This is a genomic window from Enterobacter cloacae complex sp. I2, assembly GCF_014896205.1.
Lineage (GTDB): Bacteria > Pseudomonadota > Gammaproteobacteria > Enterobacterales > Enterobacteriaceae > Enterobacter > Enterobacter quasihormaechei.
The window spans coordinates 169,140-223,733 of sequence record NZ_JADBRA010000003.1; the positions used below are offsets into that span (position 1 = coordinate 169,140).

At 55.1% G+C, this 54,594-nt stretch carries 62 protein-coding genes (1 of these 62 cut by a window edge); 26 read left to right on the forward strand and 36 right to left on the reverse strand.

Annotation, left to right across the window (positions count from 1 at the left end):
* Positions 1–1,922, reverse strand: partial view of a ferric-rhodotorulic acid/ferric-coprogen receptor FhuE gene (gene fhuE, locus IM300_RS03830; protein ID WP_193035452.1) — the 5' portion only. Its footprint begins 265 nt before the window's first position; 1,922 of the gene's 2,187 nt are visible here — the first part of the coding sequence; the start codon lies at positions 1,920–1,922; its stop codon lies beyond the left edge, outside the window.
* Positions 1,923–2,275: 353 nt separating this feature from the next.
* Here fhuE and hinT point away from each other — a divergent pair, with 353 nt between their 5' ends.
* The 8 genes from hinT to IM300_RS03870 all read left to right on the forward strand — a co-directional run bounded on the left by hinT (position 2,276) and on the right by IM300_RS03870 (position 8,360).
* On the forward strand, positions 2,276–2,635 hold the full coding sequence (gene hinT / locus IM300_RS03835; RefSeq protein WP_006809243.1) for a purine nucleoside phosphoramidase: 360 nt from the start codon (positions 2,276–2,278) through the stop codon (positions 2,633–2,635).
* Between the two features lies 1 nt (position 2,636).
* On the forward strand, positions 2,637–3,011 hold the full coding sequence (locus tag IM300_RS03840) for a YcfL family protein (protein WP_148385660.1): 375 nt from the start codon (positions 2,637–2,639) through the stop codon (positions 3,009–3,011).
* A gap of 13 nt (positions 3,012–3,024) precedes the next feature.
* Entirely contained in the window at positions 3,025–3,669 is a 645-nt protein-coding gene (gene lpoB, locus IM300_RS03845) for a penicillin-binding protein activator LpoB (protein ID WP_102749776.1), read from the forward strand.
* The gene (thiK, locus tag IM300_RS03850) at positions 3,650–4,474 is read left to right on the forward strand and encodes a thiamine kinase (RefSeq protein WP_193035370.1); all 825 of its coding nucleotides are present in this window, start codon (positions 3,650–3,652) and stop codon (positions 4,472–4,474) included. The genes lpoB and thiK overlap by 20 nt, the downstream gene beginning before the upstream one ends.
* Positions 4,475–4,485: 11 nt before the next feature.
* Entirely contained in the window at positions 4,486–5,511 is a 1,026-nt protein-coding gene (gene nagZ, locus IM300_RS03855) for a beta-N-acetylhexosaminidase (protein ID WP_193035372.1), read from the forward strand.
* 31 nt (positions 5,512–5,542) lie between these two features.
* Positions 5,543–6,085 carry an alpha/beta hydrolase YcfP gene (ycfP, locus tag IM300_RS03860; protein ID WP_032624474.1) on the forward strand — a complete coding sequence of 181 codons (543 nt, stop codon included), beginning with the start codon at positions 5,543–5,545 and terminating at the stop codon, positions 6,083–6,085.
* Between the two features lie 236 nt (positions 6,086–6,321).
* A complete protein-coding gene (locus tag IM300_RS03865; protein WP_107535128.1) occupies positions 6,322–7,626 on the forward strand; it encodes an NAD(P)/FAD-dependent oxidoreductase in 1,305 nt (434 codons plus the stop codon).
* Between the two features lie 194 nt (positions 7,627–7,820).
* Positions 7,821–8,360 (forward strand): glycine zipper 2TM domain-containing protein, encoded by a 540-nt coding sequence (locus IM300_RS03870; protein ID WP_074160888.1) that lies wholly within the window; start codon positions 7,821–7,823, stop codon positions 8,358–8,360.
* A gap of 59 nt (positions 8,361–8,419) precedes the next feature.
* Here the strand turns inward: IM300_RS03870 and IM300_RS03875 are convergent, their stop codons facing one another.
* Positions 8,420–9,055 carry a TetR/AcrR family transcriptional regulator gene (locus IM300_RS03875; RefSeq protein WP_063866378.1) on the reverse strand — a complete coding sequence of 212 codons (636 nt, stop codon included), beginning with the start codon at positions 9,053–9,055 and terminating at the stop codon, positions 8,420–8,422.
* 244 nt (positions 9,056–9,299) lie between these two features.
* Between IM300_RS03875 and bhsA the strand changes: the two genes are divergently transcribed.
* Positions 9,300–9,557 (forward strand): multiple stress resistance protein BhsA, encoded by a 258-nt coding sequence (bhsA, locus tag IM300_RS03880; protein WP_006809234.1) that lies wholly within the window; start codon positions 9,300–9,302, stop codon positions 9,555–9,557.
* A 77-nt stretch (positions 9,558–9,634) separates the two neighbouring features.
* On the opposite strand, the gene IM300_RS03885 is transcribed toward bhsA, so the two are convergent.
* The 3 genes from IM300_RS03885 to IM300_RS03895 all read right to left on the reverse strand — a co-directional run bounded on the left by IM300_RS03885 (position 9,635) and on the right by IM300_RS03895 (position 15,411).
* Complete coding sequence (locus IM300_RS03885) at positions 9,635–10,600, reverse strand: L,D-transpeptidase family protein (protein ID WP_193035374.1); 966 nt, start codon at positions 10,598–10,600, stop codon at positions 9,635–9,637.
* Positions 10,601–10,745: 145 nt separating this feature from the next.
* Positions 10,746–14,192, reverse strand: coding sequence for a transcription-repair coupling factor (gene mfd / locus IM300_RS03890; protein ID WP_102749694.1), 3,447 nt, complete (start codon positions 14,190–14,192; stop codon positions 10,746–10,748).
* A gap of 145 nt (positions 14,193–14,337) precedes the next feature.
* Positions 14,338–15,411: an acyltransferase family protein gene (locus IM300_RS03895; RefSeq protein WP_107535130.1), complete on the reverse strand. Its 1,074-nt coding sequence runs from the start codon at positions 15,409–15,411 to the stop codon at positions 14,338–14,340.
* 256 nt (positions 15,412–15,667) lie between these two features.
* On the opposite strand from IM300_RS03895, the gene lolC reads away from it, so the two are divergent.
* The 5 genes from lolC to cobB are packed head-to-tail and all read left to right on the forward strand — an operon-like array spanning position 15,668 to position 20,607.
* Positions 15,668–16,867, forward strand: a complete 1,200-nt coding sequence (lolC, locus tag IM300_RS03900; protein WP_107535131.1) for a lipoprotein-releasing ABC transporter permease subunit LolC — start codon at positions 15,668–15,670, stop codon at positions 16,865–16,867.
* Positions 16,860–17,561 (forward strand): lipoprotein-releasing ABC transporter ATP-binding protein LolD, encoded by a 702-nt coding sequence (lolD, locus tag IM300_RS03905; RefSeq protein ID WP_102749697.1) that lies wholly within the window; start codon positions 16,860–16,862, stop codon positions 17,559–17,561. Before lolC ends, lolD begins: the two co-directional genes overlap by 8 nt.
* Positions 17,561–18,805, forward strand: coding sequence for a lipoprotein-releasing ABC transporter permease subunit LolE (lolE, locus tag IM300_RS03910; protein ID WP_063449045.1), 1,245 nt, complete (start codon positions 17,561–17,563; stop codon positions 18,803–18,805). The genes lolD and lolE overlap by 1 nt, the downstream gene beginning before the upstream one ends.
* A 54-nt stretch (positions 18,806–18,859) precedes the next feature.
* Positions 18,860–19,771 carry an N-acetylglucosamine kinase gene (gene nagK, locus IM300_RS03915; RefSeq protein ID WP_193035376.1) on the forward strand — a complete coding sequence of 304 codons (912 nt, stop codon included), beginning with the start codon at positions 18,860–18,862 and terminating at the stop codon, positions 19,769–19,771.
* Positions 19,772–19,785: 14 nt separating this feature from the next.
* Positions 19,786–20,607: a Sir2 family NAD+-dependent deacetylase gene (gene cobB / locus IM300_RS03920; RefSeq protein WP_107535134.1), complete on the forward strand. Its 822-nt coding sequence runs from the start codon at positions 19,786–19,788 to the stop codon at positions 20,605–20,607.
* A gap of 34 nt (positions 20,608–20,641) precedes the next feature.
* Here cobB and potD read toward each other — a convergent pair whose 3' ends face one another.
* Genes potD through potA form a run of 4 tightly spaced genes read right to left on the reverse strand, consistent with a single transcriptional unit; the run spans position 20,642 to position 24,450 of the window.
* A complete protein-coding gene (gene potD, locus IM300_RS03925) occupies positions 20,642–21,676 on the reverse strand; it encodes a spermidine/putrescine ABC transporter substrate-binding protein PotD (protein ID WP_063449042.1) in 1,035 nt (344 codons plus the stop codon).
* A complete protein-coding gene (potC, locus tag IM300_RS03930) occupies positions 21,673–22,464 on the reverse strand; it encodes a spermidine/putrescine ABC transporter permease PotC (protein ID WP_193035378.1) in 792 nt (263 codons plus the stop codon). Before potC ends, potD begins: the two co-directional genes overlap by 4 nt.
* Positions 22,461–23,318 carry a spermidine/putrescine ABC transporter permease PotB gene (gene potB, locus IM300_RS03935; RefSeq protein ID WP_063449041.1) on the reverse strand — a complete coding sequence of 286 codons (858 nt, stop codon included), beginning with the start codon at positions 23,316–23,318 and terminating at the stop codon, positions 22,461–22,463. Before potB ends, potC begins: the two co-directional genes overlap by 4 nt.
* Positions 23,302–24,450 carry a spermidine/putrescine ABC transporter ATP-binding protein PotA gene (gene potA / locus IM300_RS03940; protein WP_165498414.1) on the reverse strand — a complete coding sequence of 383 codons (1,149 nt, stop codon included), beginning with the start codon at positions 24,448–24,450 and terminating at the stop codon, positions 23,302–23,304. The genes potB and potA overlap by 17 nt, the downstream gene beginning before the upstream one ends.
* Positions 24,451–24,687: 237 nt before the next feature.
* Between potA and pepT the strand changes: the two genes are divergently transcribed.
* The gene (pepT, locus tag IM300_RS03945) at positions 24,688–25,911 is read left to right on the forward strand and encodes a peptidase T (RefSeq protein WP_193035380.1); all 1,224 of its coding nucleotides are present in this window, start codon (positions 24,688–24,690) and stop codon (positions 25,909–25,911) included.
* Positions 25,912–26,013: 102 nt separating this feature from the next.
* On the forward strand, positions 26,014–26,505 hold the full coding sequence (locus IM300_RS03950) for a transposase (protein WP_193035382.1): 492 nt from the start codon (positions 26,014–26,016) through the stop codon (positions 26,503–26,505).
* 93 nt (positions 26,506–26,598) lie between these two features.
* On the opposite strand, the gene IM300_RS03955 is transcribed toward IM300_RS03950, so the two are convergent.
* The 3 genes from IM300_RS03955 to phoP all read right to left on the reverse strand — a co-directional run bounded on the left by IM300_RS03955 (position 26,599) and on the right by phoP (position 29,947).
* Positions 26,599–27,720 (reverse strand): cupin domain-containing protein, encoded by a 1,122-nt coding sequence (locus IM300_RS03955; RefSeq protein WP_107535140.1) that lies wholly within the window; start codon positions 27,718–27,720, stop codon positions 26,599–26,601.
* 91 nt (positions 27,721–27,811) lie between these two features.
* Positions 27,812–29,275, reverse strand: coding sequence for a two-component system sensor histidine kinase PhoQ (gene phoQ / locus IM300_RS03960; RefSeq protein WP_063866389.1), 1,464 nt, complete (start codon positions 29,273–29,275; stop codon positions 27,812–27,814).
* Positions 29,276–29,947, reverse strand: a complete 672-nt coding sequence (phoP, locus tag IM300_RS03965) for a two-component system response regulator PhoP (protein ID WP_026094318.1) — start codon at positions 29,945–29,947, stop codon at positions 29,276–29,278. It abuts the gene before it with no gap.
* Between the two features lie 413 nt (positions 29,948–30,360).
* Between phoP and IM300_RS03970 the strand changes: the two genes are divergently transcribed.
* On the forward strand, positions 30,361–30,753 hold the full coding sequence (locus tag IM300_RS03970) for a hypothetical protein (protein ID WP_173937200.1): 393 nt from the start codon (positions 30,361–30,363) through the stop codon (positions 30,751–30,753).
* Positions 30,754–30,839: 86 nt separating this feature from the next.
* On the opposite strand, the gene purB is transcribed toward IM300_RS03970, so the two are convergent.
* The 5 genes from purB to rluE are packed head-to-tail and all read right to left on the reverse strand — an operon-like array spanning position 30,840 to position 35,175.
* On the reverse strand, positions 30,840–32,210 hold the full coding sequence (gene purB, locus IM300_RS03975; protein ID WP_107535141.1) for an adenylosuccinate lyase: 1,371 nt from the start codon (positions 32,208–32,210) through the stop codon (positions 30,840–30,842).
* A gap of 19 nt (positions 32,211–32,229) precedes the next feature.
* Positions 32,230–32,859: a high frequency lysogenization protein HflD gene (gene hflD / locus IM300_RS03980; protein WP_006809213.1), complete on the reverse strand. Its 630-nt coding sequence runs from the start codon at positions 32,857–32,859 to the stop codon at positions 32,230–32,232.
* Between the two features lie 27 nt (positions 32,860–32,886).
* Positions 32,887–33,999 (reverse strand): tRNA 2-thiouridine(34) synthase MnmA, encoded by a 1,113-nt coding sequence (gene mnmA, locus IM300_RS03985; protein WP_063449034.1) that lies wholly within the window; start codon positions 33,997–33,999, stop codon positions 32,887–32,889.
* A 40-nt stretch (positions 34,000–34,039) separates the two neighbouring features.
* Positions 34,040–34,513 (reverse strand): NUDIX hydrolase, encoded by a 474-nt coding sequence (locus IM300_RS03990; protein ID WP_193035384.1) that lies wholly within the window; start codon positions 34,511–34,513, stop codon positions 34,040–34,042.
* On the reverse strand, positions 34,513–35,175 hold the full coding sequence (gene rluE / locus IM300_RS03995; protein ID WP_193035386.1) for a 23S rRNA pseudouridine(2457) synthase RluE: 663 nt from the start codon (positions 35,173–35,175) through the stop codon (positions 34,513–34,515). The genes IM300_RS03990 and rluE overlap by 1 nt, the downstream gene beginning before the upstream one ends.
* Before the next feature lie 117 nt (positions 35,176–35,292).
* Between rluE and icd the strand changes: the two genes are divergently transcribed.
* Together icd and IM300_RS04005 are read left to right on the forward strand one after the other, a co-directional pair.
* A complete protein-coding gene (gene icd / locus IM300_RS04000) occupies positions 35,293–36,543 on the forward strand; it encodes an NADP-dependent isocitrate dehydrogenase (protein ID WP_045327001.1) in 1,251 nt (416 codons plus the stop codon).
* A 74-nt stretch (positions 36,544–36,617) separates the two neighbouring features.
* A complete protein-coding gene (locus tag IM300_RS04005; RefSeq protein ID WP_063866392.1) occupies positions 36,618–36,863 on the forward strand; it encodes a YmjA family protein in 246 nt (81 codons plus the stop codon).
* Positions 36,864–36,867: 4 nt separating this feature from the next.
* Here the strand turns inward: IM300_RS04005 and IM300_RS04010 are convergent, their stop codons facing one another.
* Entirely contained in the window at positions 36,868–38,367 is a 1,500-nt protein-coding gene (locus IM300_RS04010; protein WP_193035388.1) for an EAL domain-containing protein, read from the reverse strand.
* A gap of 109 nt (positions 38,368–38,476) precedes the next feature.
* Entirely contained in the window at positions 38,477–38,569 is a 93-nt protein-coding gene (gene yncL, locus IM300_RS04015) for a stress response membrane protein YncL (protein ID WP_071524166.1), read from the reverse strand.
* 368 nt (positions 38,570–38,937) lie between these two features.
* On the opposite strand from yncL, the gene IM300_RS04020 reads away from it, so the two are divergent.
* Positions 38,938–39,186, forward strand: coding sequence for a GlsB/YeaQ/YmgE family stress response membrane protein (locus IM300_RS04020; RefSeq protein ID WP_003857896.1), 249 nt, complete (start codon positions 38,938–38,940; stop codon positions 39,184–39,186).
* 126 nt (positions 39,187–39,312) lie between these two features.
* Here IM300_RS04020 and IM300_RS04025 read toward each other — a convergent pair whose 3' ends face one another.
* Together IM300_RS04025 and IM300_RS04030 are read right to left on the reverse strand one after the other, a co-directional pair.
* Entirely contained in the window at positions 39,313–39,411 is a 99-nt protein-coding gene (locus tag IM300_RS04025) for a YoaK family small membrane protein (protein ID WP_015570793.1), read from the reverse strand.
* Positions 39,412–39,456: 45 nt separating this feature from the next.
* Positions 39,457–40,485: a sensor domain-containing diguanylate cyclase gene (locus IM300_RS04030; protein ID WP_063866394.1), complete on the reverse strand. Its 1,029-nt coding sequence runs from the start codon at positions 40,483–40,485 to the stop codon at positions 39,457–39,459.
* A 250-nt stretch (positions 40,486–40,735) separates the two neighbouring features.
* On the opposite strand from IM300_RS04030, the gene IM300_RS22600 reads away from it, so the two are divergent.
* The 3 genes from IM300_RS22600 (at position 40,736) to IM300_RS04040 (ending at position 41,437) form a co-directional block, all read left to right on the forward strand.
* Complete coding sequence (locus IM300_RS22600; RefSeq protein ID WP_226842054.1) at positions 40,736–40,873, forward strand: hypothetical protein; 138 nt, start codon at positions 40,736–40,738, stop codon at positions 40,871–40,873.
* Positions 40,830–41,051, forward strand: coding sequence for a DUF333 domain-containing protein (locus IM300_RS04035; RefSeq protein WP_226842044.1), 222 nt, complete (start codon positions 40,830–40,832; stop codon positions 41,049–41,051). The genes IM300_RS22600 and IM300_RS04035 overlap by 44 nt, the downstream gene beginning before the upstream one ends.
* Positions 41,052–41,131: 80 nt before the next feature.
* A complete protein-coding gene (locus IM300_RS04040) occupies positions 41,132–41,437 on the forward strand; it encodes a hypothetical protein (protein WP_063449028.1) in 306 nt (101 codons plus the stop codon).
* On the opposite strand, the gene IM300_RS04045 is transcribed toward IM300_RS04040, so the two are convergent.
* Positions 41,438–41,782, reverse strand: a complete 345-nt coding sequence (locus tag IM300_RS04045; RefSeq protein WP_063866395.1) for a DUF488 domain-containing protein — start codon at positions 41,780–41,782, stop codon at positions 41,438–41,440.
* A gap of 151 nt (positions 41,783–41,933) precedes the next feature.
* On the opposite strand from IM300_RS04045, the gene IM300_RS04050 reads away from it, so the two are divergent.
* Positions 41,934–42,641, forward strand: a complete 708-nt coding sequence (locus IM300_RS04050) for a CTP synthase (RefSeq protein ID WP_193035390.1) — start codon at positions 41,934–41,936, stop codon at positions 42,639–42,641.
* Between the two features lie 31 nt (positions 42,642–42,672).
* Here the strand turns inward: IM300_RS04050 and IM300_RS04055 are convergent, their stop codons facing one another.
* On the reverse strand, positions 42,673–43,860 hold the full coding sequence (locus IM300_RS04055; protein WP_131638139.1) for a CynX/NimT family MFS transporter: 1,188 nt from the start codon (positions 43,858–43,860) through the stop codon (positions 42,673–42,675).
* Positions 43,861–43,959: 99 nt separating this feature from the next.
* Here IM300_RS04055 and IM300_RS04060 point away from each other — a divergent pair, with 99 nt between their 5' ends.
* Positions 43,960–44,751 carry a helix-turn-helix transcriptional regulator gene (locus IM300_RS04060; RefSeq protein WP_193035392.1) on the forward strand — a complete coding sequence of 264 codons (792 nt, stop codon included), beginning with the start codon at positions 43,960–43,962 and terminating at the stop codon, positions 44,749–44,751.
* Here IM300_RS04060 and IM300_RS04065 read toward each other — a convergent pair.
* From IM300_RS04065 to IM300_RS04075, 3 genes are all read right to left on the reverse strand, one after another.
* On the reverse strand, positions 44,735–45,181 hold the full coding sequence (locus tag IM300_RS04065) for a DUF441 domain-containing protein (protein ID WP_063449023.1): 447 nt from the start codon (positions 45,179–45,181) through the stop codon (positions 44,735–44,737). The two genes, IM300_RS04060 and IM300_RS04065, sit on opposite strands and share 17 nt — an antisense overlap.
* Before the next feature lie 106 nt (positions 45,182–45,287).
* Entirely contained in the window at positions 45,288–47,324 is a 2,037-nt protein-coding gene (locus tag IM300_RS04070) for a glycoside hydrolase family 31 protein (RefSeq protein ID WP_193035394.1), read from the reverse strand.
* Positions 47,325–47,339: 15 nt separating this feature from the next.
* Positions 47,340–48,671 carry a glycoside-pentoside-hexuronide (GPH):cation symporter gene (locus IM300_RS04075; RefSeq protein WP_193035396.1) on the reverse strand — a complete coding sequence of 444 codons (1,332 nt, stop codon included), beginning with the start codon at positions 48,669–48,671 and terminating at the stop codon, positions 47,340–47,342.
* A 287-nt stretch (positions 48,672–48,958) separates the two neighbouring features.
* On the opposite strand from IM300_RS04075, the gene yoaI reads away from it, so the two are divergent.
* A complete protein-coding gene (gene yoaI / locus IM300_RS22605; RefSeq protein WP_226842027.1) occupies positions 48,959–49,060 on the forward strand; it encodes a small membrane protein YoaI in 102 nt (33 codons plus the stop codon).
* Between the two features lie 20 nt (positions 49,061–49,080).
* Here the strand turns inward: yoaI and IM300_RS04080 are convergent, their stop codons facing one another.
* The 10 genes from IM300_RS04080 to IM300_RS04125 form a co-directional block, all read right to left on the reverse strand.
* On the reverse strand, positions 49,081–49,581 hold the full coding sequence (locus tag IM300_RS04080) for a YbaK/prolyl-tRNA synthetase associated domain-containing protein (protein ID WP_063866401.1): 501 nt from the start codon (positions 49,579–49,581) through the stop codon (positions 49,081–49,083).
* A gap of 219 nt (positions 49,582–49,800) precedes the next feature.
* Positions 49,801–50,943 carry a phage integrase Arm DNA-binding domain-containing protein gene (locus tag IM300_RS04085; RefSeq protein ID WP_193035398.1) on the reverse strand — a complete coding sequence of 381 codons (1,143 nt, stop codon included), beginning with the start codon at positions 50,941–50,943 and terminating at the stop codon, positions 49,801–49,803.
* Positions 50,918–51,181 carry an excisionase gene (locus IM300_RS04090; protein WP_022650818.1) on the reverse strand — a complete coding sequence of 88 codons (264 nt, stop codon included), beginning with the start codon at positions 51,179–51,181 and terminating at the stop codon, positions 50,918–50,920. The genes IM300_RS04085 and IM300_RS04090 overlap by 26 nt, the downstream gene beginning before the upstream one ends.
* Before the next feature lie 35 nt (positions 51,182–51,216).
* On the reverse strand, positions 51,217–51,486 hold the full coding sequence (locus IM300_RS04095; protein WP_193035458.1) for a hypothetical protein: 270 nt from the start codon (positions 51,484–51,486) through the stop codon (positions 51,217–51,219).
* A gap of 3 nt (positions 51,487–51,489) precedes the next feature.
* Positions 51,490–51,963, reverse strand: a complete 474-nt coding sequence (locus IM300_RS04100; protein ID WP_193035400.1) for a class I SAM-dependent methyltransferase — start codon at positions 51,961–51,963, stop codon at positions 51,490–51,492.
* Positions 51,964–51,965: 2 nt separating this feature from the next.
* Entirely contained in the window at positions 51,966–52,361 is a 396-nt protein-coding gene (locus tag IM300_RS04105; RefSeq protein ID WP_193035402.1) for an ead/Ea22-like family protein, read from the reverse strand.
* The gene (locus IM300_RS04110) at positions 52,358–52,720 is read right to left on the reverse strand and encodes a DUF5448 family protein (protein ID WP_193035404.1); all 363 of its coding nucleotides are present in this window, start codon (positions 52,718–52,720) and stop codon (positions 52,358–52,360) included. The genes IM300_RS04105 and IM300_RS04110 overlap by 4 nt, the downstream gene beginning before the upstream one ends.
* Positions 52,717–53,184 (reverse strand): hypothetical protein, encoded by a 468-nt coding sequence (locus tag IM300_RS04115; RefSeq protein ID WP_193035406.1) that lies wholly within the window; start codon positions 53,182–53,184, stop codon positions 52,717–52,719. Before IM300_RS04115 ends, IM300_RS04110 begins: the two co-directional genes overlap by 4 nt.
* Positions 53,171–54,205, reverse strand: coding sequence for a chromosome partitioning protein ParB (locus IM300_RS04120; protein WP_193035408.1), 1,035 nt, complete (start codon positions 54,203–54,205; stop codon positions 53,171–53,173). The genes IM300_RS04115 and IM300_RS04120 overlap by 14 nt, the downstream gene beginning before the upstream one ends.
* On the reverse strand, positions 54,205–54,564 hold the full coding sequence (locus IM300_RS04125) for a hypothetical protein (RefSeq protein ID WP_226842029.1): 360 nt from the start codon (positions 54,562–54,564) through the stop codon (positions 54,205–54,207). The genes IM300_RS04120 and IM300_RS04125 overlap by 1 nt, the downstream gene beginning before the upstream one ends.
* Positions 54,565–54,594 lie beyond the last annotated feature (30 nt).

The following is a 54,594-nucleotide window of genomic DNA, read 5'->3' on the forward strand; positions in this document are numbered from 1 at the left end:
AGCATGGGCAGCTGATAACGGGTGAACAGCTTCATGGTCGTGCGCGGCTGATCGGAACTGACGGCGTTGCCATTTTTATCTTCAGCAATGTAACGCGTCGCGCCGAAGGTCAGCTGCCAGTTATCGGTCAGGGCACCGTTGAGCTCGAATTCAACGCCTTTGCTGACCACGCCGTCCAGCGATTCATAAATCGACTCACCGCTCGGCATGTAGGTATAGGTGTTGCTTGCGACGTTATCCTGCTCAATGCGGAAAATCGCCAGCGAGGTGGTGAGGCGGGTATTAAACCAGTCGGCCTTCACGCCCGCTTCATAGCTTTTGCCCGTGGTAGGGTCGAGATAACGTCCGCTGGCGTCGCGCTTATCCTGCGGCTGGAAGATGGAGGTATAGCTGACGTAGGTCGACCAGTCCTCATTAATGTCATACACCAGGCCCGCGTACGGCGTTACGTCATCTTCGGTACTTTCCAGACGGGTGTTCGGGGAACCTGCCGGATTATAGCGAATGTTATAACTGGTGTAGCGCGCGCCCAGAATCAGGTGCAGCGGGTCGGCCAGCGAGAAACGCGCGGAGGAATAGGCTGAAGACTGATGAATATCATCTTTGCTGTAGAGCTTCCACGGGGTCCACTGCGGATCGGCAATGTTCCCGTTCCAGTTCTTAAAGTTGCCGACGTCAACCATGCCGTATACCGCATCCGGCATGGTATTGTCGTAATGGTTGCGCTGACGACTGAAGCTGCCGCCGAACATCATTTCATGCTGACGACCAAAGAGATCGAAGCCGCCGCGCAGGAAGGCGTCGACCGCATCCTGTTTACGTTCCCCGCGGTTCCAGCCGCCGTAACCCACCAGGCCCGCGCCGGTCTCTTTATCCGGATAGCCGGACATATACATCAGCTTAGAGTCAAAGTTGGTTTCAGCATGCATGCCGTTGATGTGCGCTTCCCAGCCATTATCGAAACGCTGGGTCAGGTTAGCGAAGATGCGGGTGCTGTCTTTATCCGAATAGGCCCAGTCAGGTGCGACGGTCTGGCTGCGATTGTAGTTAGTCTTACTTCCGTCGCTGTACCAGGTCGGCAGGCCACCCCAGGTTGGGTCGGCGGTATGGCTTTCCTGATACTCATATCCTACCGAGAGGGTCGTGCTGTCGGTGACATCCGCGTCCATCACGCCGTAGAGGAATTTTTTCCGGTAGTGGTAGTTATCCACGAAGCTGTCGTTGTCCTGATAACCGGTGATAAGACGGCCCCGCACCTTACCTGACTCCACCAGCGGCGCCTGGAGATCCAGCACGTAGCGCTGCTTGTCCCAGCTGCCGTAGCTGGCGGAGACGTTGCCTTTAAATTCCGGGCTGTCCGCATGCTTGCGCACCATATTAACGTACGCCGCCGGGTTGCCCGTCCCGGACATCAGGCCGGTGGCGCCTCGGACCACTTCAATGCGGTCATAAATTGCGGTGTCGGCGGCGGTATCACCAAAGTTCCACACTTCACTGATGGACGTCGGCAGGTCGTCATAGGCGTAGTTGCTGACGAAAAATCCGCGTGAGTAAAACACGGTACGGTCGCTATCCTGCACCTGCGCCGTAATGCCCGTGGTGTTCGTCAGCACCTGGCCGATAGATTGCAGATTCTGGTCAGCCATACGCTGCTGGCTAATGACGCTGACGGACTGCGGGATATCACGAGGGACCAGCAACAGTTTGGTGCCGGTAGTGGTGGTTTTTACGCTGTAATCCTGATCCTGGCTGGCAGACAGGTCCTGTGTGTTGTCAAAACCTCCGTCAACGACGACGGTATCTTCGGTTGAAGCAGCGAAAGCGGCGGTTGGCGTCAATGCCATAGCAATGCAGGCTGCCAGCAACGAAGGTGTTGCGACAGGCTGGCGTTGCCCATCCCTGGTGTGATTAATGAAAGACATCATCAAACCCTTAGTGAATGGTGAAGGTGGTGCGCGACAGCTCCGCTAGCACGGGCTGACGTCGTTTTCTATGTTAAAAATGCGCATGAAAATGCAAATGCGAAATATACGCATTGTGATTAACGCTGTAAACAGATGTTTCGGGATGAACTGAAATCAGGTTTCAGAATAGAAATGTCCTAAAGCGATGCCTCTTCAGCCAGATGGCGGACAATCAGGAAAGAAATCACGGGAGAAGGTTGAAAGGACAGGAGAAAGTCGCTCATACTCTTGTGTTGTGTCATGCAGTAAAACAGACAATGTGTGTTAACAACGGACGCACGACGCCAGATTAAATTTAAAAGGAAAAGGTCATGGCTGAAGAAACGATTTTCAGTAAAATTATCCGCCGCGAAATTCCGTCGGATATTGTCTATCAGGATGAACTGGTCACGGCTTTCCGCGACATTTCTCCCCAGGCGCCGACGCACATCCTTATTATTCCCAATATTCTCATCCCGACCGTCAATGACGTTAAAACCGAGCACGAAGTGGCGCTAGGCCGTATGCTTACGGTGGCCGCGAAAATCGCTGAGCAGGAAGGGATTGCTGAAGACGGATACCGTTTGATCATGAACTGCAATCGCCATGGCGGGCAGGAAGTCTATCATATTCATATGCATCTGCTGGGTGGACGTCCACTGGGACCGATGCTGGCACATAAAGGTCTTTAATATGTTAACTGGGCGTATTGCAGCGCTGATCGTGACGCTGGTAATGGTAGGATGCAGCGCGCGTCCTGCCATCCCGGTCAGTGAAGAACAGACGCTGGTGATGGAGTCTTCAGTGCTTGCTGCGGGCATCACGGCCGAGCAGCCTTCACTGACTATTAGCGAAATCCAGTCTTCTGCCTCCTCTACGCTCTATAACGAAAGGCAAGAGCCAGTGACGGTGCATTATCGCTTCTACTGGTATGACGTGAGAGGTCTTGAGATGCATCCGCTTGAGGCGCCGCGCAGCGTGACCATTCCGGCAAGATCGTCGGTCACGCTCTACGGCAGCGCCAGCTATCTGGGTGCACATAAGGTGAGACTTTATCTTTATTTGTAAGGGGTGAACCTTGATTAAAACGATGAGCCGTTATGCGCTCCTGAGTGCCTTCGCACTCTTTCTGGCAGGCTGTGTGACGCGAACTGAAGAACCTGCACCGGTGGATCAGGCGAAGCCGGGGACGGAACAGCCCACAACGCCGGCGGAACCTGTGCCAACCGTGCCGTCTGTACCGACCATTCCGGCGCAGCCTGGCCCGATCGAACATCAGGACGATACCGCACAGCCTGCGCCGCGCGTGCGCCACTATGACTGGAACGGCGCGATGCAGCCGATGGTGGGCAAAATGTTGCAGGCACAGGGCGTTACGCCCGGCAGCGTGCTGCTGGTGGACAGCGTGAACAACCGTACGAATGGTTCCCTGAATGCGGGCGAAGCAACGGAAACGCTGCGCAATGCGCTGGCGAACAACGGTAAATTTACGCTGGTCTCAGCCCAGCAGCTCGCGGTCGCTAAGCAACAGCTTGGTCTGTCGCCTCAGGACAGCCTGGGTTCGCGCAGTAAAGCCATTGGTATTGCCCGCAACGTTGGCGCGCAGTATGTCCTTTATTCTAACGCGACGGGTAACGTGAATACGCCGTCGTTGCAGATGCAGTTAATGCTGGTTCAGACCGGCGAAATTATCTGGTCAGGTAAAGGTGCCGTTACGCAACAATAAGCGCACGCGTCATGATGTCCTAACGCGCTATTTCCCTCAGTACCGTGTTATCGCGCCGCAAGCCCCCGTCGGGCTTGGCGGCGCGAGTTGCATTATTGAGCATGGTGATCATCGGCTGGTTTTACGCCAGCATCACGATGCCGCCGCGCCTGCCTCCCATTTTCGTCGTCAGTTCCGCGCCCTGAAGCGCCTGCCCGCCGACCTTGCGCCGCAGCCCCATCTCTTTATCAGGGACTGGATGGCGGTGACGTTTATTGCGGGTGAGATCAAACACGAGCTACCCGATCCCCCGACGCTGGCAGCCATGCTGTATCATCTGCATCGTCAGCCGCGTCTGGGCTGGCGGGTAACGTTGCTCCCCTTGCTGGAACGCTACTGGCAGCAGGCCGCGCCGGGACGACGCACACCATTCTGGCTGGCGCAGCTGAAGCGGCTGCGTAAAGCAGGAGAGCCGCAGGCGTTACGCCTGGCACCGCTGCATATGGACGTCCACGCGGGGAATATCGTTCATACGGCGGCAGGCGAGAAACTTATCGACTGGGAATATGCCGGGGACGGTGACGTGGCGCTCGAACTTGCCGCGGTCTGGATGCCCGACGAGGCCTCGCGCGGGCAGCTGATAGCCGCTTATGCCCGAAACGCCAACATGAATGCGCTCGCCCTTGCGCGGCAGGTTGCGCGCTGGCGGCCGTGGGTAATCATGCTCATGGCGGGCTGGTTTGAAATGCGCTTTCATCAAACAGATGACGAACAATTTATTGCGCTGGCAGATGATGCCTGGCGCCAGTTACAAACGAAAGGATAAGAGAGGTTGGTGTGGGTCCAGTAATGTTGGATGTTGAGGGGTTTGAGCTGGATGCGGAAGAGCGCGAAATCCTGGCGCACCCGCTGGTAGGGGGGCTGATTCTTTTCACCCGCAATTATCACGATCCGGCGCAGCTGCGTGAGCTGGTACGCCAGATCCGCGCGGCTTCGCGCAACCACCTGGTGGTCGCGGTAGATCAGGAAGGTGGCCGCGTACAGCGTTTCCGGGAAGGGTTTACCCGTTTACCTGCCGCGCAATCTTTCGCAGCGCTGCTGGGAACCGAAGAGGGCGGTCAACTGGCGCAGGACGCTGGCTGGCTGATGGCCAGCGAGATGATCGCCATGGATATCGACATCAGCTTCGCTCCGGTGCTGGACGTGGGCCACATTAGCGCGGCAATTGGTGAGCGTTCGTATCATGACGATCCGCGTATCGCGCTGGCAATGGCGACGCGCTTCATAGACGGAATGCATGACGCGGGCATGAAAACCACCGGCAAACACTTCCCGGGCCACGGGGCGGTGACGGCGGATTCCCATAAGGAAACGCCGCGCGATCCGCGCCCGGAAGCAGAAATTCGCGCTAAAGATATGTCTGTTTTCCGCTCGCTGATTACCGATAACAAGCTGGATGCGATCATGCCTGCGCACGTCATCTACAGTGATGTCGATCCGCGCCCGGCCAGCGGCTCTCCGCACTGGCTGAAAACCGTGCTGCGTCAGGAGTTAGGCTTCAACGGCGTGATTTTCTCCGACGATTTATCCATGGAAGGAGCGGCGATCATGGGCAGCTATGCTGAACGTGGACAGGCTTCTCTGGATGCGGGTTGCGATATGATCCTCGTCTGCAATAATCGTAAAGGTGCGGTGAGCGTGCTGGATAACCTGTCGCCGATCAATGCTGAGCGTGTTACACAATTGTATCATAAAGGTTCATTTAGTCGTCAGGAGCTGATGGACTCGGCGCGCTGGAAAGCGGTAAACGCCCGGCTCGAAGCCCTGAACGAGCGCTGGCAGGCACATAAAGCAGCCCTTTAATTCATCCCGAAAGGCGTAGCGTGGTGAGACGATGATCATCTATTTACACGGTTTTGACTCAAACAGTCCTGGTAATCATGAGAAAGTGCTGCAATTGCAGTTTATCGATCCGGATGTTCGGCTGATTAGCTACAGCACGCGTCATCCGAAGCATGACATGCAGCATCTGCTGAAAGAAGTGGATAAAATGTTGCAGCTTAATATCGACGATCGCCCGCTGATTTGCGGCGTAGGGTTGGGGGGATACTGGGCAGAGCGCATCGGTTTTTTGTGCGATATGCGCCAGGTCATTTTCAATCCTAACCTGTTCCCGAACGAGAACATGGAAGGCAAGATTGACCGTCCGGAAGAGTACGCCGATATCGCAACTAAATGCGTGAGCAATTTCCGTGAAAAGAACCGCGATCGCTGTCTGGTTATCCTTTCTCGCAACGATGAAGCGCTGAACAGCTCCCGCGCCGCCGAGCTTCTGCATCATTACTACGAAATTGTCTGGGACGAAGAGCAGACCCATAAGTTCAAAAACATCTCGCCGCATTTGCAGCGTATTAAAGCCTTCAAAACGCTGGGCTGATCTCCCTGAACCTGATAGAGGCCCGGTACGCGAAAGCGTGCCGGGCCTCTTTTTTGTCGGAATTGTCTACTTTTAAACCATCAAAACTTGATACATATCAATTTTGGTATGACCAATGCGCCTGACGTGCTATTCTCAATGAATCTGAATGGTTTCAGCGCAGTAACCTGTTGTTAATTAAGGGTTATTTATATAACTTTTAATTAACAATTGGTTAATAATTTGAGGGGGTCACGTTGACTACGCCATTGAAAAAGATAGTGATTGTCGGCGGTGGTGCTGGCGGACTGGAGCTGGCGACACAGCTGGGTAAGAAGCTGGGGCGCGGTAAGAAAGCCAAAATTACGCTGGTGGATCGTAACCACAGCCACCTGTGGAAGCCGCTCCTGCACGAAGTGGCGACCGGGTCGCTGGATGAGGGCGTGGATGCGCTGAGCTATCTGGCGCATGCGCGTAACCACCATTTCCAGTTCCAGCTGGGCTCCGTGGTGGATATCAACCGTGAAAATAAAACCATCACGCTGGCCGAGCTGCGGGATGACAAAGGCGAGCTGCTGGTCCCTGAGCGCAAGCTGGCCTATGACACGCTGGTGATGGCGCTGGGCAGTACGTCCAATGACTTCAACACGCCAGGCGTGAAAGAGCACTGCATCTTCCTGGATAACCCGCATCAGGCGCGTCGTTTCCATCAGGAAATGCTTAACCTGTTCCTGAAGTACACCAATAACATGGGGGCCAACGGCAAGGTTAACATTGCTATCGTGGGCGGCGGGGCAACGGGCGTGGAGTTATCGGCGGAGTTGCACAATGCGGTTAAGCAGCTGCACAGCTACGGCTACAAGGGGCTGACTAACGAAGCGCTGAACGTGACGCTGGTGGAAGCAGGTGAACGCATTCTGCCGGCGCTGCCGCCGCGTATCTCCGGCGCTGCCCATAACGAGCTGACCAAGCTGGGCGTGCGCGTACTGACCCAGACCATGGTGACCAGCGCGGATGAGGGCGGTCTGCATACCAAAGACGGCGAGTACATCCAGGCCGACCTGATGGTCTGGGCCGCTGGTATCAAAGCGCCTGATTTCATGAAGGATATCGGTGGGCTGGAGACGAACCGCATTAACCAGCTGGTGACCGAGCCGACGCTGCAAACCACGCGCGATCCGGACATCTTCGCCATCGGTGACTGTGCCTCCTGCGCGCGTCCGGAAGGCGGGTTTGTGCCTCCTCGCGCTCAGGCAGCACACCAGATGGCAAGCCTCGTGCTGCACAACATCCTGGCGCAGGCGAAAGGCAAACCGATGAAAGCCTATGTCTACAAAGACCATGGCTCTCTGGTGTCGCTCTCCAACTTCTCCACCGTAGGCAGCCTGATGGGTAACCTGATGCGCGGCTCCATGATGGTTGAAGGGCGTATCGCCCGCTTCGTGTACATCTCTCTGTACCGTATGCACCAGATTGCGCTGCACGGCTACTTCAAAACCGGCTTAATGATGCTGGTCGGCCGTATCAACCGCGTGATCCGCCCACGCCTGAAGCTGCACTAATTGCTCTCTCCCTCCGGGCCCGCCGGAGGGAATTTTTAGCACATCATGCTGTTCATCCCGCTCCTGACGCTTAAGAGTTCTCCTAAACACGCCTTATGCCAGGCCAATGCCCCATTTTTTGATCCTTTGTCTTATTGGCGAAGCGCCTAGCGCGCTGCAAAATTGCTACCAATTGCAACAAAGGAGGAAGTCCCGTGAATAAATCAATGTTGGCGGGTATAGGGATTGGCGTCGCAGCTGCGCTGGGTGTGGCTGCCGTTGCCAGTCTGAACGTACTTGATCGTGGCCCGCAGTATGCGCAGGTGGTTTCCGCTACACCGATTAAAGAGACGGTCAAGACGCCTCGTCAGGAGTGCCGTAATGTTTCTGTCACCCATCGTCGTCCGGTTCAGGACGAAAACCGTATTGCGGGTTCCGTGCTGGGTGCGGTTGCCGGTGGGGTGATTGGTCATCAGTTTGGCGGTGGCCGTGGTAAGGATGTCGCGACGGTGGTCGGTGCGCTGGGTGGCGGTTATGCCGGTAACCAGGTGCAGGGCGCGATGCAGGAAAACGACACCTACACCACAACGCAGCAGCGCTGTAAAACCGTGTATGACAAGTCTGAAAAAATGTTGGGTTACGACGTAACCTACAAAATTGGCGACCAGCAGGGGAAAATCCGCATGGATAAAGATCCTGGCACGCAAATCCCGCTCGACGGTAATGGTCAGCTGATACTGAATAACAAAGCGTAAAAAAGATGTTCTCTGAACTTAGCTCCTCATGCGCTCAGGCTGAGGAGCTTTTTTTTGCTTCAGAGCTTAAGCAGTTCTGGCCACAGGCGCAGCGTTGTTTGCGTAATACCCTGCAACTTTTCCAGCGTCGCGCCTTCACGGGCGCTGATTGACATCCCCTGCAAAATACAGCTCAGATACTGGGCCAGCTCCTGCGGACGGCAGTGCGCCGGAATTTCGCCGCGCTGCTGGCGCTGAGCCAGAAACGTACTGAGCGTTTCCTCCTGCATCGCATGACGTGATTTAACCGTGTTGGCTATCTCCTTAGACGATGCGGCGAGGGTGGCGGAGGTGTTGATCATAAAACAGCCCGCGGGCGTGTCTTTACTGGTGAAGCAGGTTGCAACCGCGCAGAAATAATCCCGCAATGCCTGCTCAACGGTTTTATCTTCACAGAACAGTTGCGCTTCATGTTTTGCCGCGAAGCGCGAGATGTATCTGTCCAGAACGGCCCGGAATAAGCCTTCTTTGTTGGTGAACTCTGCATAGAGGGTAGGGGCTTTCGCGCCGGTTGCTTCCACCAGATCGGAAAGCGACGTGGCTTCATACCCATGCTGCCAGAAGAGCGTCATGGCCTTATCGAGCGCCGCATCCCTGTCGAACACTTTTGGTCGGCCACGGCTTTTCTTTGCGCAACTCGTGACGTCGGTTGTCATATGCCGTTGGTCCTCTGTTGATTTGTTGAATAATCATTATAAAAATAAATGCCTGCTACGACCAGCAGTGATTTCTGAAAAATAATTTTAATTTATCTTTATGAAATATAAGGAAAAACAAATTAATTTAATGGTCATTATAAAAATGGGTTGACGTGTGACCTGGATCACATCTATCATTTACCTATCGATCGTTAATTAAATAACTAACGACCACACCATCATCTGCTAAAGGTAAAAAATTATGAAAAACGTTAAAACCCTCATCGCTGCCGCCGTTCTGAGTTCACTCTCTTTCGCAAGCTTCGCTGCTGTTGAAGTTCAGTCTACTCCAGCAGACCAGCAGAAAGTCGGTACCATCTCTGCCACCGCCGGAACTAACCTGGGCTCTCTGGAAGATCAGCTGGCGCAAAAAGCTGACGAAATGGGTGCGAAATCATTCCGCATCACCTCTGTGACCGGTCCTAACACCCTGCACGGTACCGCAGTTATCTACAAATAAGCGTAACGCAACCCTCCGTTATGCCACTGCACTAAAAAACGCCCTGCTTATGCAGGGCGTTTGTCGTTATGACTGATTTACATCGACTGTTGAGCAACCTCATGATGCCGCGTGACGTTGGTCGGCATTCCCGAGCGCGCTTCCATCGCCCGCTCCATCACCGCGCCGTCGGTGTTGGCGTTTGTTTTAAAGCTCACCATAGCCGCATTCAGATTGATAGGCAGCGTCTGCGGATCGTCATTGATGTTTTTCGACAGCGGCTGGTGGATCTCAACCAGACGGACGCCACCCGGCTCTTCAGACACCTTAATCGGCGTGTTGATGATATTCACTTTCGTGCCAGGGGTAATCACGTTGTACAGCGTCTTGATGTCGTCATCGCGCAGACGAATACAGCCGGAGCTGACGCGCATCCCGATCCCGAAATCCGCATTCGTGCCATGCAGAAGATAAACCCCACCGTAGGCCGCCAGGCGGATCGCGTGGTGCCCCATCGGGTTGTCCGGGCCAGCGGGAACCACAGCGGGCAGATCGATGCCTTGCGCTTTATAGCGGGCGCGAATGTTTGCCGTCGGCGTCCAGGTAGGATTGGCGCGCTTATCAGAGACGGTGGTGACCATGGTCGGGGTAAGCGTATCGCCCCCCAGCTGGCCGATACCGATAGGGTAGACGGTGACTTTATTCTTGCCCGGCGGGTAGTAATACAGACGCAGCTCGGCGAGATTAATCACAATGCCCTGACGCGGCGCGTCCGGGAGAATGGTTTGCAGTGGAATCGTCAGCACGCTGCCGGCCCGGGGCACATAGGGGTCAACGCCCGGGTTGGCCTGCAACAGCGCCAGGAACCCGACATTATATTTTTTGGCAATCGCTTCCAGCGAGCCGCCATCATTTTCAACGACATGGAAGCGGTTCTGGCCCACGACGTTGCTGCCGGCAGGCGGAAGAGGCCAGGTATTAGCGCGCGCGGGCAGCGCAACGGCAACGGCTGCGGCCAGCGCAAACAGCGTGATCCAGCGGGTAAAACGCGAAGAGGTCATCATTATCATAATCCATACAAATGATAAGGTTATTGTTTTGTAAGGCGTTAATGATAAGTATGGCGAATGTATAGTCGGGAAGATTGGGCGAAGTGCAAAGAGTTTGTAAATTGTCCCCCACCAGCCGAACGCTGGCGGGGGCAATCATTTAAGCGATAGCGTTCTCTTCCAGCTGGCGCATAAAGTTACGCACCCAGTCCATGCGTGTTTTACGCTCTGTCAGATCCTGGGTGAATTTCAGACGCGTCGGGCCATCAAGACGGAAATGCTGCGGCTGTTTTTGCAGCAGGCCAATCAGCCACATCGGGTCGACGTGGTTCTTCTCGGCAAATTCAATCATGCCGCCTTTCTCGTTGCCTTCGAGCTTGCGGATCCCCAGCTTCTGCGCCTGCTGACGCAGCCGGGCGATATCCAGCAGGTTGCGCGCCGCGTCCGGCAGAATGCCGAAACGGTCAATCAGCTCGACCTTGATCTCCTCGAGCTCGCCTTCGCTTTTCGCGCTGGCAATGCGCTTGTAGAACGACAGTCGCGTGTTGACGTCTGGGATAAAGTCGTCCGGCAGCAGGGAAGGCATGCGCAGCTCCACTTCGGTCTGCTGGCTGGTGAGATCTTCCAGAGACGGTTCACGTCCGGCTTTAAGCGCGTCGACGGCATTTTCCAGAAGCTCCATATACAGCGAGAAACCGATGGTTTCCATGGAGCCGCTCTGGTCTTCACCCAGCAGCTCACCGGCGCCGCGGATCTCCAGGTCGTGCGTCGCCAGCGCAAAGCCCGCACCCAGATCTTCCAGCGAGGCGATGGCTTCAAGACGCTTTTGCGCGTCGGTGGTCATCGCCTTCGGATGCGGCGTCAGCAGCCACGCGTAGGCCTGATGGTGCGAACGCCCGACGCGGCCGCGCAGCTGGTGCAGCTGGGCCAGACCGAAGTGATCCGCGCGCTCGATGATGATCGTGTTTGCCGTCGGAATGTCGATCCCGGTTTCAATGATGGTGGTACACACCAGCACGTTGAAGCGCTGGTGGTGGAAGTCGTTCATCACCCGCTCCAGCTCGCGCTCGCGCATCTGGCCGTGACCGATGGCGATGCGCGCTTCCGGCACCAGCTCTGCCAGCCTGTCGGCGGCTTTCTGGATATTTTCGACGTCATTGTAAAGATAGTAAACCTGGCCGCCGCGCAGCACTTCGCGCAGGATCGCCTCGCGCACCACCAGATTGTCATACTCGCGCACGAAGGTTTTCACTGCCAGACGGCGCGCCGGCGGGGTGGCAATAATCGACAGATCGCGCATGCCGCTCATCGCCATGTTCAGGGTGCGCGGGATCGGCGTTGCGGTCAGGGTCAGGATGTCAACGTCGGCGCGCATCGCTTTGATGCGCTCTTTATGGCGCACCCCAAAGCGGTGCTCTTCGTCGACAATCAACAGGCCCAGATCTTTCCACTTCACGTCGCTTTGCAGCAGCTTGTGGGTACCGATCAGGATATCAATTTTGCCTTCGGTTGCCTGCTCCAGGATCTGCGTCTGTTCTTTGGCGCTGCGGAAGCGGGACAACATTTCGATACGCACCGGCCAGTTGGCGAAGCGGTCGCGGAAGTTGTCGAAGTGCTGCTGGGCAAGAAGGGTGGTCGGCACCAGCACCGCCACCTGCTTATTGTTCTCAACCGCCAGGAAAGCGGCGCGCATCGCCACCTCGGTTTTACCGAAGCCCACGTCGCCGCAAACTAAACGGTCCATCGCCAGCGGCTGGCACATGTCGCTCAGCACCGCGTTGATAGCCTGAGCCTGATCCGGCGTAGTTTCAAACGGGAAGCTGTCGCAGAACAGCTGGTATTGCTCTTTATCATGCTTAAACGCATAGCCCTCTTTGGCCGCACGCTGGGCGTAAATGTCCAGCAGCTCGGCGGCCACGTCGCGTACTTTTTCCGCCGCTTTCTGCCGCGCGCGTGACCAGGCGTCGCCACCCAGCTTATGCAGCGGCGCGTTATCTTCGGCACCGCCCGCGTAGCGGCTGATCAGGTGCAGAGACGACACCGGCACGTACAGTTTGGCGTCGTTGGCGTAGGTCAGCATCAGGTATTCACCTTTGATGCCACCGGCTTCGAGGGTGGTCATACCCTGATAGCGACCCACACCGTGTTCCAGGTGCACGATCGGCTGACCGGGATGCAGCTCGGCCAGGTTGCGGATCAAGGTGTCCGGGTTGATGGTGCGACGGCTGTCCTGACGACGGCGCGCCACGCGTTCGCCCAGCAGATCGCTTTCACAAATCAATGCCAGGTTATTGAGCGTATCAATGAATCCGTGCTCGGCGGCGCCGATCATCAGATAACGTCCGTTACCGGTCGCCTCGCTCAGCCGCAGAATGCGTTTTGGTGCGACCTTAATCCGTCCCAGCAGTTCACCCAGCGCTTCACGGCGACCTTCGCTCTCAACGGAAAACACCACCGGTCCGGTAAAGGACTCAAGAAACTTGCGCAGATTATCCAGCGGGGATTTCTGCTGCGCCTGGACGGCCAGATCGGGCAGCGTCCGGAACGCGAGATTGGTGTTCGCCGCCTTATCGGCAAGCGAGTCGGTTTTGAGCTGCATGCGCGGCCAGCGTTTCAGCTCGGCGTTGAGCTCATCGGTACGCAGCCACAGCATTTCCGGCGGCAGCAGCGGACGCATCGGGTCCACGCCCCGGTTTTCAAAGCGGGCGCGCGTCTCGCTTTCAAAGCGGCTGGCGCTGGCGTCGATATCGCCGGTATTCACAATCAGCGTGTTTGCCGGGAAGTAGCTGAACAGCGCCGGCAGCGGCTCGTTAAAGAACAGCGGCTGCCAGTATTCGATCCCGGCTGGCAGGGTGCCCTTGCTGACCTGCTGATAAATATGTTCAGCATCGCGCTTCACGTCGAACCTGTCGCGCCACTGGCTGCGGAACAGTTCGATGGCGGTTTTATCCGTCGGGAACTCATGGGCGGGCAGCAGGTTAATGGATTCCACCTCTTCCAGCGTGCGCTGAGTGTCGGCGTCGAACACGCGAAGGCTGTCGATCTCGTCGTCGAAGAAATCCAGACGATACGGCTGATCGCTGCCCATCGGATAGAGATCCAGCAGCGCGCCGCGCGTCGCGTACTCACCGTGCTCCATCACCTGGTCGACATGACGATAGCCAGCGCCGTCCAGCTGCACGCGCAGGGCATCGCGCGACAGGCGCTGGCCTTTTTTCATCACCAGCGCGTGGCCGTGCAGGTAGCTGTGCGGGCAAACGCGCTGCATCAGGGTATTCACCGGCACAATCAGCACGCCGCGCTGCATGGTGGGAAGCTGGTACAGCGTCGACAGGCGCGAGGAGATAATCTCCTGGTGCGGAGAGAAACTGTCGTAAGGAAGCGTTTCCCAGTCGGCCAGGCTGAAGACCAGGCTGTCGGTGAACTGGCGGATCTCATCGTGCAGGCGCAGAGCGTTTTGCATGTCCGGGGCAACCAGCACCACCGGCCCAGGATGCCGCTCGGCAATTTCCGCCACCAGCGTCGCGCAGGCCGCGCCCGTCAGTTCGCCGAGCTGGCGTTGATCGCCTGGTTTAACAGGCAGGGAATAACGATAGTGTTCAGGCATGGCTATGTCAGAGTCTCTTGGGGATATACCAACAGTATTGGGGCATATCACTGATACGCAATGTCTTTATTATCCTCGATCGTTTTGCATTAGCAAATCGTAACCGCACAAGAGGAAAAGAGCCCCCGGATGGGGGCGGGGCAGGTTAGCGGGTAGCGGGCACGGGTGAAACACGCGCGGGTGGGGAGAAGAAAAAATCGCCAAAGAGGGCGGTGGAGAGCTTACGAGCCCCCAGCCCGACCAGCGTGCAGACGAGCAGGCTGATAAACGGATAGACCAGAATCAGCGCAAGTTCAGCCCAGACCGGCCAGTACGCCGCATTCATTTCGCCAATCAGGATCAGGCTAAACGCCTCAATTAAAATGCGGTGGGTGGTGTAAATCGCGATAGTGTTCGACCCGATGACGTTCAGCAGATTATTGGGGTGAACGGCATAACGCTGCTCAATGCTGTAGAAAAGTTTCATGATGACCACGATCGACAGCAGAGAGAGCGGCAGAGGGACGTTAGCGAACCACAGCACCACGGACAGCGCGGCAGAGGCAACGAGTGCCAGCCAGCTGCGGCGCAGATTCAACCCTTTCATCCACGCCATCAGCTGCGCGCCGTACCATGCGCCGAGGCTGTAGTAGATCATATTGCGGACGACGCTGTTCATTCCCCACCACGGCAGCGGCAGGAAATTAATGGCGACGCTTGCCAGCGCCAGAATCCCCAGCATCGACAGTTTCCAGCGGCTCAGCAGTTTACAGAGCGTGAAGTAGACCACTAACGCGTACAAATACCACAGGCTGGTGCTGGCCGTGAGCATTCCCAGCACAAACCCTGAAACGGAATCGGCGTAGGCCGCATTGGATGAGGTTGCCAGTTCACGCTCGGGGGCGAGCCAGGCGTTCAGATGGGTCAGCGCCTGCCATTGCAGTACGCCCCACAGCGCCAGCACCCAGACGATGCTCCAGATGCGCTTGTCGAGACTGGTGCGCCAGTTCACCTCGTCAATGTATCGGCGGATCAAGTAGCCGGAGATGAAGAAAAATACCGGCATACGGAACGGGGCGAGGTAAAGGTTAAAGTAGACCCAGCATTTGGCGAGAAGGCCTGATAGCGGATGCTGTAGCCCGTCCAGGTGAGGATAAAAGGTGATCACCGAGTGGTAAATTACCACCAGGCAGATGCACAGGCCTTTTATCTGGTTAATCCATAATGCTTTTTGTTTCATGGTGCGTGACGACCTTGTTGCCATAAACGAAACGCCGATTGTTGTAAAATGAAGCCCTGATGTAACGGGTAACAGTCTGTATCAGGACGATTTTCGGAAAAGGTGGAGGCTGTCTGGCGGAAGTTCGGTCAGTAGCATGATGATTTATCTGAATTTTTCGGAAAAATGATTACCGAATCTTACGGTTTCAGTCATTTACGCTTAACGGATTCGCTTATATACTCGTGGGTCTGCTATCAGCAAACAGACGGATTTCATGTATCAACCTGTCGCACTCTTCATAGGCTTACGTTACATGCGTGGGCGCGCCGCGGACCGCTTCGGTCGCTTTGTCTCCTGGCTTTCGACTATTGGCATTACGCTTGGCGTGATGGCACTGGTGACGGTGCTTTCCGTCATGAATGGCTTCGAGCGCGAGCTGCAAAACAATATCCTGGGGCTGATGCCGCAGGCCGTTCTCTCTTCCACTCAGGGTTCCGTTAACCCGCAACAGCTGCCGGAAAGCGCGGTGAAGTTACAGGGTGTCACCCGCGTTGCGCCCCTTACAACGGGCGATGTGGTGCTGCAAAGCGCCCGCAGCGTGGCGGTCGGGGTGATGCTCGGTATCGATCCGGCACAAAAAGATCCGCTGACGCCGTTTCTGGTTAACGTGAAGCAAACCGACCTCGAACCGGGTAAATATAACGTCATCCTCGGCGAGCAGCTGGCCGGGCAGCTTGGCGTTAACCGTGGCGATCGGCTGCGCGTGATGGTGCCCTCAGCCAGCCAGTTTACGCCGATGGGGCGTCTGCCAAGCCAGCGCCTGTTCAACGTGATTGGCACGTTTGCGGCGAACAGCGAAGTCGATGGTTACCAGATGCTGGTGAACATTCAGGACGCCTCGCGTCTGATGCGCTACCCGGCGGGCAATATTACCGGCTGGCGTCTGTGGCTTGACGCGCCGCTGAAGGTAGACACCCTCAGCCAGCAGGCGTTACCGGAAGGGACGAAATGGCAGGACTGGCGCGACCGTAAAGGCGAGCTGTTCCAGGCCGTGCGCATGGAGAAAAACATGATGGGGCTGCTGTTAAGCCTGATCGTGGCCGTTGCCGCGTTTAACATCATCACCTCGCTGGGGCTGATGGTGATGGAGAAGCAGGGCGAAGTCGCCATTTTGCAAACCCAGGGCCTGACCCCGCGCCAGATCATGGCGGTATTTATGGTTCAGGGCGCCAGCGCCGGCATTATCGGTGCGCTGCTCGGGGCGGCGCTGGGCGCGCTGCTCGCCAGCCAGCTCAACAATCTGATGCCGATCATCGGCGCGCTGCTCGATGGCGCGGCGCTGCCGGTGGCTATCGAGCCGCTACAGGTGGTCGGTATTGCGCTGGCCGCGATGGCCATTGCGCTGCTTTCTACGCTTTATCCTTCCTGGCGGGCTGCCGCCACTCAACCCGCTGAGGCTTTACGTTATGAATAAGATCCTGTTGCAGTGCGACAACCTGTCCAAACGCTATCAGGAAGGCGCTGTGCAGACCGACGTGCTGCACAATGTGAGCTTTAGCGTGGGTGAAGGCGAGATGATGGCGATTGTCGGCAGCTCCGGCTCCGGCAAAAGTACGCTGCTGCACCTGCTGGGCGGGCTGGACACCCCAACCGAAGGTGATGTGATCTTCTCCGGACAGCCGCTGAGTAAAATGTCGTCAACGGCGAAAGCCGAGCTGCGTAACCGCGAGCTGGGCTTTATCTATCAGTTCCACCATCTGCTGCCGGACTTCACGGCGCTGGAAAACGTGGCGATGCCGCTGCTGATTGGTAAAAAGAAACCGGCGGAAATTAATGCCCGCGCCAGCGACATGCTAAACGCGGTAGGGCTGGGACATCGCGGTAATCACCGTCCGTCCGAGCTTTCCGGCGGTGAGCGTCAGCGTGTGGCGATCGCCCGCGCGCTGGTCAACAACCCGCGCCTGGTGCTGGCGGATGAACCGACAGGTAACCTCGATGCGCGTAACGCAGACAGCATTTTCCAGCTTCTCGGCGAACTGAACGCCGCGCAGGGTACCGCGTTTCTGGTGGTGACCCACGATTTGCAGCTGGCTAAGCGGATGGGCCGTCAGCTGGAAATGCGCGACGGTCATCTGAACGCAGAACTGACGCTGATGGGAGCGGAGTAATGGCTTCACCGTTATCGTTACTCATCGGGTTACGCTTTAGCCGCGGTCGTCGCCGGAGCGGGATGGTATCCCTTATCTCCGTCATCTCTACCATCGGTATTGCCCTGGGCGTGGCGGTGCTGATCGTCGGCTTAAGCGCCATGAATGGCTTTGAGCGTGAACTGAATAACCGCATTCTGGCCGTTGTTCCTCACGGTGAAATCGAGCCGGTAAACCAGCCGTGGTCCAACTGGCAGGATGCCCTGAACAAAGTGGAAAAAGTGCCGGGCATCGCGGCGGCTGCACCTTACATCAACTTTACCGGGCTGGTGGAGAGCGGGGTAAACCTGCGCGCCATCCAGGTGAAAGGGGTAAATCCTCGTCAGGAAGCGCGTCTGAGCGCGCTGCCGCGCTACGTGCAAAATGGCGCATGGGCAAACTTTAAGGCCGGCGAGCAGCAGATCATCATGGGTAAAGGCGTTGCCGACGCGCTGAAGGTGAAGCAGGGCGACTGGGTATCGATCATGATCCCGAACGCCAGCGCCGACCACAAATTGCAGCAGCCTAAACGCGTGCGTCTGCACGTGACCGGTATTTTGCAGCTAAGCGGCCAGCTCGACCATAGCTTCGCCATGGTGCCGCTGGAAGATGCCCGTCAGTACCTGGACATGAGCGACAGCGTGACGGGGATAGCCATTAAGGTTAACGACGTTTTCAACGCCAATAAGCTGGTGCGTGATGCCGGCAGCGTGACCAATAGCTACGTCTACATCAAAAGCTGGATAGGCACTTACGGCTATATGTACCGCGATATCCAGATGATCCGCGCGATTATGTATCTGGCGATGGTGCTGGTGATTGGGGTGGCGTGCTTTAATATCGTCTCGACGCTGGTTATGGCCGTTAAGGATAAGAGCGGCGACATCGCCGTGCTGCGTACCTTAGGGGCAAAAGACGGTCTTATTCGCGCCATTTTCGTCTGGTACGGTTTGCTGGCGGGGCTGTTTGGCAGCCTCTGCGGCGTGGTCATCGGCGTGGTGGTGTCCCTTCAGCTGACGCCGATTATCAACGGGATTGAAACGCTTATCGGCCATCAGTTCCTGTCCGGCGATATCTATTTTATTGACTTCCTGCCGTCTGAACTGCACTGGCTGGACGTTATTTATGTGCTGGTTACAGCACTTTTACTGAGTCTGCTGGCAAGCTGGTATCCGGCGCGTCGCGCAAGCCGTATCGATCCGGCGAGGGTATTAAGTGGCCAGTAATTTCGTCATGGTTTAGCGGTCTTTGGGCCGCTGAATCAAGCAGAGGAATGCATCATGTATTACGGATTTGATATTGGCGGCACCAAGATTGCGCTCGGCGTGTTTGATAACGATCTCACACTCCAGTGGGAAACGCGCGTGCCCACGCCGCGTGAAAGCTACGATGAATTTTTAACCGCTATCGCCGCGCTGGTAGCGCAGGCGGATGAGCGGTTTGGCGTCAAGGGCAGCGTCGGCATTGGAATTCCGGGTATGCCCGAAACCGACGACGGCACGCTGTATGCCGCCAACGTTCCCGCTGCCAGCGGCAAGCTGCTGCGCGCCGATCTCTCAGCCCTCATTGAACGCGACGTGCGCTTAGACAACGATGCCAACTGCTTTGCCCTTTCCGAAGCCTGGGACGACGAGTTTCGTCGCTATCCGCTGGTGATGGGGCTGATCCTCGGGACGGGCGTCGGCGGCGGGATTGTCATTAACGGCAAGCCCATTACCGGACGCAGCTACATCACCGGCGAATTTGGCCACATTCGTCTGCCGGTGGACGCGCTGGACGTGGTCGGGCGCGATTTCCCGCTTACCCGCTGCGGCTGTGGTCAGCACGGCTGCATTGAAAACTATCTGTCGGGACGGGGGTTTGCATGGCTGTATGAACACTTCTATCATCAGAAACTTGAGGCCCCCCAAATCATTACCTTGTGGCAACAAGGGGATGCGCAGGCGCGAGAGCACGTTGAACGCTATCTCGACCTGCTGGCGGTGTGTCTGGGCAACATCCTGACCATCGTCGACCCGGATCTGCTGGTGATTGGGGGTGGGCTGTCAAACTTCACTGCGATTACGGAACAGTTGTCCGGGCGTCTGCCCCGACATTTATTGCCGGTCGCCCGCGTGCCGCGCATTGAGCGTGCGCGACACGGGGACGCAGGAGGCATGCGCGGAGCCGCATTCCTTCATCTCACCGATTAGTTTACGAGGTTACTATGCTGTCGCGTCGCCAGGGTCGACTCAGCCGTTTTCGCAAAAATAAACGCCGCTTACGTGAACGCCTGCGTCAGCGGATCTTTTTCAGAGACAGGATGATGCCAGAAGCGATGGATAAACCCAGAGTGGTGGTGTTGACCGGGGCGGGGATCTCCGCCGAGTCCGGTATTCAGACCTTCCGCGCGGCGGACGGGCTGTGGGAAGAACACCGAGTTGAAGATGTGGCGACGCCGGAAGGTTTCGCCCGCGATCCGGCGCTGGTTCAGGCGTTCTACAACGCCCGCCGTCGCCAGCTTCAGCAGCCGGAGATTGCGCCAAACGCGGCGCACCTGGCGCTGGCAAAGCTGGAGGAGGCGCTGGGAGATCGTTTTCTGCTGGTGACGCAAAACATCGACAATCTTCACGAAAGAGCCGGTAACCGCAACGTCATTCATATGCACGGCGAACTGCTCAAGGTGCGGTGCGCATGGAGCGGTCAGGTGCTGGACTGGAAAGAGGACGTGCTGGAAGAAGACCGCTGCCACTGCTGCCAGTTTCCTTCGCGTCTGCGTCCGCACGTGGTCTGGTTTGGCGAAATGCCGCTGGGAATGGATGAAATCTACAGTGCCCTGGCCATGGCGGACGTCTTTATCGCCATTGGTACCTCAGGCCATGTCTATCCGGCGGCGGGATTTGTGCACGAAGCGCGGCTGCAAGGTGCCCATACGGTGGAGCTCAATCTGGAGCCAAGCCAGGTCGGAAGCGAGTTTGAAGAGAAGCATTACGGTCTGGCAAGCGAGGTGGTGCCGGCCTTTGTGGATAAACTCCTGAAGGGGCTGTAAGAGTAACGGGCGACCTTGCGTCGCCCGTTGTGCATTAACGACCGGCTTTCAGCTTCTGATAATATTCTTCATAAAGGCGGCTCGCGTCACCGACGTCGTTCTGCCATTCCCCTTTGCTGATGGTTTCAGCGTCCGGATAAAGCGATTTATCATTCGCCACTTCAGGGCTTAGCAGCTTCCGCGCGGCCAGGTTCGGCGTCGGATAGCCGATGGTTTCCGCCACCTGTTTTGCCACGTCCGGGCGCAGCAGGAAGTTAATCAGCTTCAGGGCGCCATCCACGTTTTTCGCATTAGCCGGAATTGAGAGGCTGTCCATCCAGAAGATCCCGCCTTCTTTCGGCCAGACCACCTCCAGCGGTGTCCCGGCCTGACGCGCAACGAACGCCGAGCCGTTCCAGACCATCCCCAGGTTCACTTCACCTTCCATATACGGGTTAGCCGGGTTATCGGAGTTGAACGCCGCCACGTTTGGCATCAGCTTTTTCAGTTCGTTATACGCCGCTTCGATCTCTTTCGGATCGGTGGTGTTGCCGGAATAGCCGAGTTTACGCAGCGCGATCTGGAACACTTCGCGCGCATCGTCGGTTAACAGCAGGCTGCTTTTATATTCCGGCTTCCACAGGTCGGCCCACGAGGAAACCGTTTTTGGATCGACGGCGTCGCTGTTGACGCCAATTGCCGTCGCACCCCAGATGTAGGGAATGGAGTAGTCGTTGTTGGGGTCGAACGGTTTGTTCAGCATCTCAGGATCGAGGTTTGAAAAATGGGTTAGCTTCGTTTTGTCGATCTTCTGGATCATGCCCTCTTTGCGCATTTTGTCGACGAAATAGGTCGACGGCACCACCAGGTCATACGCGCCATCTTTGTAGGTTTTAAGCTTGGCATACATGGTCTCATTCGACTCATAGGTGGAATAGATCACCTTGATGCCCGTCTCTTTGGTGAACTGCTCCAGCAGGCCCGGCGGCACATACTCGGTCCAGTTGTAGAAATAGAGCGTTTTACTGTCATCAGCGTGCGCGGCACCCATGCCAAGCACCAGCGCCGCAGCGGCAAGCATTTTTTTCATTTCTGTGTCCCCTGAGATTTTGTTTTATCACGAGCAATAACCTGGCTGGCAATGACCAGAACCAGCGATAACACCAACAGAATAGTCGCCAGCGCGTTCACTTCGGGTGAAACACCGACTTTAACCATTGAGTAGATCTTCAACGGCAGAATTTCATAGCTCGGCCCGGTGACGAAGGAGGATACGACCACATCGTCCATCGACAGGGTAAAGCTGAGCAACCACCCGGCTGCAACGGCAGGCATCGCCAGCGGCAGGATGATTTTGCGCAGAATAGTCATCTCGCTGGCACCCAGATCTTTCGCCGCTTCCAGCATGCGCACGTCGAACCCTTTCAGACGCGCGTAGACGGTCACCACCACAAACGGCAGGCAGAAGGTGATGTGCGAGTACAGCAGCGACCAGAAACCGAGCTGGACGCCCAGCAGCATAAACAGCACCAGCAGTGAAATGGCCATCACGATGTCCGGGGACATCATCACTACAAACAGCATGCCGCTGACGAACGGCTTACCGCGAAAACGGTAGCGGTACAGCGCCACGGCGGTCAGCGAGCCAATCAGCGTCGCAAAGGTGGCAGAGAACACCGCCATCGTCAGCGAGTGCTGCGCGGCCTGGAGCAGGCTGTCATTGTTCATCAGCAGGCCATACCATTTGGTGGTAAACCCTTGCCAGTTGATCCCGAAGCGTGAACTGTTAAATGAGTTCACGATCAAAATGATTATCGGAATATAGAGATACGCATAAATGGCGGTCATAAAACCGCCGCGAAGCAGTCGACCGATCATTCCAGCTCCACCTTCTTGTTCAGCAAGCGCGAGGCACGCCAGTAGACCAGCAGCATCAGTCCCATCACCACCGTCAGCGTAATGCTGGTGGCCGAGCCGAACGGCCAGTCGCGGATGTTCAGGAACTGGCTCTTGATCACGTTGCCGATCAGCAGGTTTTTCGCCCCGCCCATCAGGTCCGACACGTAGAACAGGCCCATCGCCGGCAGCATGACCAGCAGACAGCCGGCGATAATGCCCGGCATGGTCAGCGGAATAATGATGCGGATAAAAGTTTGCAGCTTGCTGGCCCCCAGGTCTCTGGCGGCTTCCAGCAGCGGTTTATCAAGCTTTTCAATGCTGGAGTAGAGCGGCATCACCATAAACGGCAGCAGAATATAGACCAGGCCGACGATCACCGCGCTCGGGGTGAACATAATGCGGATCGGCGTATCGATAATCCCCAGCCACAGCAGAAACTCGTTCAGATAACCTTTGGTGCTGAGGAAGATCTTCAGCCCGTAGATGCGGATTAACGAGTTGGTCCAGAAGGGCACAATCAGTAAAAACAGCAGCAGCGGACGCACTTTTTGCGGCAGGCGAGCCAGGAACCACGCGAACGGATACCCCAGCACCAGACAGGCAACGGTGGCAATCAGCGCCATGTTGAGCGAGTGCAGCAGCACGTCAAAGTACAGCGGATCGAGCAGGCGCGCGTAGTTGTCCAGCGTAAAGACCATCGCGACGAAGTTCGCGTCGTCGCGGGTCAGGAAGCTGGTTACGATGATCATCAGGTTGGGTAGAAAGACAAACAACACAAGCCAACCGACGATCGTGGCAATCACCACATTCTGGAACTTACTTGTGTTCTTCATCAGCCAGTACAACCTCCCAGCTTTCTACCCAGTTGATGACCATCTTCTGATCCAGCGAGTGGTCGAAGTCCGGATCGTCCTCGTTGAAGAACTCGCTGACCATCACCATTTTGCCGTTTTCCAGTTCGACCACGGATTCGAGGGTCATGCCTTTATAGTTGCGTTCGCGAACGTAACCGATCAGACCTTCGGCGTCAGCCGTGTCGTGGATCTCATCGACGCGGAGATCTTCCGGGCGCAGCAGGACGTTGAGCCTTTGTCCCTTTTCCACGGCAAAGTTCACCGTGATGTTGCATTCGCGGCCTTCCACGTTGGCGCGCACGCGCTGCTCGTCCAGACGCTCAATCACCGTGGCGTTGAAAATATTGATTTCACCAATGAAGCTGGCGACGAACAGGTTTTTCGGCTCTTCGTAAATTTCACGCGGCGTGCCGTCCTGCTCGATCTTGCCGTCGCGCATCACCACGATACGGTCCGACATGGTCAGGGCTTCTTCCTGATCGTGAGTAACAAACACGAACGTGATGCCGAGCTTACGCTGAAGCGCTTTCAGCTCGTTCTGCATCTGCTTGCGCAGCTTGTAGTCCAGCGCGGAGAGGGATTCATCCAGCAGGAGCAGGCGCGGTTTGTTGACCACGGCGCGGGCAATGGCCACGCGCTGCTGCTGTCCGCCGGATAGCTGATGCGGCTTTCGCTGGGCAAACTCTTCCAGCTGCACCATACGCAGGGCTTCGGTGACGCGGGGCGGGATCTCGCTGGCCGCTGTTTTTTGCATCCGCAGGCCAAACGCCACGTTCTCAAACACGGTCATGTGCGGGAACAGGGCGTAGCTCTGAAAGACGGTATTGACGTGGCGATCTTCGGCAGGAACCTGGGTAATGTCCTGGTTCTCAAGATGGATGTGGCCGTTATCGACGCTTTCCAGCCCGGCGATAAGGCGCAGGACGGTGGTTTTGCCGCAGCCGGAGGGGCCAAGCAGCGTGAGAAACTCACCGTCATTGATGGTCAGATTCAGGTCGGAAATGACGTCTTTGCCATCAAAACTTTTACGAATTCGTTCCAGTTGCACCAGCGGTGAAAGGGAACGGGGTTGTGTATTCAATTTTCGCGCTGTCCCATATAGACGCCTCAGGCAGCAGACTGAAGCGGGGTTTGTGTGTAACCACCTTGGTGACTCGTAATGAGGGCGGACATTCTACGGCAAACCCATTGAATCGCCAATCCTTCTCACTTATTCATAAGCTACATTTATTAACGCAGAACGATATAAACGTAAAAAGTTCTCGTTTGCGGGATAAAAGTGACCTGACGCAATATTTGCGTTTTGCTGCTTACTGATAATGTTGTCACAAAAAGTGAGGGTGACTGCATGGATAAACTATTTGAGCGTTTTTTACATTACGTTTCGCTGGATACCCAATCTAAGCCGGGTGTCCGACAGGTGCCCAGCACCGAAGGCCAGTGGAAGCTGCTCAACCTGCTGAAAGAGCAGCTTGAGGCCATGGGGCTGGTCAACGTCACGCTGAGCGAAAAAGGTACCGTGATGGGAACGCTGCCGGCCAACGTTGAGGGGGATATCCCGGCGATTGGCTTTATTTCTCATGTCGATACCTCACCTGATTTTAGCGGTAAACACGTTAATCCGCAGATTGTTGAAAACTACCGCGGCGGTGATATCGCGCTGGGGATTGGTGACGAAGTCCTGTCGCCGGTGATGTTCCCGGTGCTGCACCAGCTGCTGGGGCAGACGTTAATTACCACCGATGGCAAGACCCTGCTGGGCGCCGATGACAAAGCGGGTATCGCCGAAATCATGACGGCGCTGGCGGTGCTGAAGGGACAAAATATCCCGCACGGCGATATCCGCGTCGCCTTCACGCCGGATGAAGAGGTGGGTAAGGGCGCGAAATACTTTGACGTTGAGGCGTTTAACGCTCAGTGGGCGTACACCGTCGACGGCGGCGGCGTGGGCGAACTGGAGTATGAAAACTTTAACGCAGCATCGGTGACGATCAAAATTGTCGGGAATAACGTGCACCCGGGCTCTGCGAAAGGGGTGATGGTGAACGCGCTGTCTCTGGCCGCGCGTATTCATGCGGAAGTTCCCGCCGAAGAGAGCCCGGAGATGACGGAAGGGTATGAGGGTTTTTATCATCTGACCAGCATCAAGGGGACTGTGGACAGCGCGCAGATGCACTATATTGTCCGCGATTTTGACCGCAAAGCCTTTGAGGCGCGCAAGCGTAAGATGATGGAGATCGCGAAAAAGGTCGGCAAGGGGCTGCATCCGGATTGCTATATTGAGCTCATCATTGAAGACAGCTATTACAATATGCGCGAGAAGGTGGTGGAGCATCCGCACATTCTGGATATCGCCCGGCAGGCGATGCGCGATTGTGACATCGAGCCGGTGATGAAGCCGATCCGGGGTGGAACCGATGGTTCGCAGCTGTCGTTTATGGGCCTGCCGTGCCCGAACCTGTTTACCGGCGGGTATAACTACCATGGCAAGCATGAGTTCGTGACGCTGGAAGGGATGGAGAAAGCGGTGCAGGTGATTGTGCGCATAGCTGAGTTAACCGCGAAGCGGTAGCCGTGTTATTCCGGGTGGCGGCTACGCCTTACCCGGTCTACGTTCATTGATTTTGTAGGCCCGGTAAGCGCAGCGCCACCGGGCAATCGGCAAGGAGTGCCTATGTCAAACTACCGCCGCCATTACATCCCCGGTGGGACCTGGTTTTTCACCGTCAATTTGCAAAACCGCCAGAGCGATTTGCTTACTCGCCACATCGAAAGCCTGCGTTCCGCTACCGCCGCGGTTAAGCGTGCTAAGCCCTTCACCATTAACGCCTGGGTTGTCCTGCCTGAACATATGCACTGTATCTGGACCTTACCGGAAGGGGACAGTGACTTTTCGGCGCGCTGGCGCGACATCAAAAAAACGTTCAGCCGCAGCATTGAGATGCGCCACGTCTGGCAACCGCGTTTCTGGGAACACACCATTCGCAATGAACAGGATTACCGGCGGCATAGGGATTACGTCAACATCAATCCGCTGAAGCATGGCTATGTCAGCAAAGTCATTGACTGGCCCTATTCAACGTTTCATCGGGATGTGCGTGAAGGGCTATATCCCGCAGAGTGGGCGGGTGAGGAGAAGGATTTTGCGGCGGGGGAGCGGAAGTAAATTGAGCCCGGTGGCGCTTCGCTTACCGGGCCTACGGGATCGTGCTGTTGTAGGCCGGGTAAGGCGTAGCCGCCACCCGGCAAACATTACACATCAGTCCTCAAAGAACCAGTACCCGCTGTTCACCAGCGCGGCCAGCATGGCGAGGAACGACGGATCGTCCAGCGCGTCGCCAAAGGTATCCGCAGACAGCACCATATGGCTGGCAATCGCTTCCAGCGCCGGACGGTGCGGGGAGTCCAGACGCTCGCCGTTGACGAATACCTCTTCGCCAATGCGCAGCACGCGTAATCCGCCCAGACGAACCAGCTTATCGCCCTGCTGGAGTGCATCATAAATTTCATCCGCCTGATACGGTGGCTCTGGCGGTGCGACGTCCAGTTCATGACGCGACTGGCTGATAAACTCGCCAAACCACTGTCTGAAGTGCTCCGGTTCGCCGATCAGATCCAGCATCATACCGCGCAGCTTATCCAGCTCCTCTGGCAGAATATCTGCCGGATGCTCACGCGCCGGAACGTCCGGATCGCTGTAACGGTAGCTGCCCAGCTCGCGCTGTAAAACATAATCAGCAAACCCGCTGATCATCTCGCGGCCGCTTGGCGCGCGGAAACCGACCGAATAGTTCAGCGAGTTTTCCAGCGAATAGCCTTCATGCGGGAAGCCTGGCGGGATATACAGAATGTCGCCCGGCTCCAGCTCTTCATCAATGATCCCTTCAAACGGATCGACCTGAAGCAGGTCCGGGTGCGGGCAGTGCTGCTTCATTGGCACCTTTTCGCCCACGCGCCAGCGACGGCGACCGGTACCCTGAATGATAAACACGTCGTACTGATCCAGATGCGGACCGACGCCACCACCGGGAACGGAGAAGGAGATCATCAGATCGTCCATTCGCCAGTCCGGCAGGGCGCGGAAGGGGCGCATTAAGGCTGCGGTGGGTTCGTGCCAGTTGTTGACCGCCTGCACCAGTAAAGACCAGTTGCTTTCGCCCAGGTGATCGTAGCTTTCAAATGGACCGTGGCTGACCTGCCATTTTCCGTCCTGGTGGCTCACCAGACGGCTGTCCACCTCGTTTTCCATCGCCAGACCCGCGAGTTCGTCAGGGGAAATAGGGTCGATAAAATTGCTGAATCCGCGTTTCAGAACGACCGGGCGTTTTTGCCAGTAACGTTCGATGAAATCGGGCCAGTTAAGCGTTAATTGATAATCCATATTTTTGTTTTCCGCAGGCTCTTACTGAGACGGATTATAACGGAAGCAAAGAACCCTGGGGGCGAGATCCGCGTATTTTTCACATTCCGGGTTAACTATCGTTCGATACGGGCTGTTGACGGCCAAAAATGACCTCCATATGGGCGCCGCCCAGCAAACTTTCACCGGTTTCGATCTTGCCGTCGTACTGATCGACGATTTCCCGAGCGACGGCCAGCCCTACGCCCTGGCCAGGACGCAGCGTATCGGCGCGCTGACCGCGGTCAAATACCACTTCGCGTTTATTACGGGGAATGCCGGGACCATCGTCCTCAACGATAATATGCAGTTCGTTATCCGTTACCCGCGCGGACACTTCGACAAACTCCAGACAATACTTACAGGCGTTATCGAGCAGGTTCCCCATCACTTCCATGAAGTCATTCTTCTCGCCGACAAAGCTAATTTCCGGTGAGATATCCAGGCTGATATTGACCCCTTTACGCTGGTATACCTTGTTCAGCGCAGAGGTGAGGTTATCCAGCAGCGGGGCTACCGGGTGCAGCTCGCGGCTCAACAGGGCGCTTCCGGAACGCATGCTGGCGCGGTGCAGGTAATAACCAATCTGCTGTGAAATCCGGCTGATTTGCTCCAGCATCACAGGCTCGGCGTCATCCACACTCATTTTCGAACTGCGCATGGAACGCAGGGTACTTTGCATCACCGCCAGCGGGGTTTTCAGGCTGTGCGTAAGATCGGTGAGCGTCGTGCGATACTTGTCGTAGCGTTCACGTTCGCTTTTCAGCAAGCGGTTGAGGTTGCGCACCAGGCTGGTCAGCTCGCGCGTGGTCTCCGGGTTCAGCTTCTCGCGGTGATGCTCCTCCAGCTCGCGCACCTCTTTGGCCAGGGACTCAATCGGACGAAGGCTCCACCACGCAGCAACCCACAGGAGTGGGATCACCAGCAGCAGGTTGGCAGCCAGAACGTACACGAACCAGTTCCAGACCATATACGAGCGTTTTAGCTCAACCGGTATGGTATCGATCACCACAATGGTCAGCTGCGGCATGTTCAGGGTAGCGGGATACAGGTTGATGGCCACCGAGTGGGTCATCTCCGTGTCGTCATCTTCGGCGCGGATCTCATTGAGCTTGTTCTGTAATGCCCGATCGTCACGCAGCAGGATGCTGGTCGAGTTGAGGTCGGCTTCTATTTCGTGAAATCCGTTGGTTTTCAGCCATTCCGGACGGATGCGTTTTTTCAGCCAGGGAACATCACGCTGCGCCCACAGCAGTTTGCCTTTTTCATCGTAGATCAGCGCCAGCGTCGGGCTCTGCTGGTTCAGGTTTTCCGGCATCTCGACGGTGATTTGGTTGTTCTCCCATTTCGCCAGGGTATAAAACAGGTTACTTTCGCCGCGAAGCAGGCGGAAGGTGGTTTTATCGAAGCTTACGCTGTACCCGACCAACGCCACCATTCCGTAGGAGAGCGACAGCACCAGCACGACGGCGGCGGTTGCCAGCAGAAAGCGAACCCGCAGCGAAAGGGGTAAAATGTGGCGCAAAATCCCTTTCATTTAGCGTAATTCGAACAGGTAGCCCTGACCGCGCACGGTGGTGATCACGTCGTGCGGGTACTGCGCCTGAATTTTTTTGCGCAGGCGGCCCATCAGCACGTCAATGGTATGGCTTTCGCGCAGCTCGGCATCCGGATAAAGCTGAAGCATCAGGGAGTCCTTGCTCACCACTTTACCGTTGTTACGGATCAGCGTTTCCATAATGGTGTATTCGAATGCGGTCAGCTTGATCACTTCATCATTAATGGAAAATTCGCGGCGGGAGAGATCCACCTGGAACGGCGGCAGAGAGATCACCTGCGACGCCAGCCCGCTGTTACGGCGCAGCAGCGCCTGCATGCGCGCGGCAACCTCTTCAATATGGAAGGGTTTGGTAACGTAGTCGTCCGCGCCTGCGCTCAATACTTCAACCTTGTCCTGCCAGCCTTCGCGAGCGGTCAGCACCAGCACCGGCAGCGAAACGTCATGGCTACGCCAGCGGCGGATAAGGGACAATCCGTCTTCATCCGGCAGCCCTAAATCGACGATGGCGATGTCCGGCAGGTGTTCATTGAGATAATAATCGGCCTCTTTTGCGTCTTCGGCATCGTCCACCTGATGGCCCATCTCCTGAAGCTGAACTTTCAGGTGATGACGTAGCAATGCGTTATCCTCAACAACCAGTACGCGCATCATCACTTCTCCCTTTATAAATGGTATGAATAGTTTAACGCTGATTATCCAGGTTGACACCAGCGTGATGAAATTAAATGGTTTTTTCATGCCCTAAAAAAGCGCGAGTAATATAAACCGACTTGTTTTCGCAAGCTTCCGCATTCCGGATAAAACAGCCATCTGTTTATTAACTGTTGAGGGCGCGCGGCATTTTTGCCAGAACGGGCATTGAGGGGGGTACAAATCCCGCGAGGTGCTTAAGCTGCGGGGAAGTTTTGTAAATATTGCCCTTTTTTTTGTAAGGATGTTTTCGATCTTTCCATCTTTGTCTACGCTTATTTTATGGTGCGAAATTAGATCCGCATAATATGTACCAGTAAATCAGCATTTTTACACAACTAAACAGCAATTTATCGAGTAAAGAGGCATTTATGGAATGGAAGGTTGTTGAGACTATTGCGAGCCCCGAAAGCGGTACCCTCTTTTGCAAGGTTGAAACACATTATGGCCTGAATTACATCCTGTGGCTTAAAGGGGATTATTACGTTCGTGCAGGTGAAATCATCACCACCTCAAGCCAGGGGATCCTGATTAACGACCGACGCCGAAGAGTATGGATAGCGCAGGCAATGCCATTTACATCAATAGGTTGGATGGGTTTCAAAAAGAAAAACGCGTGTCCAGGCAACCGGCAGGAGATGGATCGCCCGTGCACCGTTGAGACGCCGTGCCAGTTCAGGCTGTGCCCGTTTGGCCTGAAACGCTATATTCAGGAAAGTTATTCCACGACGAAAAATAACAATCAATCTGACAGCAGGCTTTAATCCCGGCAAAGCCTGTAACGGGGCGTGAAAACGTCGGCACGACGTTGAAAAGCAGCCCCCTTTCCGGGTGGAAAGGGGGAGGGCGATTACTTCAGCTCGTCAACCATGGTAATGGCACGGCCAATGTAGTTTGCCGGGGTCATCTCTTTCAGGCGCGCTTTTTCTTCTTCTGGCAGCGCCAGACCGTCGATAAACTGCTTCATACCTTCAGCATCAACGCGTTTACCGCGGGTCAGCTCCTTGAGTTTCTCATACGGTTTTTCAATGCCGTAACGACGCATCACGGTCTGAATCGGCTCCGCCAGTACTTCCCAGTTGTGATCCAGTTCGTCCAGCAGTCGGTCACGGTTCACTTCCAGTTTGCTCACGCCTTTCAGGGTAGACTGATACGCGATCAGCGCATAGCCAATGCCCACGCCCAGGTTACGCAGCACCGTGGAGTCGGTCAGGTCGCGCTGCCAGCGGGATACCGGCAGCTTGCTCGCCATATGCTGCAACACGGCATTCGCCAGACCCAGGTTACCTTCGGAGTTTTCGAAGTCGATTGGGTTCACCTTGTGCGGCATGGTGGACGAACCGATTTCCCCGGCGATGGTCTTCTGCTTAAAGTGATTCAGGGCGATATAACCCCAGACGTCGCGATCGAAGTCGATCAGGATGGTGTTGAAGCGCGCGATGCAGTCAAACAGCTCGGCAATGTAGTCATGCGGCTCAATCTGGGTGGTGTACGGGTTCCACTGAATGCCCAGAGAGGTCACGAACGCTTCGCTGAACTGATGCCAGTCCACTTCCGGGTACGCGGCGATGTGGGCGTTGTAGTTACCCACCGCGCCGTTGATTTTGCCGAGGATCTCAACCTGCTCCAGCTGACGATACTGGCGTTCCATGCGGTACGCCACGTTCGCCATCTCTTTACCCATGGTGGACGGGGTTGCCGGCTGGCCGTGCGTACGGGACAGCAGCGGAATGTCGCGGTACTCCACGGACAGGGCTTTCACCGCATCAATGATTTTACGCCAGTAAGGCAGAACCACCTCTTTGCGCGCGGTGGAGAGCATCAGCGCATGAGACAGGTTGTTGATATCTTCAGACGTGCAGGCGAAGTGAATAAATTCAGATACCGCGTGCAGGGCAGGGACGCTTTCCACTTTCTCTTTCAGGAAGTACTCAACCGCTTTCACATCGTGGTTGGTGGTGCGTTCAATGGTTTTAATGCGCGCGGCATCTTCTTCGCTGAACTCAGCAACGATTTTATCAAGGTAATCGTTTGCCTTTGCGTCAAAAGCAGGAACTTCCTTGATTGCTGTCTGGGCGGCCAGCTTTTGCAGCCAGCGTACTTCAACCTGAACACGGAACTTCAGCAGGCCATATTCGCTGAAGATCCCGCGCAGCGCGCTGACTTTATCGCCGTAGCGTCCATCGACAGGGGATACGGCGGTCAGTGAGGATAATTCCATAATTCGCAACTCCGGGAGGTTAACAATGAGCAAGAATTTGTTTTGCCTGAGTCGTCAGGCGATGACGAGAAAACATTAACTGTAGGCGGCCACCGCCGACCTGTTGCCACAGCACCGCGGCACGAATGCCTGCCAGCAGCGAGGCGCGAACCTTCGCCTGCACCTGTGGGCTTTGCAATACGGCAGGAGAACCCGTGACCTGAATACGCGGGCCGAGCGGGCTAATCACGTCGACGTAGATACCCGCCATCGCGCTCAGCAGGGTCTCAGACTGGAGGTCAAAATGGTCGAGCTGGCGCTGTAGCCCGGCGATGCGGTCGCCCAGGGTATTCATTGCCCCTTTTGCCGCGTTCAGCTTACGTTCCAGTACCATCAGGCTTAAGGTATAGCGGGTCAGCTCCGCGTTCAATCCCTGACGGTTGCTGGCGTTGAGCACGCCGAGCAGGGTTTCAAGACCGAGACGAAGGTTAGTTTCACTGCCGCCAAAGACGCCCAGCGTGGAGCCCGGGTTGAGATCGATAACGCTGTTAAGTGAAACGTGCAGGGCATCGGCGTCGCAATGACCCTGATGCGCCAGCTGTTGCACCAGACGGGCTGACTGGCAAATTCCCGCCAGCGCCAGGGTGATGTCGTAGTAGTTCTTCGCCACACGGTCTCCTTTATGTGTGCAAACGGTTTAAACAGCAGGCAGCGGCAGGCGCTGTTCAATGATCCCACCGCCGAGGCAAATGTCGCCGCTGTAGAAAACAGCAGACTGGCCAGGGGTAACGGCGGAAACCGGCTCGTCGAAACGCACGTCAATGCGGTCGTCATCCAGTGCGGTTACGGTGCAAGGGATGTCCGTCTGGCGGTAGCGCGTTTTCACGGTGCAGCGCAGCGTGCCTTTCAGCGGCTCGCGATCGACCCAGTGCAGCTGCTGCGCGATAAGTCCAACGGACATCAGGCGCGGGTGGTCGTGACCCTGAGCCACCACCAGAATATTGTTCTCGACGTCTTTGTCGACCACGTACCACGGATCTTCGCTGCCGTCTTTGGTGCCGCCAATACCCAGACCTTTGCGCTGGCCGAGGGTGTGGTACATCAGTCCCTGATGCTGGCCGATTTCGTCGCCATCAACGGTGACAATTTTGCCCGGTTGTGCAGGCAGATAGCGGCCCAGGAATTCGCGGAATTTACGCTCGCCGATAAAGCAGATACCGGTGGAGTCTTTTTTCTTCGCGGTGATCAGATCCAGCTCTTCAGCAATTTTACGCACTTCCGGCTTTTCCAGCTCGCCGACCGGGAACAGGCTCTGGGCAATCTGTTCGTGGCTCAGCGTATAAAGGAAGTAGCTCTGATCTTTGTTGCCGTCCAGACCGCGCAGCAGCTGGCTTTTGCCATTCACGTCCGCGCGACGCACGTAGTGGCCGGTCGCGATGTAATCCGCGCCCAGGTCTTCAGCGGCGAATTCCAGGAAGGCTTTGAATTTGATCTCTTTGTTGCACAGGATATCCGGGTTCGGCGTGCGGCCCGCTTTGTACTCTTCAAGGAAAAGCTCAAAGACGTTGTCCCAGTATTCTGCGGCAAAGTTAACGGTGTGCAGTTCGATGCCGAGCTTATCGCACACGGCCTGCGCATCGGCGAGATCCGCAGCGGCAGTGCAGTATTCCTCGCCATCGTCTTCCTCCCAGTTCTTCATGAACAGGCCCTCCACCTTATAGCCCTGTTGCTGCAACAGGTAGGCGGAAACGGAGGAATCGACACCGCCGGACATGCCGACGATCACTTTTTTCTGGCTGTTATCTGACATGGAATACTCACGACATTGAACTTCAAGGCGGCGTATTCTATCACGCCCCCCCACCATTGACACCCTCTGTAAACGGCCAGTTAAACTCTCCGATGACATCCAGCGGCAGGCGGCCCGCAGACTGCCAGCAGCGGATGCTTTCGGCAACCAGCGGCGAGCGCAGGTTTGGCGCGGTCAGGATCTCCTTGGCAGTCACCCACAGACAGCGATCGATATCGTCGTCGTGCGGTTCAGTGGCGCACGTTTCGTTAAGCTCAACGGCGAATAAAAAGCGCAGGAAAGGCGTGCGGTCAGGCGCTATCCACTGATGCATGCGGATAAAGTGCTGCGGTTCAGCACGGATCCCCGTCTCCTCCCACAGCTCGCGCTTTGCCGCCTGGAGTAAGGTTTCATTGGCTTCAAGGTGCCCGGCTGGCTGATTCCACAGCGCTTTGCCGTTGATGGTCTCTTCCACCACCAGGAATTTGCCCTGCGCGTGGACCACGCAGGCGACCGTAACATGAGGTTTAAACATCAGTTCTCCTTGGGGGTAACATCACGCCATTCCCCGTTTGCCAGTGCGTCCAGCGTGTAGCTCCCCATCGCGTAGCGAATGAGTCGCAGGGTAGGGAATCCCACGTGCGCAGTCATGCGCCTGACCTGTCGGTTGCGGCCTTCATAAAGGGTAATTTTAAGCCAGCTGGTGGGAATGGATTTGCGCTCACGAATCGGCGGATTGCGCGGCCACAGCCACTCGGGCTCATTCACGCGCTCAATACCCGCAGGCAGGGTGGGACCGTCGTTTAACGTCACGCCGTTGCGCAGCTTTGCCAGCGAGGCGTCGTCCGGCTCGCCTTCAACCTGCACAAAGTAAATTTTTCCGGTACGTTTTCCCGGCTGAGTGAGCCTGGCCTGTAGTACGCCGTCGTTGGTGAGCACCAGCAGCCCTTCGCTGTCGCGATCCAGTCGCCCGGCCGCGTAGACACCCTGTACGGGTATAAAATCCTTCAGCGTGCTCCGCCCGGCTTCATCGGTAAACTGCGGCAAAACATCGTAGGGTTTATTGAACAGTATGACCCGCGTCGGCTGGGTTTCTGGCGTTCTTCTGGTCGCTTGTTGTGAGCTGAATCGCTCAACCCGGTGTTTTCTAAAAGAAGTTTTCTTCATGGTATTTTCAGGCTTTATCAATTGCCGCATTATAGCCTAATAACGAAGACCTTTCATGGCGTCGGACAATCAGGTACTATCGGAAGGCTCATTACAATTTATTAACATAAGATCAGTAACAACCAGAAGCGCTCGAAGGAGAGGTTAATGGAAAGCAAAGTAGTAGTTCCGGCGGAAGGTAAAAAGATCACCCTGCAAAACGGCAAGATTAACGTTCCTCACAACCCGATTATCCCGTTCATCGAAGGTGATGGTATCGGCGTAGACGTTACCCCGGCAATGCTGAAAGTGGTTGATGCCGCTGTTGAGAAAGCCTACAAAGGCGAGCGTAAAATTTCCTGGATGGAAATTTACACCGGTGAAAAATCCACTCAAGTTTATGGCCAGGACGTCTGGCTGCCAGCCGAAACGCTGGACCTGATCCGCGACTATCGCGTTGCTATCAAAGGCCCTCTGACCACGCCAGTTGGCGGCGGCATTCGCTCCCTGAACGTGGCGCTGCGTCAGGAACTGGATCTGTATGTGTGTCTGCGTCCGGTACGTTACTACCAGGGCACCCCAAGCCCGGTTAAGCACCCGGAACTGACCGACATGGTTATCTTCCGTGAAAACTCAGAAGACATTTACGCCGGTATCGAATGGAAAGCGGATTCTGCTGATGCAGAAAAAGTGATCAAATTCCTGCGCGAAGAGATGGGCGTGAAGAAAATTCGCTTCCCAGAGCATTGCGGTATCGGCATTAAGCCGTGCTCCGAAGAAGGGACCAAGCGTCTGGTGCGTGCAGCTATCGAATACGCTATCACCAACGACCGTGACTCTGTGACCCTGGTGCACAAAGGCAACATCATGAAGTTCACCGAAGGCGCGTTCAAAGACTGGGGCTACCAGCTGGCGACCGAAGAGTTCGGCGGTGAGCTGATCGACGGCGGCCCATGGCAGAAGATTAAGAACCCGAACACCGGTAAAGAGATCGTCATTAAAGATGTGATCGCCGATGCGTTCCTGCAACAGATCCTGCTGCGTCCTGCTGAGTATGACGTGATCGCCTGTATGAACCTGAACGGTGACTACATCTCTGATGCGCTGGCAGCTCAGGTTGGCGGTATCGGTATCGCGCCGGGCGCGAACATCGGTGACGAGTGCGCTCTGTTCGAAGCCACTCACGGTACTGCACCGAAATACGCGGGCCAGGACAAAGTCAACCCGGGCTCTATCATTCTGTCCGCAGAGATGATGCTGCGTCATATGGAATGGTTCGAAGCCGCAGACCTGATTGTTAAGGGTATGGAAGGCGCGATTAACGCGAAAACCGTCACCTATGACTTTGAACGTCTGATGGAAGGCGCTAAACTTCTGAAATGCTCAGAGTTTGGCGACGCGATTATCGCGAACATGTAATCCACTCGCTGGGTTAAATGACAACGGGAGCCTGAGGGTTCCCGTTTTTTATGCACAAAAGACGGAAAAACGCTATGAACCATGATATCCCGCTCAAGTATTATGACATCGTCGATGAGTATGCAACTGAAACGGCGAAACCAGTCGAAGAGGCAGAGCGGACGCCGCTGGCACGCTATTTCCAGCTGCTGCTCACTCGCCTCTACAACAACGAGGAAATCAGTGAAGAGGCGCAGCGGGAGATGGCCGTCGAGGCGCATATTGATGAAGCGCGCATTGACGATATCGCAAACTTTCTGAATCAATGGGGCAATGAATAACGCTTCATCGCGCTGAGTCTGCCAGCAGGCTGGCCAGGTCGCGCCGGGTTAACGATTTTGAAAAGTACCAGCCTTGCACGAGGGCATCAGGATATCTCTGGGCGATGAACTGATATTGCGTTTCGCTTTCGACTCCCTCAAACACGAGGGTTTTGTGCAGCTTAGCGAGCGCGTCGCAAAAGATCGCCAGAATATCCTGTTTATAATGCTCGTTGATGCCATCCACTAACGACTTATCCACTTTGATTTCGTCATACTTGAGGTTTGACAGCCTGGCCAGATTAGAATTTTGCACGCCAAAATCGTCTATGGAAATTTTGACGCCTGCCGATTTAAGCTCCTCACAAAACTCTTCAAGGATGGCCGAGGTGGATACGCCATTCTCGGATAATTCGACCTTTATTAACGATAAGGGAAGCGCGTGCTGTAGGCATTCATGGCGTAATACCGCCAGGAATTTGCCGTCTTCAATTTCCGTTCGCCCAACGTTCAGTGAAATCATGAGCTGATGTTCAGTGGCCAGCGCGGCAATTTCCGACAGGGATTTTTTAATCATGTTCCGGTAATAAACGTTATACAGCCCAATTTTTTTAATCAACGGGATAAACAGCTCGGGAGAAACCTCTTTGTGATTGTTATCCTGCCATCTCGATAACACTTCAACCCCAACGATTTTTTTATCAGCTACCCGAATAATGGGCTGAAAGTGTACGCTGATGGTATTCGCTTTCACCGCTTTGACCAGCGTACGCTCCAGAGAAAGCCGGTCTTCATAAAGTCGCAGAGAAAACAGCGTCAGCGATACCCAGATAAAGTATAAAAACAGGCACAGGAGCACCATCACTATGCGGGACAGCGATGCCAGTCCGGCATTGTGATGGGTAACGGTAACGCACAAATCCCAGCGGGTGCTGCACTGCGTCACGGTCTGAGTGAATAGCAGAGACGATAAGCGGCTAAGGTTATCTGTAGGAGACGTAACGGTGAAAAAGGTCCGGTCGAAATCTTTCGTGGAAGAACGAAGTGAATAGTTGGCGGTAACGGGAGAAAATTTATCGTAGGCTGAACGTGACGTGAAGATAATAAGATGGTTATAAATTGTCGCATTGCCCACAAAGAAATTTTTCTGTGAAAATTGCGCCAGGCTGAATCCGTTCAGAGTGTCATGAAGCTCAGAGGGAAGGGCGATGGGATTTGCCAGCTTGCCCCAAAATGCGGTGCAGGTGATTTTCCCATTTTCAATAAACCCCACATCGGCGAAATAGAGACTCTGCATCTTTAATTTACGATAGTCGTTCAGACTCGCGCTATCGCATCCCTTCGCGGAAGTCGTTTTAAGAGTGCTGGCGATAATTTGCGTCAAGTCTTCGGAATAGCGTAACAGCGTGTGGGAGATCTCCCTCTGCCGGTCCTTTTGCTGTTCAACGATGATGGCGTTAACAGCATACAGCGACAGGACGACCAGAAAGGTTGAGATGATAGCAACGCTAATGGCCTTCTTCATATTCCTGCTGTCCCGCCACGTCCTGAGGTGCAGGGATCTTAACACAGGTCATAAAAGCTACAAGTATGAGAGAAGAGCCAGCACGGTATCGCCGTGCAGGCTACACCATTCAGAACCACTCAAACCGTGTGGAGAGCAGTAACAGTAGCGTACTGGCAGAAACAAGATTCAGGCAGATGACAAATTTGCTCGATACGTTCATGTTATCAATTCTTTGCTGTTCAGTAGCCACAGAGAATAGCGTTTCGCCACCTGCGAAAAAACGCCAGATTTTGGTGGGTTTAGGCAAAAAAAAGCCCACTAAAAAGTGGGCAAGAAATACTGGAAGCAATGTGAGCAATGTCGTACTGAATACCTGAGTGATTTGCTCAACTATTCAGTATTGAGAAAGATAATCTTTCTCAACAAAAGATGCAACCCCACGATTCATGTGGAACGGCAAATTTTTACTGTTCAGATTTTACTCAAACGAACCGTGTGATTCTTATCACAAATTTCCTTTCTCAAATCCTGTGCTATCCTTTTCTGTGTCGTTGATTTAATGACAAAAACCATACGGAGAGGAAAGCTATGGGAATTTTATCCTGGATTATCTTTGGGCTGATTGCGGGTATCCTGGCGAAGTGGATTATGCCGGGCAAAGATGGCGGCGGTTTCATCGTCACGATCATTCTGGGGATTGTGGGTGCAGTCGTTGGTGGCTGGATCAGTACCCTGTTCGGCTTTGGCAGAGTTGATGGCTTCAACTTCGGCAGCTTTGTCGTCGCGGTGATTGGCGCGCTGGTTGTTCTGTTTATCTACAGAAAAATCAAAAGCTAAATCTGAACTGTGTTAAAAAAGGCTGCCTGATGGCGGCCTTTTTACTTTGGGTTACCACCAGCCCAGCTGGGTACCGGCTACGGCTACGATGGCCACAATCAGCATGATGAGGGTCGTTTTTCTCACTTATGCCCCCGGCGCGGCGTATCCGCCAAGGAAAAACCAGCCTAAAAACACCACCGCCGTGATAAAAATTACAACCGGAAAGAGGATCCCTATTCTCATGCCATCACCTGTTTGAGTTTGTATAAGGCCGTAGAGTGTACGGTTTTAATCTAACGCGACAAAGCCTGTTTTGCTTTTTCCCTTTTTATCCTGATACATCGCGAGGTCTGCGGTGCGCAGGGCGCTATCTTCATCCGTGCTGTGAGGGTCCACAATAACGACGCCATAGCTTGCACCGGGATAGAGAATAGTGACATTTCCTAACCCGTATTCGCCCGCGATACGACCGTTGAGGCGGGTTTTGATTGCGTTGACCTCGGAGCTGGTGTCGCCATCATTGCTGTTACTCAGGCTGGCAACCAGAAATTCATCGCCGCCGAGCCGGCCGATAATTTCGTCCTGCGTTTGCTCGTGCGTCAGCCGATTGCCGACCTGAACGAGGAACCGATCGCCCGCTTCATGACCGTACTGGTCATTGATTCGCTTGAAATCATCAAGGTCAATAAAGGCAATCATGACGTTGCGGTTAAGATGGCGCGCCAGTGAGAACAGGGTGGTGAGATTTTCAAAAATGGCGCGACGGTTTGGCAGGCCGGTAAGGGCGTCGGTGTATGAGTAGGCAATGAGCGCGGCGTTGGCTTCGCGAAGCTGAAGCACCAGCGACTCTTTCTGAATGTACTGACCAATTAGCCCGGCAAAGAGTCTGATTACCTGCTCGCCACGCTCGCTGAACTGTTTCTGTGCGGTGCTTGCCGCGCAAAGCGTGCCGTACAAGGTACCGTCAGCAAGGTGAACCGGCACGCTCATATAGGTCGTAATCCCCAGCGCTTTTGCAGCCTCACATTCTGGCCAGCGTTCAGGCACCTCGTTACTGAACAACGTGTCGCTATCCATGGCGCGCTTACACAGCGTTTCGTCCCAGGGCACGCTGAACCCTTCCGGGATCTGCATTTGCTTACTGTTACGGGCATATAAAATGTGCTGTAAACGCGCATTGATATCGATTTTGGTCAGGTAGGTTGATTCCATATCGGTCACAATTTCCAGCATTTCCAGTAACTGACGCACCAGACTGTCGAGAGATTGCTCGGTGGCGAGGGTTTCTGAAACACGGGCAAGAATGATATCTGACATAAAGCAGGTTGACTCCCATGCAGAAGGCCTCTGTATCTGCATGTTATGCTGAAATTATAGACTCCGGTCATAGTTAAACATGAATAGGGGAAATTTTATATATTCTTCTGGAAACCAGGGCGGGCGCGCTAAAAAAAGCCCCGACGCGAAGGCCGGGGCAAAACATCTTGATTACGGAATGATGTTCTCTGGTCAGAGTGAGAACAGACCCCACTATAGGGACGAATCGTGCAGGTTTAATGGAGAAATCATGGAGAAAACGGCGATGACCCGTTACTCTGACGTTTTCAACACCCTGAAGGATCGTGAAAATGAAATATCTTTTCCTGGCACTGGTACTTCCGTTGGCCGCATGTTCAACAAAGACACCCCCTCCCGATGCGCCTGAGCCGCCGCACGCTATTGGTATGGCAAACCCAGCGTCAGTGTACTGTCTGGAGAAAGGGGGAGAGCAAATCCCTGTTCAAAGCCCTCAGGGCGTACGTACCGAGTGCAAACTGCCAGGCGGAGAAACGATCGATGAATGGGATCTCTACCGCCGCGATCATCCGCAACCGACCAGATGACAACGGCAATAAAACTGCGATACACTTCTCTTTAGGATTATTCTTAGCCAGTTTCTGGCGGCACGTTTGCGAGAAGAAGTATGTTTCAGTTAAAACCGGGCAGCATGGCGATGATCGTGGGTGCGCGTACGACGGCAGGCCGTCGAAATATTGGTAAATCTGTTGAGCTGTTTGGCCTCTGTCAGCCAGGCCAGCGTTTTGTGAACCCGGTCAACGGCGTCATGACGCAGTTACCCGCCACGTCAGCGCGCCCGCTGTGGCTGGTCACCGGTGATGTCTACGCATTTGATAACCAGCACGGTTTTGCGTTTGTTCGCCCGGAACATCTGATGCCGCTGACGCCGGACGAGATGCCACGCATCGTTGATGAGCTGGCGATCGGCTAATCAAAATCTCCGCAGCCAGTCCGCCAGCACCCGCGCGTGATTCTGCTCCGTATTTTTCGCACCATAGAGTAGCGTCACGGTCTGCTGTCGGGCGAGGGCTGCCAGGCGTTTGCCTTCATCCTGATGCTGCGCCAGCTCTTTTCGATAGGCTTCACTGAACGCGGTGAAATCGATCGCTTCACCGTGGAAGGCTTTACGCAGTTCGCTCGACGGCGTTAGCGATTTGCACCACTCATCGTAGGCGAGATCGCTCTTTTTCATTCCTCGCGGCCAGAGTCTGTCTACCAGCACCCGGTAACCATCGTCTGACGTTGCCTCTTCATACACGCGTTTGCATTGAATCATCCGTTTTCCTCCCTACCGTCTGACGTTCAGCAAGAACACTATAGCACCAGGCTTTTATCCACCCAATTTAAGGTATTGTGATAATTGCAAAAGATCGGTAGTCTGAGGTTCCTTATGTTATCTGAAAATCCTCCGGCATAAGGAATCTCTCATGGAACTCTCCCCGGTTAAAACGACGCTGCGTATTGCGCTGGTTGGTGATTACAATCCCGATGTTCTTGCGCACCAGGCGATCCCGCTGGCGATTGATGACGCCGCTGCGGTTCTGGATCTCACCGCGGATTATGACTGGCTCGCCACGCCTGAGCTCACCAGTCCCGAAGACCTGGTCGGTTACGATGCCATCTGGCTGGTTCCGGCAAGCCCGTATAAAAACACCGAGGCGGCGTTTATTGCGGCGCGTTACGCGCGCGAAAACAGCATCCCCTTTCTCGGCACCTGCGGCGGTTTCCAGCATGCGCTGATTGAATATGCGCGCAACGTGCTGGGCTGGCACGATGCAGGCCATGCCGAAACCGATACCGAAGGGAGGATGGTGATTGCGCCGCTGGCCTGCTCGCTGGTGGAACAAACCGACGCGATCGAACTGCGGAACAACACCCTGATTGCCAAAGCGTACGGAAAGCCGGAAATTCAGGAAGGGTATCACTGCAATTACGGCGTCTCGCCTGAGTTTGCCCGGCAGCTTGAGCGGGGCGACATGCGCGTGACGGGCTGGGACGAGCAGGGCGAGATCCGCGCGGCAGAGCTGGTGACCCACCCCTTCTTTGTGATCACCCTGTTCCAGCATGAGCGGGCCGCGCTGCAAGGGCGCCCGGTAGTGCTGGCCCAGGCCATGCTGCGGGCGGCGCAAGCATAAAAAAAGCAGACCGAAAGGTCTGCCTTGTGTGTCAGCGGGGTGTGATTTCCCGATCGCGCCCGGCCAGCATGCCGCACAGGGCCATCACCACCGCAGCCAGCGCGCAGGCGAGCAGCGGAATGCGCCAGTCTCCGGCGGTATCGTGAATTTTCCCCATCAGCGGTGGCCCACAGGCCGCCAGAAGATAGCCAATAGACTGCGCCATGCCGGAGAGCGCGGCGGCCTGATGGGCCGAACTGGCGCGCAGCCCGATAAAGGTCAGGCCGAGGATCATGGTGGCGCCGGATCCAAAGCCAAACACCAGCGTCCAGACGACGGCCAGCTGCGGCGCAAACCAGAACCCGGCCGCGCTTACGGCGCACATCAGGGCGACAAGCCCGGCAATGCCACGCTGATCGCGAAGACGGTGCAGGATAAGCGGAATGGCGAGACCGGGAACAGCGGTGGCCAGCTGGAGAAGGCCGTGCATGGAGCCCGCCTGCGTTTCGCTGTAGCCGTGGCTGATCAGAATTGCGGGCAACCAGCCGATTATGACGTAGTAAATCAGTGAGTTGATGCCCAGAAAAAGCGTCACCTGCCAGGCAAGGGCGGATCGCCAGATGGCCCGGTTGTGCAGCGCGCCCGCTCCCGTCAGGGTAGCGGCGGGCTTCTGGCGCCATTGCGGTAACCACAGCAGCAGCGCCACCAGCGGGAAGAACATCAGCATCAGCAGCGCCCCGTGCCAGCCGGCATTCCCCAGCGACAGCGGGACGATCAGCGCCGACCCTGCGGCAGCGGCGGCCCCCATCGTCAGCGAATACGCCCCCGTGAGTTTTGCGACCTGGCCCGGAAAATCGCGTTTGATTAGTCCGGGTAACAGGACATTGCCCAGCGCAATCCCGCAGCCAACGACCGCCGTACCGATAAACAGCAGCGACGCCGACGGCAGCGAACGGATGCCAATCCCGATGCATATCAGCAGCAGCGCGATAAAAAGGCTGCGCTCCATGCCCAACCGCCGGGCGACGCCTGCGGCAAGGGGAGAGATTAAGGCGAAGGCCAGCAGCGGCAGCGTCGTGAGCAGACCGGTTTGCGCCGTGCTTAAGCCATAGTCCTGACGGATGGTGTCGAGCAGGGGGGCGACGCCGGTAAACGTGACGCGCAGCGTCGTGGCAATCATCAGGATACCTGCAACCAGCAGCGCACCCTGTTTCCCGGAAGGTTGAATAGCAGTAGTCATTATTGTCTCTTACGTTCAGGCGAGCGCATACAATACCGATTTAAGTCGTGGTTGAAATCAGGCTAAAATGACAGTTTATCGCTAATATCGGACAACTTTATGTACGGACTGGGGCTCGACGGCTACGATCCTGACAGCCAGCACGATGCGGCGGTGGCTTTTCGCATCCGCGTGGTGGCACAAGAACAATTTATTCCGCTTCATCAGCACCGCAAAGGGCAGCTGATTATGGCGCTGGGTGGGGCGATAACCTGCGAAGTGGAAAACGCGATGCTGATGGTGCCGCCTCAGTATGCGGTGTGGATCCCGGGTCAAACGCTGCACAGCAACAGGGCGACGCCCGGCGCGCAGCTCTGCCTGCTGTTTATTGAACCCGGCGCGCTCGACCTGCCGGCGCGTACCTGTACGCTGAAAATATCGCCCCTGGTGCGGGAGCTGGTGCTGGCGCTCGCGGACAGGTCGCGGGAAGAATTGCCGCTTCCCGCGACTGGCCGACTGGTTGACGTCCTGTTTGACGAACTGCCCCTGCAACCGCAGGAGCATCTCCAGCTGCCGGTTTCTCCGCATCCGAAAATTCGCCTGATGAGTGAGACCATGGCAAATGAGCCTGCCGCCTGGCAGACGCTGGCCCAGTGGGCCAGCCACTTTGCCATGAGCGAGCGCAATCTGGCACGGCTGGTGGTGAAAGAGACCGGGTTAAGCTTTCGCCGCTGGCGACACCAGCTCCAGCTGATTGTCGCGTTGCAGTTTTTGATCGGCGGGAAATCAGTACAGCAGGCGGCGCAGGCGCTGGGGTATGACTCCACCACCGCCTTTATCACCATGTTTAAGAAAGGGCTGGGGCAGACGCCCGCCCGCTATATCGCCAGCCTGACTACGACTTCCCGATAAACAGCGAAACCAGCCCGGCAGCAATCAGCGGGCCAACCGGCACGCCACGAAACAGCGCCACGCCCAGCACGGTGCCCACCAGCAGGCCGGCCACCAGTGAGGGCTGGCTGCTCATCAGCGTCACGCCGCGTCCGCCAAGCCAGGAGACAAAAACGCCCACCGCAATCGCCACCAGCGATTTCCAGTTCACAAAGGAGTGCAGCAGCGTTGAGGCCGGCAGCGTTCCGCTGGCAATCGGTGCCATCACGCCGATGGTCAAAATAATGATCCCGATGGTCAGTCCCTGTTTTTCAATCCACGGGAAGAAGGTGTTTAGCGGCGTAACGCGAACGATGATCAGTACCAGAATGGAAATCGCGACGGTGGTGTTGTGGCTGATAAAACCCAAAGCAGCCAGGGCCAGAAGTATAAGCAGAGTAGGGTCGAGCATGACGGGATCCTTGCCAAAAATAGTAAGCCTGCTTACTTTACGCGCAAACGCGAAGGCAGGCAGGCTTTAGTGAAAAAATTGTCTATTTTTGGGCGCTTGCCTGAAGTCAGTTCACCAGTTTCGGGATAAGCGGACTCCCGTCGCGGATAAACACCGGGATGGTTTCCAGCGTCGCGGGCACCCGGATATGCTCCCCGCCGGGGTAGCGTTCGCCGTTAAGGGCGACCCAGCTATTGCCATTCGGTAACCAGACATCGCGCTCACGCTGACCGGCCTGCATAACCGGCGCCACAAGAAGATCTTCGCCAAACAGATACTGATCTTCACACGCCCAGCTCTGCTTATCCTGCGGATAGTGCCAGAACAGCGGACGCATTAGCGGGTCTCCGTGCAGATGCGCCTGCTGGTACAGCGCGTCAATATACGGGCGCAGGGTTTCGCGCACGGTAAGCCAGTGCTGCATGATGGCGTAATTCTCTTCTCCGTAACTCCACAGCTCATTAGGCGAACCGCTGTTACATTGAGGAATACCGTCCCGATAGCGCTCCGGGGGCTGGATCTGCGGCTCGCGATAGCCGTGCATGCGCAGAACCGGCGTAAACACCGCCCACTGGAACCAGCGGATCAGCAATTCGTGGAACGCCGGGTCGTTGACGTTCCCTCCCTGGAAGCCGCCGATATCGGTAGTCCACCACGGGATCCCCGCCAGCCCCATATTCAGTCCGGCGGCGAGCTGATTGCGAAAAGCATGGAACGAGGAGTGGACATCACCCGACCACGCCAGCACGCCATAGCGCTGGCTGCCTGCCCAGGCGCAGCGTACCAGGTTAACTATCTCAGTTTCACCGTTTGCCTGTAGCCCATCGTAAAAGCCCTGCGCAAAATCGCGCGGGTAGCGGTTGCCCACTTCCAGCACCGGACCGGCGTGGTAGCGATAGTTATCAAAATCATAGGCGCGGTACTCCGGTTCCGCTTCGTCGAGCCAGAACAGTTTGATGCCCAAATCGTAATAATTTCGCTTCACCGTATCCCAGACAAACTCGCGTGCCTCGGGATGCGTGGCGTCAAAGAACGTCGTATTGCCCATAAAATCGAGGTTAACCTGTACGCCGCGTTCGCTGCTGACAAGCCAGCCTTTGGCTTTCATCTGCGGGTAGAGGGGGCTGCGCGCCTCTACCGTTGGCCACACCGACACCATCAGCGCAATACCCATTTCGCGCAGTTCGTCGACCATTGCTTTAGGATCGGGCCAGTCCACGGGATCGAAGCACCAGGTGCCCTGATTCGGCCAGTGGAAAAAGTCGATGACCATGACCGACAGCGGCAGGTTAAGGCGGCGATACTCCCGCGCGACCTCCAGCACCTCCTGCTGGGTGCGGTATCGCAATTTACACTGCCACAGCCCGCTGATAAACGCCGGGGCTGCCGGGGGCATACCGGTGGCTTTCACATACTGGCGGGTGATCTCCGCCACCGTGTCAGCGGCGGTGAGCCAGTAGTCCATTTCACCTGTGACCCGGGCGCGCCATTCCGTCTGATTTTTAGCAAAGCTGGCTTCGCCAATCGCCGGGTTGTTCCACAGCAGGCCATAGCCAAGGCTGGACTGCATAAAGGGGACGCTTGCCTGGGAGTTGCGCTGCGCCAGTTCCAGCGTGCAGCCTTTCAGATCCAGCCACGGCTGTTGATACTGACCCATGCCATAGAGGCGTTCTTCCGGACGCGATTCAAACCGGACGGTGAGCTGATATTTGCCGCCCATCAGCGGCTTAAATTCGCGGCCATCCAGCTTCAGGGCGCTGACGTATTTATCCTGACTTTTCTCGCTGGCACCGATACCGACCGTAGAACGCTGGCGCCACATCTCCTCCAGCAGCAGCTCACCGCGCTGATTGTAAAAGGCCAGCTGACCTTTAAGGTTCAGCCTCGCGGTGATATTGCCGTTGCGCAGCGTCAGGCTTTCCGCTTCGGCGACGATTTCAGCCTGGCAAGGTGTAGCGGGTAACAGCGCCTGTAAGGCTTCATCGAATGTCGGGGAACAGGTGGCCCTGACGCGCAGGCTGTTTTCCCCCCAGGGTTCAATACGCAGGATCTGACGTTCAAAACGCCATTCGATACTGTTGGAATGTTGAATCAGCTCACTCATGGATAACGCGTCCTTCTAAACGGGGTGTTTGGCGAGATGGATAGACTGCATGGTGCTGTCGTCGAGCTTGTACCAGCGCAGCGTGGCAAACGCGCAGAGCGACAAGACGCCAGGCACGAGGGTGAAGAGGGCAATGATGCAGTACATCGCCGTGGTGGTCTGTTCCGGGGCATTGGCCACATAGCCGCTTAAGCCCAGCGTCCAGCCAACAATCGCGCCGCTGATTGCCATTCCCAGCTTGAGTACGGCGAGGAAGGTGGAGAAGATCACGCCGTCCATGCGTTTGCCCTGTTTCCATTCGCCGTAGTCGGCGACGTCTGCCATCATCACCCACATCAGCGTGGTGGTGGCCTGGTAAAGGGAGGAGACGATGAACGTCATAGGTACCAGAATCAGCACCGACTTAGGCGCAAAGAACAGGGCGATACTGAGTACTCCCGCCAGCACGGAACAGTAGCCAAACATCTGCACTTTACTCACGTTCTGCGTCAGACGTTTAGCCAGCGCGCTGCCTGCGGCTTTTCCGAGAATATGCGCGCCGAGCATCCACATAAAATAGCTCGCGCTACCGAGATAATACGTGACGAAATACATCATTGCGCCAAGGCGAATAACGCCAAAACCAATGTTGGTTATTACCAGTACGGCGACAACACGCCATTGGTCGTTTCGTAATAAATCCCGCAGTTCCGCAAGATAATTATTGTGGGTGGCGGGAGCCTTAATACGCTCGCGCGTATTGGCGAAGCAGATCCAGAACATGACGACCGCGACAGTCGCCATAATGGCCATCGCCCAGCGGTAGCCCAGCAATTTATCGTCGCCGCCTAAAAATTCTGCCAGCGGCATCATAAAGAATGTCGACAGCGCGCCGCCCAGCGTGGCCAGGAAAAAGCGATAAGACTGGAGGGAAATTCGCGCATCGTTGTCAGGGGTAATTACCGCGCCCATAGAGCAATAGGGGATATTAATCGCGGTATACATCAGCATCATCAGGGTATAGCTGACGGTCGCGAAAATCATTTTACCATGCAGATCGAGCGACTCCGGTACGGCGTAGGTCAGCAGACAGCTGGCCCCAAAGGGCAGCGCCAGCCACAGCATCCACGGGCGGAATTTGCCCCAGCGTGTGCGCGTCCTGTCGGCGATATAGCCCATCGCCGGGTCTATTATGGCATCGGCGGTTCTCGCCAGAAGAAACATAGTGCCCACGAATGCCGCAGGCAGACCCACCACATCCGTATAGTAAAACGTCAGAAAAATAATGACGTTATCCAGCCCAATATGGCTCGCCATATCGCCTAACCCATAACTGATTTTTTCTTTACGGGTAATTATTTCGGTCATTGTATTCACCTTGCCAGTGTAAGGTTTATTTATGAGGTGCTCCGTTATCAGAGTTAACCATGATGAAAAGGTTAACAATTGCGAGATTTGGCATCGGGGTTACGTTAATTTCTTTTCGTGATACCGGTAACAAATAAATCATATAATGAGTGACTTTGCGCAGCGGAACATATTTCGCTCAGAATCGTTTCAGCGACAAAATAGTCGTTCTATTGATGCATCGCTGTCATGTCGCTGTCATTTGGCGGGGGTAAAAAAGGGGTGATCGGGGCAACGCTGAGGGCATCATGAACGATCCTATGTTTGTCGAAACGCTGGTTATCTCCTCTTCGTTTTTTATCATCGCGATTATTCTGATCGCGTCCGTGCTGCTGCTGGAAAACGGCTGACCGTTAGCCAGCCTCTGTATTTATTGTTTCCGGAAGGTCACCAGCTCAGGACGGGCGATGCGCAGATAGTCCTGGGTATCCATAATCACCGACTTTTCCAGCAGGCCAGCGTTGAAGGCGATCTCGTCGAAACGCTCAAACAGCAGCGGATCGGCGACCAGCGTCAGATCCGGATGAAAGCTGAACGGGGGAATGGCGCCGAAAACGCAGCCGGTCAGGGTATCAACTTCCGCCGGACTGGCGAGAGAGGCCTTCAGCCCACCGAAATGGCGGGCAAGCAGGCTCAGATCGGCCTGACGATCGGCGGCGAGGATAGCCAGAATATGTTTCTTTACGCCGTTGCCTTTTACCTTGCAGACCAGCGCTTTTGCACCCTGCCGAATATCGGTCCCGCGAATTTCACTGACCGCTTCGCATTTGCCAACGGCCTCATGCTCCATCACGCGAAAGCGCGCACCCTGTTCGGTTAATAAGCTGATAAGCTGCTGATGGGTCGTCGTCCCAGTCACGTCACCAGACATAATGAATTCACCTGTGATTTGCCAATACGCAGTTTGTTACCTTAGCACGGGACGGAGAGGGCTGAAAGAAAACAGCCAGCGGGAGCGCTGGCTGTTGGGTCATGCATTGCTGGGGGACGATTGCTTCTGGAGCAATTCGCTAAAATGTAAGTGCATGAGTTTAAGTAATAAAAATCCTTCCCCAAAACATCCCCAAAATAACTCCCCAAAACTCCCCGTTTAAATCACAACTTTTTTCCATTCTAGACCACGGTCATCACCATACATTACGCTCATTGCTTCGGTTTTATGCCCTAAAAGAGTTTTGACATCTATACCCTGAGCTTTGTATGTTCTTGATGAAAGCGAGCGCTGTTCATGAAACGGCGGGAGGGCAGTGCAATCCTTAGGCCAGGCAATATTTGCTTTATCTCTTGCCTCCTTAAAATATCTTGATATTGTTTTTTCGGGAACGTGAGATCCCGCTTTACCGTAAGCGTGATGCTTAACGTGATGTATCAGATAAGGACTCACTACTCTATCGCGACACTTACGGATAACATCAGCCAGAGTCAATCCGATTGCATCGCACCTTAAATTTAAGGGGATAGCTAACTTCATTCCGGTTTTATTTTGGGTAACATGAAGGTGGTTATCCCAAATATCACTAAACTTCATTTCGACTATGTCACCTATCCTTTGCCCGGTTACTAAAGCCAAAAGCATAGAATTTTGAGCGCAAGGCGGCAAAGAACCTGCGCTTTCAAAAATCAGCTTCCATTGTTCAATGCTAAGTCTGCTTCGTTTCACTTTGGCTATTGGATTTTTTACAGCCAAGGCTGGGTTGTAGCCAGGATCAACCTCGCCAGCATGCTGCGCCTCTTTGAACACGTCGTTTAGTACGCTTCTTATCAGTTGGCCCATTCTGTGCTTTCCCTCTGCCTTATACTCATCAATAATTTTTGCAATGAGTCTTGTATCTACATCTTTCAGGCGAAGGTTTGGAACTCTGTCTGCGAGGATCTGAGAACATAATCGTCTGGATTTTACAGTAGGTTTTTTTATCTCACCGTCACGCAACCTATCCATCTGAATTTCGATGTATTTTTTAATCCACTCAGAAACACGTATGCCCTGATCCTTTTTGCCTGAGTTCTTCATTGCCATATCAATCAGAGCATATGATTGCTGAGTTTCTTGTTCTGCGGTTATACGGTTCATCTCGATTGCAGCAGCTTTAGCCGCTTCATCATCTGTTCCGAATCCAATAAATGAACCTGTTACAGGGTGGCGATATTGCCAATATATTTTTGAAGTACGCTTATCTAATTTACAGTAAAGGTTGGGTATTTTGACATTATGTTTTCTGGGGCGAGCTGCCATTTATTGCTTTCTCCACTAACTGGCGGGCCTTGTCTGATAATGATGAAGAAATATCAACACTGCCAACCATGCCAACAAAACGAGCATCTTCATCTATAACCCAGCGTCGACCTTGCTTTAAGGCTGGCGGATAAGTTTGCTTGGTCTTTGCTATTTTGTTTAATGCTGAGTTGCTTAATGGATATTTGAATCCATTAGGACCAGATGCCCACTCATGAAGTGTTACTAACTGCCCCATGCGTTTCTCTCCACTTAACCGGCTGCACCCGGTGTTTAATTCTGCAATTTATCCTTCATGCTCTTAACTGTTACCGTAAGCAGATCGATATCAGTGACTTTTCCGTGAACGATTTCAGCTATCCGCTCAACAATAGCGCGGTAGTTTGTTTGTTCGGCTTTACCATAAAGCAGCGATGCCAGCGCTAACTTCATCGCCTCAAGCGCCATCACCGCGTCTTCGTTTACTGCTCCGGGCGTCGCATCGCGCTCTTCTTCAAGCTCCGCGATGGTCTTCAATAGCCATTCTTTGGTAAGTTTGATCATGGGTTAGTCCTTCACAAAGATAATCCAGTGGGTTTTATCGTTCTTCCCGGTACGCTGACCAATAGCTGGCTTCTCGTCTGTCAGCGCCAATATCTGGCTCACTGGGATCTGCGTCTCGTTCCATTTGAAGATGAGCACTCCGTGTGGCCGCAATACACGGAACGCCTCTTTGAAACCGGCGCGCAGGTCAGAGCGCCAAGTTTTTTTGTTCAATCTCCCGTATTTTTTACCCATCCACGCCGTTTGACCGACCCGCTCAAGGTGCGGAGGATCGAAGACCACCACCGAGAACGAGGAATCAGCAAATGGCAGGTCGCGGAAATCAGCAATCAAATCAGGATTAATAACCAGACGACGGCCATCGCACAGTTCGTGCTCTTCGCTCCGGATATCAGTGAATAACGTGCGCGTATCGCGTTTGTTGAACCAGAACATGCGGGAACCACAGCACATATCGAGGATTGTTTGCTCTGACATGCTCACTCTCCTTTACCGTTGCCAGAGGCGTAGCTGACGTCAGCAGATACCAGGGCCGCCAATACATCTTCGCGAGAAAACCACTCCCCGTTAGGGGAAGGAGTAGGGCACATGTCTACCTCGTAACGTTCAGGAAGCTTCACCATCCTCGCTTCAAGCTCAGCAATCCGCTTCTCTGCGGCTTCCAGCTCATTCAGCAGCGCCAGCACGGTTGCGGGGCTGGCTGCGGCGATGAAGCGCTTATTGGATCGATTATCTGGTCCTGAGCATGATGCAATGTAGTAATTGGCGTTCAGACCGGCATCAGCAATTACCCCATGGTAGTCATCAGTACACCACTCTCCCGGCGTTGCGTTTTCTGCTGCCGTACGCAGCGACTGTTTGTCGATGTTGCTCATTGGGCGGCCTCCGGTGGGTAGCAATCGTCATCGAAATATTTCTCTGCAACACGCATGTTGAAGTGGTCGATGTTCATCTCTGCAACCTGGAGTTTCGCTCCAACAATGCCAGTGCATCGATTTACGTAATCCCGGTTTTCCTGGTCTTCCGCTACCCATTCAATAAGGTCCTCCGCCACGCGCTTTAAGCAACGCAGAGCGCAGTCCATATCAGTAAAATGCTGAGCGTTTGTGATGCAGGAGACAACGTAATACGTGGTGACTTTTGGCCCATCAGCGCGCCGTTTGAGCTCTCTTTCGACTGCGTTTTTCAGGTCAGCCAGCTGATGGTCATTGAGTTTCTCGACTTCCTTGCTCATGACTGCGCTCCTTTGCGAAGCTCGTCGGCGAAGTTCTCAGCATCTGCGGCCATGCCAGCAGCCTCTTCAGACATCCTCATGCTTCGGCAACGCAAAGCCTGTTGTCGCTCTCGCTTATGTGCAGCAAACATCTCCACACCCTGCGCCATTACATCAGCCAGGATAACTTCGGTTGCTGGGGTTTTAACGTCGACCAGCATTCGAACGCTTTCGACATTTTCCGGATCGGTTGATTGCTGCCATCTGATAGTTGCGTCAATCGCAGCTTTAATCCCCGCATTTTCCGCAGCCAGCGCAGCAGCTTCATTACGAACCTTACGCAGTTCCAGAACAGCTACCTGCACTGCATAAGCGAACATAGCAGCAGGGCGGTCACTCACCTTTTCACTGTCTCGTTGCATGTTGACAGCAATAGTCATCAGTTCTTCCAGCTGTTCGCTGGTCATTGGTTTATTGGCTGTCATGATTTTGCTCCTGCTGCAATTTGTGTTGCTTAACGAAGTGGGCCACAGCCTTTGACTGGCTGGCGACAATGGTTTTGTCATCCATGTCCAGCCAAACGGTTTTACCTCGATACAGTGAGGCCCGACCAATTTCCTTACCATCGAGCATCACATATAGAGAACGTCCGCGAATTTCTGTTGTCGGTACTGGTTGTGACAAGCGATAGAGTTCACGTGCTTCGGCAATCGCTTTATGTTCGTCCATAATCGACAGCGCCTCGGCCAGAGCAGTGCCTTCAAGAGTAAAGACACCTTCATCACTGATCGTGGCCTGAGCCATCAGCTCAACGAAACGGCGTGCGTTCTTTACGCTCAGCTCCGGCGCGATAGAGCTACGGGTTACTTTCGATTTACCCTGGGCAGCCGCTACAGCTTTATCATGTTGGAGAACTTTCCCGGCCTGTTCGCCATACTCCATAACGCGATCAACCGCGACATCTACAGACACCGCACCGGATTTAACCTCTCGCTGAACGTCATGGTTCGCCGTGCTGAGGAGCAGCAGCTTTTCAACGGTGGCCACAGACTTATTCACCAGCTTTGCTATCTCGCTGGTAGTCTGGTTGAAGGCGTTATGAAGCTCCTGAATAACAGCTGCCTGTTCCATATCGGATAGCGGAAGCTGGTTGTTACTGGTCATGATGCGCGCCAGGCGCTGAACATCGTTACCGTTGAACGGCATGATGTGAATGCGGTCTACTGGCTTACCAGCTTCTGCACAGCGCGCATAGCAGCGACGCCGACGGTGGCCTTCAACAACCCACACTCCACCTTCATCGCGGGCGATAACTTCCAGTGGAGGAACAGAACCACCGTTCATCAGGTAGTTGAAGAGGTCATCATCTGCCTGGCGGGTACGCTCATCATCTTCACGTTTGTTGAAACCTTCCCGCACATGGATTTGGTCAAGGCTGATGAACATCCCGGTATCGGTGCGCTTGATGGTCCCGTCACGGGTCATTTGCTTGAATGAGTTAGCCATCAGAGAGCCACCTCGCTATTTTGGGAAATGACGACGGTAGACAACTCACGTAGTTCTCGCTGGGCTTCCAGTAAATGCATATTGGTTCTGGTCTTCGTGTGGCGTTCAACAATGCGGTCACATTCTTTGGCCCAGCTTGCGACATCTTCACGCAAGGTGGCGTTCTGAACAGCCAGTTCCTTACGCTGAACCATCGCTTCACAAAGCGCGACGCTGGTGTAGTCCAGACGGTTAGCCAGTTCGGTCATAATGCCGCGATAAGCTGGCGGAAGGAGAGGGGCGGCCTTACGCGCTGCGTCGATCAGCTGCTCCCGGGTCATACGTGGTTGTAATTCGGTGACGTTCTGTGTGTTCGTCATGGATAGTTTCTCCGTGTTATACGCGCTCTG

What these genes read in the sequence shown, in the direction of transcription:
- hinT (WP_006809243.1), top strand. Translation starts at nt 2,276, where the DNA reads ATGGCTGAAGAAACGATTTTCAGTAAAATTATCCGCCGCGAAATTCCG.
- IM300_RS03840 (WP_148385660.1), top strand. Translation starts at nt 2,637, where the DNA reads ATGTTAACTGGGCGTATTGCAGCGCTGATCGTGACGCTGGTAATGGTA.
- ycfP (WP_032624474.1), top strand. Translation starts at nt 5,543, where the DNA reads ATGATCATCTATTTACACGGTTTTGACTCAAACAGTCCTGGTAATCAT.
- IM300_RS03875 (WP_063866378.1), bottom strand. Translation starts at nt 9,055, where the DNA reads ATGACAACCGACGTCACGAGTTGCGCAAAGAAAAGCCGTGGCCGACCA.
- bhsA (WP_006809234.1), top strand. Translation starts at nt 9,300, where the DNA reads ATGAAAAACGTTAAAACCCTCATCGCTGCCGCCGTTCTGAGTTCACTC.
- IM300_RS03885 (WP_193035374.1), bottom strand. Translation starts at nt 10,600, where the DNA reads ATGATGACCTCTTCGCGTTTTACCCGCTGGATCACGCTGTTTGCGCTG.
- mfd (WP_102749694.1), bottom strand. Translation starts at nt 14,192, where the DNA reads ATGCCTGAACACTATCGTTATTCCCTGCCTGTTAAACCAGGCGATCAA.
- IM300_RS03895 (WP_107535130.1), bottom strand. Translation starts at nt 15,411, where the DNA reads ATGAAACAAAAAGCATTATGGATTAACCAGATAAAAGGCCTGTGCATC.
- lolC (WP_107535131.1), top strand. Translation starts at nt 15,668, where the DNA reads ATGTATCAACCTGTCGCACTCTTCATAGGCTTACGTTACATGCGTGGG.
- lolD (WP_102749697.1), top strand. Translation starts at nt 16,860, where the DNA reads ATGAATAAGATCCTGTTGCAGTGCGACAACCTGTCCAAACGCTATCAG.
- lolE (WP_063449045.1), top strand. Translation starts at nt 17,561, where the DNA reads ATGGCTTCACCGTTATCGTTACTCATCGGGTTACGCTTTAGCCGCGGT.
- nagK (WP_193035376.1), top strand. Translation starts at nt 18,860, where the DNA reads ATGTATTACGGATTTGATATTGGCGGCACCAAGATTGCGCTCGGCGTG.
- cobB (WP_107535134.1), top strand. Translation starts at nt 19,786, where the DNA reads ATGCTGTCGCGTCGCCAGGGTCGACTCAGCCGTTTTCGCAAAAATAAA.
- potD (WP_063449042.1), bottom strand. Translation starts at nt 21,676, where the DNA reads ATGAAAAAAATGCTTGCCGCTGCGGCGCTGGTGCTTGGCATGGGTGCC.
- potC (WP_193035378.1), bottom strand. Translation starts at nt 22,464, where the DNA reads ATGATCGGTCGACTGCTTCGCGGCGGTTTTATGACCGCCATTTATGCG.
- potB (WP_063449041.1), bottom strand. Translation starts at nt 23,318, where the DNA reads ATGAAGAACACAAGTAAGTTCCAGAATGTGGTGATTGCCACGATCGTC.
- pepT (WP_193035380.1), top strand. Translation starts at nt 24,688, where the DNA reads ATGGATAAACTATTTGAGCGTTTTTTACATTACGTTTCGCTGGATACC.
- IM300_RS03950 (WP_193035382.1), top strand. Translation starts at nt 26,014, where the DNA reads ATGTCAAACTACCGCCGCCATTACATCCCCGGTGGGACCTGGTTTTTC.
- IM300_RS03955 (WP_107535140.1), bottom strand. Translation starts at nt 27,720, where the DNA reads ATGGATTATCAATTAACGCTTAACTGGCCCGATTTCATCGAACGTTAC.
- phoQ (WP_063866389.1), bottom strand. Translation starts at nt 29,275, where the DNA reads ATGAAAGGGATTTTGCGCCACATTTTACCCCTTTCGCTGCGGGTTCGC.
- phoP (WP_026094318.1), bottom strand. Translation starts at nt 29,947, where the DNA reads ATGCGCGTACTGGTTGTTGAGGATAACGCATTGCTACGTCATCACCTG.
- IM300_RS03970 (WP_173937200.1), top strand. Translation starts at nt 30,361, where the DNA reads ATGGAATGGAAGGTTGTTGAGACTATTGCGAGCCCCGAAAGCGGTACC.
- purB (WP_107535141.1), bottom strand. Translation starts at nt 32,210, where the DNA reads ATGGAATTATCCTCACTGACCGCCGTATCCCCTGTCGATGGACGCTAC.
- mnmA (WP_063449034.1), bottom strand. Translation starts at nt 33,999, where the DNA reads ATGTCAGATAACAGCCAGAAAAAAGTGATCGTCGGCATGTCCGGCGGT.
- IM300_RS03990 (WP_193035384.1), bottom strand. Translation starts at nt 34,513, where the DNA reads ATGTTTAAACCTCATGTTACGGTCGCCTGCGTGGTCCACGCGCAGGGC.
- rluE (WP_193035386.1), bottom strand. Translation starts at nt 35,175, where the DNA reads ATGCGGCAATTGATAAAGCCTGAAAATACCATGAAGAAAACTTCTTTT.
- icd (WP_045327001.1), top strand. Translation starts at nt 35,293, where the DNA reads ATGGAAAGCAAAGTAGTAGTTCCGGCGGAAGGTAAAAAGATCACCCTG.
- IM300_RS04005 (WP_063866392.1), top strand. Translation starts at nt 36,618, where the DNA reads ATGAACCATGATATCCCGCTCAAGTATTATGACATCGTCGATGAGTAT.
- IM300_RS04010 (WP_193035388.1), bottom strand. Translation starts at nt 38,367, where the DNA reads ATGAAGAAGGCCATTAGCGTTGCTATCATCTCAACCTTTCTGGTCGTC.
- yncL (WP_071524166.1), bottom strand. Translation starts at nt 38,569, where the DNA reads ATGAACGTATCGAGCAAATTTGTCATCTGCCTGAATCTTGTTTCTGCC.
- IM300_RS04020 (WP_003857896.1), top strand. Translation starts at nt 38,938, where the DNA reads ATGGGAATTTTATCCTGGATTATCTTTGGGCTGATTGCGGGTATCCTG.
- IM300_RS04025 (WP_015570793.1), bottom strand. Translation starts at nt 39,411, where the DNA reads ATGAGAATAGGGATCCTCTTTCCGGTTGTAATTTTTATCACGGCGGTG.
- IM300_RS04030 (WP_063866394.1), bottom strand. Translation starts at nt 40,485, where the DNA reads ATGTCAGATATCATTCTTGCCCGTGTTTCAGAAACCCTCGCCACCGAG.
- IM300_RS22600 (WP_226842054.1), top strand. Translation starts at nt 40,736, where the DNA reads ATGGAGAAAACGGCGATGACCCGTTACTCTGACGTTTTCAACACCCTG.
- IM300_RS04040 (WP_063449028.1), top strand. Translation starts at nt 41,132, where the DNA reads ATGTTTCAGTTAAAACCGGGCAGCATGGCGATGATCGTGGGTGCGCGT.
- IM300_RS04045 (WP_063866395.1), bottom strand. Translation starts at nt 41,782, where the DNA reads ATGATTCAATGCAAACGCGTGTATGAAGAGGCAACGTCAGACGATGGT.
- IM300_RS04050 (WP_193035390.1), top strand. Translation starts at nt 41,934, where the DNA reads ATGGAACTCTCCCCGGTTAAAACGACGCTGCGTATTGCGCTGGTTGGT.
- IM300_RS04055 (WP_131638139.1), bottom strand. Translation starts at nt 43,860, where the DNA reads ATGACTACTGCTATTCAACCTTCCGGGAAACAGGGTGCGCTGCTGGTT.
- IM300_RS04060 (WP_193035392.1), top strand. Translation starts at nt 43,960, where the DNA reads ATGTACGGACTGGGGCTCGACGGCTACGATCCTGACAGCCAGCACGAT.
- IM300_RS04065 (WP_063449023.1), bottom strand. Translation starts at nt 45,181, where the DNA reads ATGCTCGACCCTACTCTGCTTATACTTCTGGCCCTGGCTGCTTTGGGT.
- IM300_RS04070 (WP_193035394.1), bottom strand. Translation starts at nt 47,324, where the DNA reads ATGAGTGAGCTGATTCAACATTCCAACAGTATCGAATGGCGTTTTGAA.
- IM300_RS04075 (WP_193035396.1), bottom strand. Translation starts at nt 48,671, where the DNA reads ATGACCGAAATAATTACCCGTAAAGAAAAAATCAGTTATGGGTTAGGC.
- yoaI (WP_226842027.1), top strand. Translation starts at nt 48,959, where the DNA reads ATGAACGATCCTATGTTTGTCGAAACGCTGGTTATCTCCTCTTCGTTT.
- IM300_RS04080 (WP_063866401.1), bottom strand. Translation starts at nt 49,581, where the DNA reads ATGTCTGGTGACGTGACTGGGACGACGACCCATCAGCAGCTTATCAGC.
- IM300_RS04085 (WP_193035398.1), bottom strand. Translation starts at nt 50,943, where the DNA reads ATGGCAGCTCGCCCCAGAAAACATAATGTCAAAATACCCAACCTTTAC.
- IM300_RS04090 (WP_022650818.1), bottom strand. Translation starts at nt 51,181, where the DNA reads ATGGGGCAGTTAGTAACACTTCATGAGTGGGCATCTGGTCCTAATGGA.
- IM300_RS04095 (WP_193035458.1), bottom strand. Translation starts at nt 51,486, where the DNA reads ATGATCAAACTTACCAAAGAATGGCTATTGAAGACCATCGCGGAGCTT.
- IM300_RS04100 (WP_193035400.1), bottom strand. Translation starts at nt 51,963, where the DNA reads ATGTCAGAGCAAACAATCCTCGATATGTGCTGTGGTTCCCGCATGTTC.
- IM300_RS04105 (WP_193035402.1), bottom strand. Translation starts at nt 52,361, where the DNA reads ATGAGCAACATCGACAAACAGTCGCTGCGTACGGCAGCAGAAAACGCA.
- IM300_RS04110 (WP_193035404.1), bottom strand. Translation starts at nt 52,720, where the DNA reads ATGAGCAAGGAAGTCGAGAAACTCAATGACCATCAGCTGGCTGACCTG.
- IM300_RS04115 (WP_193035406.1), bottom strand. Translation starts at nt 53,184, where the DNA reads ATGACAGCCAATAAACCAATGACCAGCGAACAGCTGGAAGAACTGATG.
- IM300_RS04120 (WP_193035408.1), bottom strand. Translation starts at nt 54,205, where the DNA reads ATGGCTAACTCATTCAAGCAAATGACCCGTGACGGGACCATCAAGCGC.
- IM300_RS04125 (WP_226842029.1), bottom strand. Translation starts at nt 54,564, where the DNA reads ATGACGAACACACAGAACGTCACCGAATTACAACCACGTATGACCCGG.